The 55,492-nt window shown below is 69.4% G+C and carries 53 protein-coding genes and 6 pseudogenes (2 of these 59 running past the window's edge); 32 read left to right on the top strand and 27 right to left on the bottom strand.

The window, feature by feature from the left end; genetic code table 11:
• On the top strand, positions 1-197 hold the 3' end of the coding sequence (locus ABS735_RS23580) for a MerR family transcriptional regulator (RefSeq protein WP_373900586.1). 811 nt of this gene lie to the left of the window's left edge; the window shows 197 of its 1,008 coding nt (coding positions 812-1,008); its start codon lies beyond the left edge, outside the window; it ends in the stop codon at positions 195-197.
• Between the two features lie 155 nt (positions 198-352).
• Here the strand turns inward: ABS735_RS23580 and ABS735_RS23575 are convergent.
• From ABS735_RS23575 to ABS735_RS23550, 6 genes and pseudogenes are all read right to left on the bottom strand, one after another.
• Positions 353-541: pseudogene (locus ABS735_RS23575) on the bottom strand (FAD-dependent oxidoreductase); the annotation flags it as partial.
• A complete protein-coding gene (locus tag ABS735_RS23570; RefSeq protein ID WP_373900587.1) occupies positions 538-1,680 on the bottom strand; it encodes a polyprenyl synthetase family protein in 1,143 nt (380 codons plus the stop codon). The gene ABS735_RS23570 and the pseudogene ABS735_RS23575, both read right to left, overlap by 4 nt.
• A 135-nt stretch (positions 1,681-1,815) precedes the next feature.
• On the bottom strand, positions 1,816-3,312 hold the full coding sequence (locus ABS735_RS23565) for a cryptochrome/photolyase family protein (RefSeq protein WP_373900588.1): 1,497 nt from the start codon (positions 3,310-3,312) through the stop codon (positions 1,816-1,818).
• A 13-nt stretch (positions 3,313-3,325) separates the two neighbouring features.
• On the bottom strand, positions 3,326-4,699 hold the full coding sequence (locus ABS735_RS23560; RefSeq protein ID WP_373900589.1) for a cryptochrome/photolyase family protein: 1,374 nt from the start codon (positions 4,697-4,699) through the stop codon (positions 3,326-3,328).
• A gap of 37 nt (positions 4,700-4,736) precedes the next feature.
• Positions 4,737-6,323 carry an SDR family oxidoreductase gene (locus tag ABS735_RS23555; protein WP_373900590.1) on the bottom strand — a complete coding sequence of 529 codons (1,587 nt, stop codon included), beginning with the start codon at positions 6,321-6,323 and terminating at the stop codon, positions 4,737-4,739.
• A 568-nt stretch (positions 6,324-6,891) separates the two neighbouring features.
• A complete protein-coding gene (locus tag ABS735_RS23550) occupies positions 6,892-7,788 on the bottom strand; it encodes an SDR family oxidoreductase (protein ID WP_373900591.1) in 897 nt (298 codons plus the stop codon).
• Positions 7,789-7,951: 163 nt separating this feature from the next.
• Here ABS735_RS23550 and ABS735_RS23545 point away from each other — a divergent pair, with 163 nt between their 5' ends.
• The 4 genes and pseudogenes from ABS735_RS23545 to ABS735_RS23530 form a co-directional block, all read left to right on the top strand.
• Entirely contained in the window at positions 7,952-8,554 is a 603-nt protein-coding gene (locus ABS735_RS23545) for a DUF4383 domain-containing protein (RefSeq protein WP_373900592.1), read from the top strand.
• Positions 8,555-8,559: 5 nt separating this feature from the next.
• Positions 8,560-8,739, top strand: coding sequence for a DUF6480 family protein (locus ABS735_RS23540; RefSeq protein ID WP_373900593.1), 180 nt, complete (start codon positions 8,560-8,562; stop codon positions 8,737-8,739).
• A gap of 106 nt (positions 8,740-8,845) precedes the next feature.
• Complete coding sequence (locus ABS735_RS23535) at positions 8,846-9,538, top strand: GAF and ANTAR domain-containing protein (RefSeq protein WP_373901265.1); 693 nt, start codon at positions 8,846-8,848, stop codon at positions 9,536-9,538.
• A gap of 493 nt (positions 9,539-10,031) precedes the next feature.
• Positions 10,032-10,253: pseudogene (locus ABS735_RS23530) on the top strand (transposase); the annotation flags it as partial.
• Positions 10,254-10,274: 21 nt separating this feature from the next.
• On the opposite strand, the pseudogene ABS735_RS23525 reads toward ABS735_RS23530, so the two are convergent.
• Positions 10,275-10,700 (bottom strand): annotated as a pseudogene (locus ABS735_RS23525) (Ppx/GppA phosphatase family protein); the annotation flags it as partial.
• 394 nt (positions 10,701-11,094) lie between these two features.
• Between ABS735_RS23525 and ABS735_RS23520 the strand changes: the two are divergent.
• The 9 genes and pseudogenes from ABS735_RS23520 (at position 11,095) to ABS735_RS23480 (ending at position 23,869) form a co-directional block, all read left to right on the top strand.
• Positions 11,095-12,468 carry a zinc-dependent alcohol dehydrogenase gene (locus ABS735_RS23520; protein WP_476755847.1) on the top strand — a complete coding sequence of 458 codons (1,374 nt, stop codon included), beginning with the start codon at positions 11,095-11,097 and terminating at the stop codon, positions 12,466-12,468.
• On the top strand, positions 12,465-12,626 hold the full coding sequence (locus ABS735_RS23515) for a zinc ribbon-containing protein (protein ID WP_373900595.1): 162 nt from the start codon (positions 12,465-12,467) through the stop codon (positions 12,624-12,626). Before ABS735_RS23520 ends, ABS735_RS23515 begins: the two co-directional genes overlap by 4 nt.
• A 190-nt stretch (positions 12,627-12,816) precedes the next feature.
• Positions 12,817-14,021: pseudogene (locus tag ABS735_RS23510) on the top strand (polysaccharide pyruvyl transferase family protein).
• Between the two features lie 275 nt (positions 14,022-14,296).
• On the top strand, positions 14,297-14,857 hold the full coding sequence (locus ABS735_RS23505) for a hemerythrin domain-containing protein (protein ID WP_373900596.1): 561 nt from the start codon (positions 14,297-14,299) through the stop codon (positions 14,855-14,857).
• Positions 14,858-15,004: 147 nt separating this feature from the next.
• On the top strand, positions 15,005-18,055 hold the full coding sequence (locus ABS735_RS23500) for an FAD-binding and (Fe-S)-binding domain-containing protein (RefSeq protein ID WP_373900597.1): 3,051 nt from the start codon (positions 15,005-15,007) through the stop codon (positions 18,053-18,055).
• A 75-nt stretch (positions 18,056-18,130) separates the two neighbouring features.
• Positions 18,131-19,597 (top strand): cation:proton antiporter domain-containing protein, encoded by a 1,467-nt coding sequence (locus ABS735_RS23495; RefSeq protein WP_373900598.1) that lies wholly within the window; start codon positions 18,131-18,133, stop codon positions 19,595-19,597.
• Positions 19,598-19,770: 173 nt separating this feature from the next.
• Positions 19,771-21,612, top strand: a complete 1,842-nt coding sequence (locus ABS735_RS23490; protein ID WP_373900599.1) for a thiamine pyrophosphate-requiring protein — start codon at positions 19,771-19,773, stop codon at positions 21,610-21,612.
• Between the two features lie 217 nt (positions 21,613-21,829).
• The gene (locus tag ABS735_RS23485; RefSeq protein WP_373900600.1) at positions 21,830-22,282 is read left to right on the top strand and encodes a YbhB/YbcL family Raf kinase inhibitor-like protein; all 453 of its coding nucleotides are present in this window, start codon (positions 21,830-21,832) and stop codon (positions 22,280-22,282) included.
• 108 nt (positions 22,283-22,390) lie between these two features.
• Entirely contained in the window at positions 22,391-23,869 is a 1,479-nt protein-coding gene (locus tag ABS735_RS23480) for an aldehyde dehydrogenase family protein (RefSeq protein ID WP_373900601.1), read from the top strand.
• A gap of 9 nt (positions 23,870-23,878) precedes the next feature.
• Here ABS735_RS23480 and ABS735_RS23475 read toward each other — a convergent pair whose 3' ends face one another.
• Positions 23,879-24,997, bottom strand: a complete 1,119-nt coding sequence (locus tag ABS735_RS23475; RefSeq protein ID WP_373900602.1) for an acetate/propionate family kinase — start codon at positions 24,995-24,997, stop codon at positions 23,879-23,881.
• Between the two features lie 104 nt (positions 24,998-25,101).
• Here ABS735_RS23475 and ABS735_RS23470 point away from each other — a divergent pair, with 104 nt between their 5' ends.
• Positions 25,102-27,450: a phosphoketolase gene (locus ABS735_RS23470; protein ID WP_373900603.1), complete on the top strand. Its 2,349-nt coding sequence runs from the start codon at positions 25,102-25,104 to the stop codon at positions 27,448-27,450.
• A 168-nt stretch (positions 27,451-27,618) separates the two neighbouring features.
• Here ABS735_RS23470 and ABS735_RS23465 read toward each other — a convergent pair whose 3' ends face one another.
• The 3 genes and pseudogenes from ABS735_RS23465 to ABS735_RS23455 form a co-directional block, all read right to left on the bottom strand.
• Positions 27,619-27,927, bottom strand: coding sequence for an STAS domain-containing protein (locus ABS735_RS23465; RefSeq protein ID WP_476755846.1), 309 nt, complete (start codon positions 27,925-27,927; stop codon positions 27,619-27,621).
• Positions 27,928-28,009: 82 nt separating this feature from the next.
• Positions 28,010-28,123 (bottom strand): annotated as a pseudogene (locus ABS735_RS23460) (dihydrofolate reductase family protein); the annotation flags it as partial.
• Positions 28,124-28,172: 49 nt separating this feature from the next.
• Positions 28,173-28,376 carry a cold-shock protein gene (locus ABS735_RS23455; RefSeq protein ID WP_373901266.1) on the bottom strand — a complete coding sequence of 68 codons (204 nt, stop codon included), beginning with the start codon at positions 28,374-28,376 and terminating at the stop codon, positions 28,173-28,175.
• 129 nt (positions 28,377-28,505) lie between these two features.
• On the opposite strand from ABS735_RS23455, the gene ABS735_RS23450 reads away from it, so the two are divergent.
• The 3 genes from ABS735_RS23450 (at position 28,506) to ABS735_RS23440 (ending at position 29,901) form a co-directional block, all read left to right on the top strand.
• Positions 28,506-28,763, top strand: a complete 258-nt coding sequence (locus tag ABS735_RS23450; RefSeq protein ID WP_373901267.1) for an ATP-binding protein — start codon at positions 28,506-28,508, stop codon at positions 28,761-28,763.
• A gap of 272 nt (positions 28,764-29,035) precedes the next feature.
• Complete coding sequence (locus tag ABS735_RS23445) at positions 29,036-29,347, top strand: CBS domain-containing protein (protein WP_373900605.1); 312 nt, start codon at positions 29,036-29,038, stop codon at positions 29,345-29,347.
• A gap of 368 nt (positions 29,348-29,715) precedes the next feature.
• On the top strand, positions 29,716-29,901 hold the full coding sequence (locus ABS735_RS23440; protein ID WP_373900606.1) for a hypothetical protein: 186 nt from the start codon (positions 29,716-29,718) through the stop codon (positions 29,899-29,901).
• Positions 29,902-30,042: 141 nt separating this feature from the next.
• Here ABS735_RS23440 and ABS735_RS23435 read toward each other — a convergent pair whose 3' ends face one another.
• On the bottom strand, positions 30,043-31,038 hold the full coding sequence (locus ABS735_RS23435) for a LacI family DNA-binding transcriptional regulator (RefSeq protein WP_373900607.1): 996 nt from the start codon (positions 31,036-31,038) through the stop codon (positions 30,043-30,045).
• Between the two features lie 40 nt (positions 31,039-31,078).
• On the opposite strand from ABS735_RS23435, the gene ABS735_RS23430 reads away from it, so the two are divergent.
• The 3 genes from ABS735_RS23430 (at position 31,079) to add (ending at position 34,036) form a co-directional block, all read left to right on the top strand.
• A complete protein-coding gene (locus tag ABS735_RS23430; RefSeq protein ID WP_373900608.1) occupies positions 31,079-31,993 on the top strand; it encodes a PfkB family carbohydrate kinase in 915 nt (304 codons plus the stop codon).
• Between the two features lie 61 nt (positions 31,994-32,054).
• On the top strand, positions 32,055-33,059 hold the full coding sequence (locus ABS735_RS23425) for a nucleoside hydrolase (RefSeq protein WP_373900609.1): 1,005 nt from the start codon (positions 32,055-32,057) through the stop codon (positions 33,057-33,059).
• A 14-nt stretch (positions 33,060-33,073) separates the two neighbouring features.
• On the top strand, positions 33,074-34,036 hold the full coding sequence (gene add / locus ABS735_RS23420) for an adenosine deaminase (protein WP_373900610.1): 963 nt from the start codon (positions 33,074-33,076) through the stop codon (positions 34,034-34,036).
• 302 nt (positions 34,037-34,338) lie between these two features.
• Here the strand turns inward: add and ABS735_RS23415 are convergent, their stop codons facing one another.
• Positions 34,339-34,605 (bottom strand): hypothetical protein, encoded by a 267-nt coding sequence (locus ABS735_RS23415; RefSeq protein WP_373900611.1) that lies wholly within the window; start codon positions 34,603-34,605, stop codon positions 34,339-34,341.
• 139 nt (positions 34,606-34,744) lie between these two features.
• Here ABS735_RS23415 and ABS735_RS23410 point away from each other — a divergent pair, with 139 nt between their 5' ends.
• Positions 34,745-35,158, top strand: a complete 414-nt coding sequence (locus tag ABS735_RS23410) for a hypothetical protein (RefSeq protein WP_373900612.1) — start codon at positions 34,745-34,747, stop codon at positions 35,156-35,158.
• A 145-nt stretch (positions 35,159-35,303) separates the two neighbouring features.
• On the opposite strand, the gene ABS735_RS23405 is transcribed toward ABS735_RS23410, so the two are convergent.
• The 3 genes from ABS735_RS23405 to ABS735_RS23395 all read right to left on the bottom strand — a co-directional run bounded on the left by ABS735_RS23405 (position 35,304) and on the right by ABS735_RS23395 (position 36,643).
• Positions 35,304-35,531, bottom strand: coding sequence for an ANTAR domain-containing protein (locus ABS735_RS23405; protein ID WP_373901268.1), 228 nt, complete (start codon positions 35,529-35,531; stop codon positions 35,304-35,306).
• A 309-nt stretch (positions 35,532-35,840) separates the two neighbouring features.
• Positions 35,841-36,149 carry a DUF3040 domain-containing protein gene (locus ABS735_RS23400; RefSeq protein WP_373900613.1) on the bottom strand — a complete coding sequence of 103 codons (309 nt, stop codon included), beginning with the start codon at positions 36,147-36,149 and terminating at the stop codon, positions 35,841-35,843.
• Positions 36,150-36,223: 74 nt separating this feature from the next.
• On the bottom strand, positions 36,224-36,643 hold the full coding sequence (locus tag ABS735_RS23395; RefSeq protein ID WP_373900614.1) for a PRC-barrel domain-containing protein: 420 nt from the start codon (positions 36,641-36,643) through the stop codon (positions 36,224-36,226).
• Positions 36,644-36,891: 248 nt separating this feature from the next.
• Between ABS735_RS23395 and ABS735_RS23390 the strand changes: the two genes are divergently transcribed.
• The 3 genes from ABS735_RS23390 (at position 36,892) to ABS735_RS23380 (ending at position 39,681) form a co-directional block, all read left to right on the top strand.
• Entirely contained in the window at positions 36,892-37,242 is a 351-nt protein-coding gene (locus tag ABS735_RS23390; RefSeq protein ID WP_373900615.1) for a hypothetical protein, read from the top strand.
• A 251-nt stretch (positions 37,243-37,493) separates the two neighbouring features.
• Positions 37,494-38,822, top strand: a complete 1,329-nt coding sequence (locus ABS735_RS23385; RefSeq protein WP_373900616.1) for a zinc-dependent alcohol dehydrogenase — start codon at positions 37,494-37,496, stop codon at positions 38,820-38,822.
• 196 nt (positions 38,823-39,018) lie between these two features.
• Positions 39,019-39,681, top strand: a complete 663-nt coding sequence (locus tag ABS735_RS23380; protein ID WP_373900617.1) for a phosphoribosyltransferase — start codon at positions 39,019-39,021, stop codon at positions 39,679-39,681.
• A gap of 53 nt (positions 39,682-39,734) precedes the next feature.
• Here the strand turns inward: ABS735_RS23380 and ABS735_RS23375 are convergent, their stop codons facing one another.
• From ABS735_RS23375 to ABS735_RS23350, 6 genes are all read right to left on the bottom strand, one after another.
• Positions 39,735-40,514 carry an alpha/beta fold hydrolase gene (locus ABS735_RS23375; protein ID WP_373900618.1) on the bottom strand — a complete coding sequence of 260 codons (780 nt, stop codon included), beginning with the start codon at positions 40,512-40,514 and terminating at the stop codon, positions 39,735-39,737.
• Complete coding sequence (locus ABS735_RS23370) at positions 40,511-41,887, bottom strand: hypothetical protein (protein WP_373900619.1); 1,377 nt, start codon at positions 41,885-41,887, stop codon at positions 40,511-40,513. Before ABS735_RS23370 ends, ABS735_RS23375 begins: the two co-directional genes overlap by 4 nt.
• 204 nt (positions 41,888-42,091) lie before the next feature.
• Positions 42,092-42,511: a CBS domain-containing protein gene (locus ABS735_RS23365; RefSeq protein ID WP_373900620.1), complete on the bottom strand. Its 420-nt coding sequence runs from the start codon at positions 42,509-42,511 to the stop codon at positions 42,092-42,094.
• Positions 42,512-42,784: 273 nt separating this feature from the next.
• The gene (locus ABS735_RS23360; RefSeq protein WP_373900621.1) at positions 42,785-43,081 is read right to left on the bottom strand and encodes a DUF2267 domain-containing protein; all 297 of its coding nucleotides are present in this window, start codon (positions 43,079-43,081) and stop codon (positions 42,785-42,787) included.
• A gap of 357 nt (positions 43,082-43,438) precedes the next feature.
• The gene (locus ABS735_RS23355; RefSeq protein WP_373900622.1) at positions 43,439-43,666 is read right to left on the bottom strand and encodes a CBS domain-containing protein; all 228 of its coding nucleotides are present in this window, start codon (positions 43,664-43,666) and stop codon (positions 43,439-43,441) included.
• Between the two features lie 73 nt (positions 43,667-43,739).
• Positions 43,740-44,399: a dienelactone hydrolase family protein gene (locus ABS735_RS23350; protein WP_373900623.1), complete on the bottom strand. Its 660-nt coding sequence runs from the start codon at positions 44,397-44,399 to the stop codon at positions 43,740-43,742.
• 262 nt (positions 44,400-44,661) lie between these two features.
• Here ABS735_RS23350 and ABS735_RS23345 point away from each other — a divergent pair, with 262 nt between their 5' ends.
• The 5 genes and pseudogenes from ABS735_RS23345 (at position 44,662) to ABS735_RS23325 (ending at position 49,462) form a co-directional block, all read left to right on the top strand.
• A complete protein-coding gene (locus tag ABS735_RS23345) occupies positions 44,662-45,984 on the top strand; it encodes an erythromycin esterase family protein (protein ID WP_373900624.1) in 1,323 nt (440 codons plus the stop codon).
• A gap of 48 nt (positions 45,985-46,032) precedes the next feature.
• Positions 46,033-46,900: pseudogene (locus ABS735_RS23340) on the top strand (SDR family oxidoreductase).
• Positions 46,901-47,033: 133 nt separating this feature from the next.
• A complete protein-coding gene (locus tag ABS735_RS23335; RefSeq protein ID WP_373900625.1) occupies positions 47,034-47,486 on the top strand; it encodes a YbhB/YbcL family Raf kinase inhibitor-like protein in 453 nt (150 codons plus the stop codon).
• A 314-nt stretch (positions 47,487-47,800) separates the two neighbouring features.
• Positions 47,801-48,475, top strand: coding sequence for a dienelactone hydrolase family protein (locus tag ABS735_RS23330; protein ID WP_373900626.1), 675 nt, complete (start codon positions 47,801-47,803; stop codon positions 48,473-48,475).
• 117 nt (positions 48,476-48,592) lie between these two features.
• Positions 48,593-49,462, top strand: a complete 870-nt coding sequence (locus ABS735_RS23325) for a universal stress protein (protein ID WP_373900627.1) — start codon at positions 48,593-48,595, stop codon at positions 49,460-49,462.
• 482 nt (positions 49,463-49,944) lie between these two features.
• Here ABS735_RS23325 and ABS735_RS23320 read toward each other — a convergent pair whose 3' ends face one another.
• A complete protein-coding gene (locus ABS735_RS23320; protein WP_373900628.1) occupies positions 49,945-51,240 on the bottom strand; it encodes a PP2C family protein-serine/threonine phosphatase in 1,296 nt (431 codons plus the stop codon).
• A 311-nt stretch (positions 51,241-51,551) separates the two neighbouring features.
• On the opposite strand from ABS735_RS23320, the gene ABS735_RS23315 reads away from it, so the two are divergent.
• Both ABS735_RS23315 and ABS735_RS23310 read left to right on the top strand, forming a co-directional pair.
• Positions 51,552-51,980 carry a phage holin family protein gene (locus ABS735_RS23315; protein WP_373900629.1) on the top strand — a complete coding sequence of 143 codons (429 nt, stop codon included), beginning with the start codon at positions 51,552-51,554 and terminating at the stop codon, positions 51,978-51,980.
• A gap of 298 nt (positions 51,981-52,278) precedes the next feature.
• Entirely contained in the window at positions 52,279-54,057 is a 1,779-nt protein-coding gene (locus tag ABS735_RS23310; protein WP_373900630.1) for a hydrogenase maturation protein, read from the top strand.
• A gap of 17 nt (positions 54,058-54,074) precedes the next feature.
• Here ABS735_RS23310 and ABS735_RS23305 read toward each other — a convergent pair whose 3' ends face one another.
• The 4 genes from ABS735_RS23305 to ABS735_RS23290 form a co-directional block, all read right to left on the bottom strand.
• Entirely contained in the window at positions 54,075-54,224 is a 150-nt protein-coding gene (locus ABS735_RS23305; RefSeq protein ID WP_373900631.1) for a hypothetical protein, read from the bottom strand.
• Between the two features lie 46 nt (positions 54,225-54,270).
• Complete coding sequence (locus ABS735_RS23300; protein WP_373900632.1) at positions 54,271-54,477, bottom strand: hypothetical protein; 207 nt, start codon at positions 54,475-54,477, stop codon at positions 54,271-54,273.
• A gap of 68 nt (positions 54,478-54,545) precedes the next feature.
• Positions 54,546-55,142 carry a DUF5947 family protein gene (locus tag ABS735_RS23295; protein WP_373900634.1) on the bottom strand — a complete coding sequence of 199 codons (597 nt, stop codon included), beginning with the start codon at positions 55,140-55,142 and terminating at the stop codon, positions 54,546-54,548.
• A protein-coding gene (locus ABS735_RS23290; protein WP_373900635.1) for a NifU family protein crosses the window boundary here: on the bottom strand, positions 55,139-55,492 show its 3' portion. Its footprint extends 216 nt past the window's final position; the window shows 354 of its 570 coding nt (coding positions 217-570); the start codon falls outside the window, past its right edge; the stop codon is at positions 55,139-55,141. Before ABS735_RS23290 ends, ABS735_RS23295 begins: the two co-directional genes overlap by 4 nt.

The raw sequence follows: 55,492 nt of genomic DNA, 5'->3' as shown, positions 1-55,492 counted from the left end.
CGCAGTCCCGTACCACCGCCAGCAGGCCGCTGGCCCAGCATGTGGCCGGCCTGGAGTGGGGCGTGCGCGGGGCTCGTCGCAGGCCGGTCGTCCTGACCCTCGGGCCGGGCTGGGCAGGTCAGACGGTGGCCGGCCTGGCGCGTCCGGCGGGACTCGGCGAGGCCGTCGCCACCGTGGAGTCGGTGGTCGCTCAGTGACGTCTCGTCGTCGAGCGCACTCGGGCCCTGGGGCCTGGCCAGGTGCCCTGCGCCGGCATGTTACTCGCGGTCGCCGACTGGCCTCCCAGCGTAGATCGGCACCGGCTTCGGCCGCCGCGTCGGCCATGGCGCGGGGGAGTGCGTGCATGCCGTCCTTCGGGAACCAGACGCGGCATGGTCAGCACCGTGGGACCGGTGTCCATCTCGTAGCCGCCCGGACCCGTTTCCCGTTCGGCCACGGTGACCCGTCGGCCCGCGCCCAGCAGATGGAGGGCACAGGCCAGTCCGGACAGTCCGGCACCCACCACGAGGACATGGCCGGCCGGCCCCGGCACCCGCTTCACGCGACCTCCTCCGCGCGGCGCGGAGACATGCCCGTCGCGCGCTGGACCAGCGCGGCGAACTCGTGCCGTACGGCCGGATGCGTGCCGACGCGATCGAAGTGCCCCAGGCTCAGGTCCGTCAGCTCCTCGATCTTCGCCTCCACCAGGTCTCGGGCGCCGGTGCGCTCCAAGGCGGTCCGCATCCGCTGCACTGCGTATTCGGACCCCGGGTCCGCGTCCGGAGCCAGCGCCTCGGCGGCCTGGTGATCATCGGCGGCGTCGGCGAGTTGGAGGGCGACGGCGAGGAGGTAGGTGAGCTTGCGGGAGCGCAGGTCGTCGTCGGCCGGTTTGCCGGTCAGCGCCGGGTCTCCGAAGGCGCCGAGGAGGTCGTCACGGAGCTGGAAGGCCAGCCCGGCGCAACGGCCGGCCGCCCGCAGTGCGTCCAGCACGTGCTCGTCGGCTCCGGCCAGCGCGGCACCCAGCGCGAGAGGCCGCGCGACGGTGTACAAGGCGCTCTTCAAGGTGGCGATGGCCAGCGCCTCGTCGACACCGGAAGCACGAGCCGCTTGGGCGTGCAGGTCGCGGTACTGTCCGGCGACCATCTCGGTGCGCATCTCCCGCCACTCCTCGTACAGGCGCCGGCCGTGGGGTGCGCCGAGTGCCGTCTCCGTCAGCAGGTCGTCCGCCCAGGCCAGGGCCAGGTCACCGGCGAGCACGGCGGCGGATGTTCCGAACGACTCCGCGGAGCCGTGCATGCCCGCGGCCCAGTGCCTGCGCGCGAGTTGCACGTGCATGGCCGGTGCGCCTCTGCGCTGCACGGATCCGTCCATCACGTCGTCGTGCACGAGGGCGCACGCTTGCAGCAGTTCCAGGGCGGCCCCCGTCCGCAGGACGGCGGTGGCGTCACCCGATCCGCCCGCAGCGCGCCAGCCGCAGTACGTGAACGCCGTGCGCAACCGTTTGCCACTCCGCTCGACAAGCGCGGCCAGGCGGTCGGCCAGCTCCTGGGCGAAGACAGGATCAACGGCGCGGGAATGGTGCAGGCGTTCGTCAAGGATCTGCTCGAGAACGGTGCCGACGGCATCCGTCGCGTGGGTCGCGGTGAGGGGATCGCCGGCAGGTTCGGCCGACGGGGCCACCAGCGATGGCAGTCCAGGCATGCACAACCCCTTCTCACTCTCGGTCGTCCGCACGTCAGTGCTTCCGCCGAGTGCCCTGATACGGATGCGCTGATTCCTGCCCGGTACGGCGCCGGTGCCCGGCGGACTCACCCCAGTGGCCCATCGGCACGGAGTTCATGGCGGTGTGTCACCTCGCGCGTGCTCCTGCTCGCGTACCTCCGTGAGGTCTGTGAGCCGGTCGAGTTGCCGCATCGGCTGTGCGACGCGCTGGTTGCGGGCCAGCTGCTTCCGGTGCCGGTCGAGGAAGGCCCAGTAACCGGCGGTGTACGGGCACGCGTGCTCGCCGGTCCGGTCGCCCGGCCGGTAGGCGCAGGGGCCGCACAGGTCGCTCATGCGGTTCACGTAGGCGCCGCCCGACGTGTAGGGCTTGGTCGTCATCCGGCCGCCGTCGGCGTACTGGGACATGCCGACGACGTTGGGGAGCATCACCCAGTCGTAGCCGTCCACGAAGCAGCGGTGGAACCAGTCCGTGACGGCGGCGGGGTCCCAGCCACGCTGGAGTGCGTGGCTTCCGAGGATCATCAGCCGGGGGATGTGGTGCGTCCATCCGGTGTCGCGCACCTGGGCCAGGACGGTGTGCAGGCAGTTGGCCCGGACGGCGTCCGCGTCCAGGTCGTTCCACCAGTCGGGCAGGGGCGCGGTGTGCCGAAGCTCGTTGGAGCGCCGGTAGTCCTCACCGAAGTACCAGTACAGCTGCCAGACGTACTCGCGCCAGCCGGCGATCTGCCGCACGAAGCCCTCCACGCTGTTCAGCGGCGCCCGGCCCGCACGCCACGCCTTCTCGGCCTCCTCGACGCACTCCGCGGGGTCGAGCAGGCCGAGGTTCAGGGAGGAGGAGAGCAGGCTGTGGCTCATGACGGGGTCGGCGGCGAGCATGGCGTCCTCGTACGGTCCGAACATGGCGAGCCGGTGCTCGACGAAGCGTCGCAGCGCCCGTCGCGCCTCCGCGCGGGTCGCGGGGAACAGGCGCGGCCCGTCCCGTCCGACGAAGGAGACGTCCCCGTCGCGCTCCCAGCGGTCGAGGTCGTGGCGGACCTCCTCGTCGATGTCGTCCTCGCGGGGCCGGTAAGGACTGCCGACCTGGAGGACGGAGGTGTCGCGGGGCGGGGGTTCCCGGTTGTCGTGGTCGAGGTTCCACCGGCCTGTCGCGGGCTGATCGCCGTCCATGAGCAGGCCGTGTCCGCGACGGACCCAGTGGTAGAAGTCCTCCTGTCGCAGGCGCTTGTCGCCGTGGCCGTCCGCCCAGGTGGCGAAGTCCGCCATCGGCACGAGAAAGCCTCGCGCGGGACCCACCGTCACCTGGGGCAGGGCACGCACGAAACGGAGGGCCGCGTGCGAGGTGGGGTGGTGGACGCCGACGGGGCGCCCACGTGTCGCGCGGTCCAGTCCCTGCCGGTAGGTGTCGGCACGCATGTATGTGACGCGGTCGCCGAGTTCGGCCGCGCGGTGGCGCATCGCGGACAGCACGAGGTGGGCCTTGGCCCGGTGCAATCGTCGCCGCCGGAAGACGGAGCGCGCCTCGACCATGAGCAACGGCGTGTCGCGCCCGGGTCCCTCTTCGCCCGGGGTGAGGAAGTGGGGGCCGAGTTGGTCGCCGAAGAGCCAGTGCACGACGGGTGTCTCCTCAGTCGCGGCCGCGGGCGTGCTTGAAGCGCGCGAGCCCGTCGGCGAGGTCGATGAGCGGGGCCGGGTAGCCGAGCCCGTCGCGCTGTCCGGCCGGCAGCCGCCACGGCTCGTGCACCCTGTTGTCCTCCACGTCCGTGAGCTCGGGGACCCAGCGGCGCACGTAGGCTCCGTCCGGGTCGAACCGCTTGGCCTGAACGAGCGGATTGAGGACGCGGTGGGGGCGGGTGTCGGTGCCGGTGCCGGCGACCCACTGCCAGTTGAGCTGGTTGTTGACGATGTCACCGTCCACAAGGAGGTCCAGGAAGTGCCGGGCGCCGATCCGCCAGTCGACGTACAGCGTCTTGGTCAGGAAGCTTGCCACCAGCAGACGCGCGCGGTTGTGCATCCAGCCCTCGTGGCGGAGCTGGCGCATGGCCGCGTCGACGATCGGATATCCCGTACACCCGTCCCGCCACGCGGCGATGTCCTCGGCGGCGTCGTCCTCGCCGCGCCACTGGTCGCGGCGGGTGCGGTAGTCCGCCGAGGAGGCCTCGGGCCGTGCCGCCAGCACCTGGTGGTGGAAGTCCCGCCAGCACACCTGACGTACGAACGCGTCCGCGCCCGGTCCGCCGCGCTCGCGGGCCCGGTGGACGAGCTCCACCGGGGAGAGCGCACCGAAGTGGAGATACGGCGACAACCTGGAAGTGGCGTCTCCCGCGAGGTCGTCGTGCCGGTCCTCGTACCGGGCCAGTCCGGACCGCGACCACCGCGAGAACCGGTCACGCCCGACCGACTCCCCTCCGTCCGGAAGACCGGGCGAAATGCCTTTCACGTCCGCCCGGTCGGGCAGCGGCTCACCGCGAACCCGGTCGGGAACGCGCACCGTGCGCGGCGCGGGGAGGGGCTTCCTCAGCGACTCTTCCGACCAGCGGCGGAAGTAGGGCGTGAACACGGCGAAGTGGTCGGAGCCGGACGGCGTCACCGCCCCCGGAGCGAGAGCGGTGACCACCGCCTCGTGCACGCGCAGTGCCACACCGCCGGCGTCGAGTCCGTCGCGCAGCCGCTCCTCACGGCGATGGGCGTACGCGGTGACGCCCGCGGCCATGTGCACCTCGGTGGCCCCGCACTCGGCGGCGACCGCGCAGACCTCCCGGACGACTGGTCCCGCGCGGACCACGAGCCGGCCACCGCGGCGGCGCAGGGAGGCGTCGAGGTCGCTCAGGCAGTCGGCGAGGAAGGCCCGCCGGTTGGGCGCGTCGAAACCCGCCGCGTGGATCCCGGGGTCGAGAACGAACAACGGCACCACCTCGTCCGCCGCCTTCAACGCCGCGTGCAGCGGTGGGTGGTCGTGCAGACGCAGGTCCGAGGTGAACAGGACGACCGCGGCGGTCATGGCTTCACTCCTGGCGCAGTGGTGCGTGAACGGCTGCCTAGTGCTCCACACTTCGTCGGGGACGGCGGCGCGGGATGCGCGGGAAGCGCTGATCACTCCTGCGGGCGGTCAGGCCCTTGGCGGCGGCCTGGGTGATGTTGCGGGCCATGCCGCCGAAGACGATGGCGTGGAAGGGGGAGACGGACCACCAGTAGGCGTGGCCGAGCAGCCCTCGCGGATGAAACAGAGCGCGCTGCCGATAGCGGGTACGGCCTCCCTCGTCCGTCTCGACGTACATCTCCAGCCACGCCAGTCCCGGCAGCCGCATCTCCGCCCGCAGCCGCAGCAGTCGCACCGGCTCGATCTCCTCCACGCGCCAAAAATCGAGCGAGTCGCCGACCCGCAGGCGTTGCGCGTCGCGTCGCCCGCGGCGCAGGCCGACACCACCGACGAACCGGTCCAGCCAGCCGCGGACGGCCCAGGCCAATGGGAAGGAGTACCAGCCGTTGTCACCGCCGATTCCCTCCACCACCTTCCACAGCTCCTGCGCAGACGCGTCGACGGGCAGTTGCCGCTCGTCCTGGTACAGACTGCCGCCGGCCCAGTCGGGGTCGGTGGGGAGGGGATCGCTGGGAGCCCCCGGGACGGAGGCGGACGACCAGCGCGTGGCGACCTGTGCCTCTCGGACCCGCCGCAAGGCCAGGGCCAGAGCTTCGTCGAACGGCAGTGGCCGGCCCGGAGGATCGGAGACGTACTGCGCGATGTCGTGCTCCTGGCAGACAACCTCGTGACGCAACGATTCCGTCAGCGGCCGGGCGATGGAGGCGGGGACGGGCGTCACGAGACCGACCCAGTGGCTGGACAACCGTGGGGTGAGCACCGGTACCGGGACGATGAGCCGCCGTCGGAGTCCGCTGACGGCCGCGTAGCGACGCATCATCTCGCGATAGGTGAGCACGTCGGGCCCGCCGATGTCGAAGGCCCGGTCCACGTCGTCCGGCATGGTGGCGGAGCCGACCAGGTAGCGCAGCACGTCGCGGACCCCGATGGGCTGTGTGCGGGTGTGCACCCAACTGGGCGTCACCATGACGGGCAGCCGCTCGGTCAGATAGCGCAACATCTCGAACGACGCCGAGCCCGAGCCGATGACGACCGCGGCCCGCAGCACGGTGGCGGGCACCGGGGAGTCGAGGAAGACGCGGCCCACCTCCGCGCGTGAACGTAGGTGTGGGGAGAGTGTCCGCTCCGGGATGCCCGGCGGAGTGAGACCACCGAGGTAGACGATCCGTCGGATGCCTGCCGCGTGCGCCTGCTGGGCGAAGACGCGTGCCGCGCGGCGGTCGGTGTCCTCGAAGTCCGCGCCCGATCCGAGGGCGTGCACCAGGTAGTAGGCGACGTCGACACCGCGCATGGCCTCGGCGACGGAATCCGGGTCGGTGACGTCTCCCTGGACGCTCTCGACGTCGGCCGCCCACGGCTGGTCACGGAGTTTCGCCGGTGTGCGGACCAGACAGCGCACCCGATGACCGGCCTCCAGCAGCTCCGGCACCAGGCGACCGCCGATGTACCCGGACGCGCCGGTCACCAGACAGTGCAGCCGCTCCACGTCCCGCCGTCCGTCGTCCCGCCGTCCGTCCGTCGTCACGGTCCATTCCTCCCGACTCGTTCCACGGCACCGTGCCTTCTCCACCGATCATGGACCCCGCAGTGTGACCGCGCCTGTCGCGGCGAGACGGTCCGCGGACGCGACGAGGGACCGGGGACCGCCCGGGTCCGTCCCGGACCCGACAAGGGCACCGCGTGTCGGCACCGGAACATGCACCTCCGTGGAGGGGCGTACACGCCGGTCGGCCTGTCCCTCGGCAGCCCGCCCGTGCAGGTGCTGCGCCGTGACGAGGTGCCGCAGCCGACCGGACGCGGTCACCAGGTCGCTCACGCTCGCCCGTACGGACACGTCGGTGTCGCTGCCGCGTTCCACGGGCCGCGCCCGCTGACGCGAGGCGCGCCGTGTCCCCGGGCTCCTGCGCTCGCCGAACGTCCATGCCGTAGTCGTGTCCCCGGCCGCACGCGTCGGACGCCTGATCGGTCGCCATGTCGCGCATGGGCGTCTCCTGTCGGAAGACGGTGCGGTGCAGGCCGTCGTACCTGGTCGTTTCCCGATCACTTCCCGCTTGCCACGTGCGGCGGATGCACAACCAACGGGTACCGGTCCCTCAGTCGGCCGCACCGTCGGTGTCAGCTCCCTGGTCGGCCCGACCCCCGGCGCCGAGCAGCCCCGTCGCCGAGAATGGCTCCGCAGCGGCGAGCCGTGGCAGTTCACGCCGCGACAGCCAGGTGACGACGGGCGGCATCGCCGCGCGCACCGGCTGGGTCGAGCGCAGCCAGCGGGGCACATACACGGACGCGCGGCGACGCTCGACGGCCGAGACCAGCCGATCCGCCACGTAGGCGGCCGGAAACACCTTGCGCGCCGGGGACGGCATGTGGCCGCGCAGCTCCCGGAGCACCGCGTGCTCGTCCGCGTCGCGCACCATGTCGGTGTCCGTCCAGTTGATGTAGGCGATCCCCACGCCCACCCGCCGGTGGGCGACCTCGGCCCGCAGCGCGTGAGCGAACGACTCCGCTCCCGCCTTCGACGCGCAGTAGGCGCTCATCATCGGTGCCGCACCGATGGACGCGAGTGAGGCCACCTGCAGGAAGTAGCCGCGTGTGTCGAACAGGTCGGGCAGGAACGTGCGCGCGGTGACCGCGCTGCCGATGAGGTTCACCTCGACCACGCGGCGCCAGACGGCGGGATCCGACTCGGCGAACGGACCGCCCTCCGCCACCCCGGCGTTGGCGATCACGACCGAGGGAGACCCGAGCCGGGCGCGGATGTCGGCGCCGACCCTGCTCATGGCGCGGTCGTCGGTGACATCGGCCTCCCAGCACGCGGCGCTCCCCGCCGGCAGCGAGTCCCTCACCTGGGCCAGCGTGGTCTCTTCGCGACCGAGCAGCGCCACCGTCGCGCCTCGCTCGACCAGGACCCGTGTCATCGCGGCCCCGAGACCGCGAGCAGCTCCCGTCACGACCGCGACGCGACCACACAGAGGCTTCCGGGCGACCGGCATGGAAGATTCCTTTCCGCGGCGGCGCATGTCCTGACCACGCTAGACGTCTCCCGATCGGCGGGCACGTCGGCCGCTGCCCGGCCGCCTGCCCTGTTCCCGCACAGACCGGAACTCGCGAGATGCCGCGCGCATCCATTTCGGGCGTACAGGCAGAAAGGTGGGCATGAAGCTAAGAGATGAACTTCCCGTCGATCATCATCTGGCCACTGTCTACCGCTACGGTGCCGGCTTCTGCGGTCTCGTCCTGCTGGTCTTCGCGGGACTCGGCTTCGCCGACGCGCTGAGCCCGTTCGACACGGCGGGCGACACGATCGCCGGCATGACCACCAACGTCGCGCTCAGCGCCATCTCCACCGTCGTCGGTCTCGCGCTGCTCGCCGGAGCGGTGATCGGCGGCAACTTCGCCTCCGTTCTCAACATGACGGTCGGCGCCCTCTTCGTCCTGAGCGGCTTCGCCCACATCTTCGTCCTCGACCGTCCCGCCAACGTTCTCGACTTCGGCATGACCAACGTGATCTTCAGTTTCGTCATGGGGCTGGTTATCGCCACGTTCGGCATGTACGGCCGCGTCTCCAGCAAGCTGTCCCACGACAACCCCTACTGGCAGCGCAGGCATCCCGAGCAGGCGGCGCGGGAGCGCGAGTCGGCCATCGCCCTGCCGGGTGCGGGGCCTCGGACAGGGGCGCCGGCCGCCTTGCAGAGTGCCGGACGTACCGACGGGCGGCGAGCGCCGAAGCGGCGCCGGCACACAACGGGAAGGCGGTGAGCAGCATGACGGAACCACTCCGTCGGCCTACGGAGACCCCTCCGGTGGAAGGCTCGACGGCGGAGGCCCATCAGGAGCGTCCGGACGGTGGTGTCTGGGAACACCCGTACATCTGGCTCAGCCTGATCGCCGTCGGATCCGTGATCGTCGCCGCGTTCTTCCTGCTTCGCTTCGTCAGTCTGTAGACGCCGACGTCGTGAGCGTTCGGGTCGCACTCGCCGGCTGGGACAAGACCCTGCGTCGGAGCCGGGTCGGTAGGCTGGGCGCAGGACGGTCAAGGCGGTGGTGACGATGGAGTGGCGCGAGTACGCCGCGCAGATGGCCGAGCTCGCGCGGCATCTTCTGGCGCAGGGCTCGACGCAGGGGACGCTGGACGCGATTGCCGCGTCGGCGGTGGATGTGATCGAGGGCTGCGACGCGGCGGGAATTCTCGCGGTGCGCAAAGGCCGGGCGGTGACCCTGGCGGCGTGCGGGGACATGGTCGAGGAATCCGACCGGCTGCAGGGTGAATTGGGCGAGGGGCCGTGCTTCGACCTCGCCCGCCAGGGCAACGACGCCCGCACCTACCGGATCGCCGACATGACCGAGCCGCAGCCCGGCTGGCCTCGGTACGCGAAGGCGGCGCGAGCGCTCGGGGTGGGAAGTATGACCGGCGTACTCCTCTACACCGACAGGGAGGACTTCGGCGCCCTCAACCTGTACTCCACCCGCCCGAACACCTTCACCGCGGACATGGAGACCGCCGGCTGGTTTCTGGCCTCGCACGCCGCCGTCGCCCTGTCCAGCGCCCGCACCATCGACCAGCTCGAGCACGCGATGGAGACCCGCCACGCCATCGGTGAGGCCATGGGCATCCTCCGGGAACGCCACCACCTCACCGAGGACGACGCCTTCAACGTCCTGCGCAGACTCTCGCAGCACCACAATGTGAAACTGCGCGACGTCGCGCGGCAGATCCGCCCCACCCGTCCCGGCGCGAGCTGAACTGCTCCCTCACTGGGGTCGCAAAGCGCCTCTGCCTTTCGTTAGTTGGGAGTGACAGACACTCCCGATGCCCAGATGCGGCGGATGTTCCGTGTTGCCCGAATGTTCGCGAGGGGGTCGCCGTCGACCAGGATCGCGTCGGCACGCAGAACCTCCGACACCTCGCCGGCGGTGCCCGTGCCCGAACAGATCAGCCGCCTGTGGTTCGACATCGCCGGCACGCCTTCTCCCCACCAGGTCCCGCCCTGGCCGCGTCTTGCGGCACGGAACGCCTTCTCTACGGCAGTGACTACTGCTTCACACCCGCGTCCGGGGTGACCGAGCAAGTCGACTCGATCGATGCGGCACCTCAGCCCGACGCGGACACCTGGCGTGCGCTGAGCTTGTTCTTTAACCTCTGGCCTCGAACAGGGCGTCGTACGATGTCACTCACCTGGGGATTCGCCGGACAGGCGGACGGCCCTCGCATGATCCTGCGTTCCGCTACGGAATCAGTATCGGCGCCGAGTGGGGCGAACACACCGACACCCGCACCACTTGGCGCAACGGTCACCGCGAGAAGACGGTGACCACACAGGCCGGCGACCTCGAGCTCGCGATCCCGAAGCTGCGGGCGGGCAGTTTCTTCCCCAGCTTGCTCGAACGCCGGCGGCGCATCGACCAGGCCCGCTACGCGGTCATCATGGAGGCATACGACCAGGGTCTTCAGGGCCGCTTTCAGGTCGCTGCGGGACAACTGGCGAGGGGCGAGCGGGCCTTCACGGCGGGGTGCGGCACCGCATAGGCGGCCGAGCTGGTGAAAGGTGCGGGAGGTGGCCACCGCAGTGCGCGGGCGCCCCCACTGGATGCGGGCAGCGGCGTCACGCAGGTCGTGGCGTACTCGTCGTCGTACCTGCTTGACCACCTCGGGCGCGGGAGCGCTGTCCTGATCCAGGTACTCCCGTGTCAGGCGCCCGGCGCCGAGCGGCAGCGAGATGGCGAAGTCCGGCGTCCTGCCGCGACCGAAAGCGACCTCGAGGGAGCGTCCGCCGATGTCGAGAAGGGCCATCGGTCCGGCTCGCCAGCCCATCCACTGCCGGGCGGCCAGAAATGTCAGCTCGGCTTCGGTCACGCCGGACATCACGTGCAGGGACAAACCGGTGCGGGCACGTACGGCGGCCACGATCTCTTGGCAGTTGACGGCGTCCCGGACGGCGGCGGTGGCGAGCACGAGTGGCTCGGCCACCTTCCACCAGAGGCCTCCTCCTTGACCCCGGCAAGTGCTTCGACCAGGCACTCGACGGCGTCCGCGGCGAGCCGGCCGTCTGTCGAGACCTGTTCGGCGAGGTGCAGCCGCCGCTTGCTGGTGTGCACGGGCAGAGGAAGGCCACCGTCTCCCTCGGCGATGACCAGCCTCACCGTGTTCGAACCCACGTCCGCTACCCCGAGTCGCATGGGCAGTGAGTACCCACGAGTCGGCTCGTATGCCCGCACGTCAGCGAGTCTCGCGGTCACTGGCGAGACGCCTCGGTTTCGAGGGTGCCCGGCAGGACACCCAAAAAGGGCATAAGGCGCGCTTGTCGCGGCACCTGGCATCAGAAGAACGAAAAAGGACGGAAAAACACATGAAGGCTGTCGTGTGGCATGCCCTGGGGGACATACGTCTGGACGACGTGCCGGAACCGGAGATCAAGGACCCGTACGACGCGATCGTGCGGATCACGACATCCGCCATCTGCGGCACCGACCTCCATTTCATCCGTGGCACCATGCCCGGCATGCAGGAGGGGCGCATCCTCGGCCACGAGGCCGTCGGCGTCGTGGAGGAAGTCGGATCCGGGGTGCGCAACCTCCGTCCCGGTGACCGTGTGGTGGTGCCGTCCACCGTGGCGTGCGGAACGTGCAGCTACTGCCGTGCGGGCTACTATGCGCAGTGCGACAACGCCAACCCGGGTGGCTCGCGGGCGGGCACGGTGTTCTTCGGCGGCCCGGAAGCCGCCGGGGGACTGGACGGCCTGCAGGCCGAGTACGCCCGTATCCCCTTTGCGCACGTCGGCCTGGTTCCGCTGCCGGACACCGTCGATGACGCGCAGGCCGTCCTGCTCTCCGACATCTACCCCACGGCGTGGTTCGGGGCACGGCTGGCGGAGGTCGGGGACGGCGACACCGTGGCGATCGTGGGTGCCGGACCGGTCGGGCAGGCGGCCGTCGCCTGCGCCCGTCTCCAGGGAGCCGGGCGCATCATCGTTGTCGACGGCCTGGCGGACCGGCTGGACCTGGCGCGCGACCAGCACGCGGAGACGGTCGACTTCAACACTGAGGACCCGGTCGAGGCCGTCCTGGAGCTGACCGGCGGCATCGGCGTGGACCGCGTGATCGAGGCGGTGGGTGTGGACGCTCAGCGGCCCGCCCACGGCCCGGCGGCCGAAGCGCTGCGTGAGCAGGGCGAGCAGTTCGCGCACGAAAGCCAGGAGGCGGCTCCCGAACAGAACCCGGACGGCAATACGTGGGTGCCCGGCGACGCCCCGACGCTGGCCGCCCGCTGGGCGGTGCAGATGGCGGCGAAGGCAGGCACGATCGGCACAGTCGGCGTCTATCCGCCGCAGGTGCAGCACTACCCGTTCGGCGAGGCGTTCATGAAGAACCTCACCCTCAAGATGGGCAACTGCAACCACCGCCGCTACGTGCCCGAGCTGGTGTCCATGGTCGCCGAAGGACGGCTTGACCCCACTCCGCTGATCACCCGCTGGGTCGGAACCGAGGACGCGATCGGCGCCTACCGCACTTTCGACCGGCGGGAGGCGGGCTGGACGAAGGTGTCTCTCGGCGTGGCGGGCGACGGCTCGGTCGCGCCGGGCATGGGCGAAACGGCCGGCACCGGAGCCGCCACCACGGCCGGCACACAGGGGCCGCGGACGACGAACCAGGAGAGCGGAAGTGGGCGTTCGTGACCGCCAAGGCGGGTGAGAAGGCGCAGAAGACAGGGGACTTCTACTGCGCGCATTGCAGCGAGAAGGTCCATGTGACGCAGGGTGACAGGATCCCTTCCTGCCCCAACGGCCACAAGGAGTTCGAGACCCGCAGGAACGAGCCGGGCAACAAGTCCTGACGGGGTGTTCGGTGGCAAGAAACCCTGCGGGTATGACTGCCCCAAGCGGAGCGCGCCTGGCCACGCCGTTGTCGAGAGGCAGGCCCAACGCCCGGGAACCCTTGACAAACGGCCGCCCAGGGCAGCGCCCCAGGTGGCTTCCTGCCCGCTGTGCTCCCCTCCGCCCCTTGGGCTTCCGACAGGAGAGCTGATGCTCACCGAGCGATCGCTCTTCCCGCCGAAGCCGCGCATCGGAGTGCTCGGCTCTTACGGCGGGCTGAACACGGGTGACGAAGCGATCCTCACCTGTGTCCTCACTTGCCTGCGCGCGCACAGCCCGCATGCGCGCCTGATCGTCTTCAGCCGGGACGCCGAGCACACCCGTACGCACCAACCGCTCGCGGACGAGGTGCTGAACTGGGAGCGAGTCCCGCACCGGCCGCTGCATGACGCCCTCGCGGACCTGGACCTGCTCGTGCTGGGCGGGGGCGGCGTTCTCTACGACGGCGAGGCACGCCGCTACCTGCGTCTGGTCGCAGCGGCGCAGGCCGGCGGCATGCGGACGCTCGCCTACGCGGTCGGCGTCGGACCCCTGCGCGAGGCGGACGACCTGGAGGCAGTGCGGACAGTGCTGTCCGCCATGGACGACGTGGTGGTACGGGACGAGGAGTCACGGCTGGTTCTGGAGGAGATCGGTGTCGAGCGGGACATGACGGTCACTGCCGACCCGGCCCTGCTGCTGCCGGAGGAGCCGTTCACCGCGGAGATGATGGCCAGGGAGGTGTCCCGGCCGCTACCCGCCTGGTGGGAATGTCGGTACGAGAGCCGGGCCGGGCGGCCGAGCACCTGGACGAGGGCGACTACCACGCGCTTCTCGCCGGCGTTGCCGACTACCTGGTACGGCGCCTCGACGCCTACGTGGTTCTCGTACCGATGGAACGGCAGGACGTTCGCCACGCACATGCCGTCGTGTCCAGGATGGCGGCGCCGCCCGACCGGGGCCGGATCATGAACGGCGCCTACAGTCCTGGGCAGATTCTCGGGCTGATGCGGCACCTGGATCTGGTCGTCGGCATGCGCCTGCATTTCCTGATCTTCGCAGCGCTTGCCGGTCTGCCGGTGCTGCCCTTGCCCTACGCAGGGAAGGTGTTCGACTTCGCCCGTCGGCTGGGTGCACCGACGCTCGTCGGCGTAGCACGTGCACAGTCCGGGCTTCTGCTGGCGGAACTGGACCGGCTGTGGGACGAGTTTCCACAGCGACGCGGAGAACTCGCCGCGCGCGTGCGGAGTCTGCAGGACCTCGCACGTGAGACGGGCGTCCGTTGTAAGGCGCTGCTTGACGTCCTTCCCAACCCTGGCGGGGTGGCATCGGGACCGGGACATGCGAACTCTCCGCTGGCCGTGGACGAGACGTGAAGAGGGACGAGTCGAACCACCGGGCTGCTTTGTGAGCCGGGCAGGTGCCGATGGGATGATGCGTCGTGTACGCGCTGCCATGAGACCGACATTGAGGCAGGGGGCCTGTCTTCACATCTGCGCCGACGGGCCACGCGTCATTGTCGCCGCCCGGAGGCCGCGTGCCCGCGGCCGACCGTCGCCGGCCCGCCGAATGCGGTACCTCCGTTTGCGCGCTCCCGCCTGGGGATACACGGTCGTGGCATTCCGGTCACCACAGGAGAGAGGGGCGTCGCATGGGTCACGGCGGAGACGTTGTCGCGGAGCTGACCACCGATCACCGCGAGGTCGAGGAGCTGTTCGGGAAGATCGAACGCCTGAGCCCGGGTGATGGCCAGCGCAAGAAGTATGCGGATCAGGCCGTGATCGAGTTGGTCCGGCACTCGGTGGCTGAAGAGGCGTACCTTTACCCGGCCGTCCGTGAATTTTTACCCGACGGCGACAGGGTCGCCGACAAGGAGATCGAGGACCACGCCGAGGCCGAGCGGACGATGAAGGAACTCGAGGGTGCGGAAGCCGACGATCCCGAGTTCGACCGGCTCATCGGTGAGCTGATGACCGAGATCCGCTCGCACGTCCGTGACGAAGAGGACAACCTATTTCCTCGGCTGCGGGCGGCGACCTCCGAGGACGAGCTGATGAAGCTGGGTGACAAGGTCCAGCAGGCCAAGAAGACCGCCCCCACCCGGCCGCACCCCTCGGCCCCGGACACCCCGCCCGCCAACAAACTGCTGGCTCCTGGCGCGGGCATGGTGGACCGCATCAGGGACGCACTGACAGGGCGCGGCAAGGACTGACGGAGAACGGCGGCTCTCAGCGGTGCCCCGGGCTGTTCGCGGCAGGCACTGCCCGAGGCGGGTGAGCCACGGCGCCGGCGGCGTGCCCGCCCCCGGCGCGGGGCGGGCACGTCGGCACATCAGCGGTTTCGCATTGGAAGGCTGTTCATGGACCCTGTCGACCTGCCCTCGCCCGTCGTCCGCCATACGCCGGTACGGACCGACGTCCGTGCACTGGAACAGGAACTGCGTGCCCGCGTCGACGGCGAGGTCCGTTTCGACGCGGGTTCACGTGCGGCCTACTCGACGGACGGTTCCAACTATCGGCAGGTGCCGATCGGTGTCGTCGTCCCCCGGACCGTGGAAGCGGCCCAGGCGGCGGTGGCGGTGTGCCGGGAACACGGAGCGCCGCTGCTGTCACGCGGCGGCGGCACCAGTCTGGCCGGGGAGTGCTGCAACACCGCGGTGGTCCTCGACTGGAGCAAGCACTGCAACCGGTTGCTGTCAGTGGACACCGAGAACAGGCGGTGCGTGGTCGAGCCCGGCATCGTGCTGGACGACCTGAACCGGCAGCTGGCCGAGTACGGCCTGCAGTACGGGCCGAAGACGGCCACCCACCCGAACTGCACCATCGGCGGGATGATCGGCAACAACTCATGCGGGTCGACGGCGCAGGCGTACGGCAAGGTCGCCGACAACCTAAGCAGCCTGGAGGTCCTCACCTACGACGGTGCCCGGATGTGGGTGGGCCGGACCGACGACGCCGCCCTGGAGCGGCTGACCGCCTCCGAAGGCCGGGAAGCGGACCTGTACAGGGGCTTGGTCGCCCTGCGCGACCGCTACGCCGAGCTCGTACGCGAGCGCTATCCCGACATTCCCCGGCGTGTGTCGGGCTACAACCTCGACTCGCTGCTGCCCCAGCAGGGCTTCGACGTCGCCGGACTGCTGACCGGCTCGGAGTCCACCTTGGTGACCGTCCTGCGCGCGGAGCTCGAACTCGTGCCCGTGCCGAAGCACACCGCCCTGGTCGTCCTCGGCTACCCGGACATCTGTCAGGCAGCCGACCACGTCCCGGCTGTCCTGGAGCACCAGCCGGCGGCGCTGGAGGGCGTGGACCACCAGCTGATCCACTTCCAGCAGAAGAAGCACCTCAATCCTGCGGCGCTGAAGGAACTGCCCGACGGCCGGGCATACCTGATGGTGCAGCTCACCGGCGACACCCGCGAAGAAGCCGACGGCAGGGCCAGGGCCCTCATCGACGCCAAACCGGACGACGTCGACCACACCTGGTACGACGACGAGCAGCACGTGCGCGAACTGTGGCTGGTCCGCGAGTCCGGGCTCGGTGCCACCGCGCACGTACCAGGTCAGCCCGACACCTGGGAAGGCTGGGAGGACTCGGCGGTGCCGGTGGACCGCCTCGGCGACTACTTGCGCGACCTCAAGCATCTGTACGAGGAGTTCGACTACGGACACCCTTCCGTGTACGGCCACTTCGGCCACGGCTGTGTCCACACCCGCATTCCCTTCGACCTGGAGTCCGGGGAAGGCGTCGCCCGGATGCGGGCGTTCGTCGAGAAGGCCGCCGACCTGGTCGTGTCCTACGGGGGATCGCTCTCCGGCGAGCACGGGGACGGACAGTCACGGGGCGAGCTGCTGGTGAAGATGTTCGGGCCCGAGCTGATCGAGGCGTTCGAACGGCTGAAGGGACTGTTCGACCCGGACAACCGGATGAACCCGGGCAAGATCGTCCTGCCGTACCGCCTCGACGAGAACCTGCGCCTGGGCGCCGACTACCTGCCCTGGGAGCCGGAGACGGTCTTCGCCTTTCCGCACGACGACGGCAAGTTCAGCCGGGCCGCGGCCCGGTGCGTCGGCGTCGGCAAGTGCCGCTCGTCCGAGGGCGGCGTGATGTGCCCCAGCTACCGGGCGACCAGGGAGGAGGAGCACTCCACCCGTGGCCGCGCCCGCTTGCTGTTCGAGATGGTGCGAGGCGGCGACGACGCACCGATCGCCCCCGACTGGCGCTCGAAGGACGTACACGACGCACTCGACCTGTGCCTGGCCTGCAAGGGCTGCAAGACGGACTGCCCCGTCAACGTCGACATGGCCACCTACAAGGCGGAGTTCCTGCACCACCACTACAAGGGCCGGCTACGGCCCCTCGCGCACTACTCGATGGGCTGGCTGCCGGCGGTGGCCCGGGTGGTCGCGCTCGCGCCCCGGACCGTCAATGCGCTGGCTGCGGTGCCGTGGGTGGCCCGGGTGGCCAAGGCGCTGGGCGGTGTCGCTCCGGAACGGGAGGTGCCGGTCTTCGCCGAGCAGCGGTTCACCGACTGGTGGCGTGAGCGGGGCGGGCCTCGCGGTGACGGGCACCGGGGCGAGGTGGTGGTGTGGCCGGACACCTTCACCGACCACTTCCACCCCGCGATCGGCAGGGCGGCCGTCGAGGTGCTGGAGGCGGCGGGGTTCCGGGTCAAGGTTCCGGAGGCGTCGGTGTGCTGTGGACTGACTTGGATCTCCACCGGACAGCTGAACGTGGCGAAGCGAGTCCTCGGCCACACGATCGACGTTCTGCGCGAGGACCTGCGCCGCGGCACGCCCGTGGTGGGACTCGAACCCAGCTGCACCGCCGTCTTCCGGGCGGACGCGGCGGAGCTGCTCCATAAGGACCCTGACATCGAGCGGCTGCGGGAGCAGACCCGGACCCTGGCCGAGCTGCTCGTCGAACGCGCCGACGACTGGCAGCCACCGGCCGTCGACGCGCGGGCAGTGGTCCAGCGGCACTGCCACCAGTACGCCGTCATGGGCTTCGACGCGGACCGGAAGCTGCTCGAACGGGTCGGCGTGGACGCCGACGTGCTGGACGCGGGCTGCTGCGGGCTGGCCGGCAACTTCGGCTTCGAGAAGGGCCGCTACGAGGTGTCCATGGCGTGCGCGGAGGCCGGCCTGCTCCCGGCCGTGCGGGACGCCGACGACGCGACACTGGTCCTCGCGGACGGCTTCAGCTGCCGTACCCAGGTCGAGCAGGCCAGTACCGGACGCGCTCCCTTGCACTTGGCGGAAGTCCTGGCGGCGGGCCTCCGGGGGCAGGACACCGAACCGGAACGTCCATCACCCCCGGGGCCCCGCGCCCTGCTGCCTCTGGGGGCCGCCGGCGTGGCGGGCGCAGCGCTGGCGGCACTGGTAGCTGCACGACGCTCCGCTCGTAATCGCTGACATCGCACGCATCTCGCGGCCCGTCCCGCTGCCTCAGCGCTTGGACGGGCCGTCGAAGGGGAGGAATCCAGGTGTATGGAGGGAGCCTGGTCGTTCGGACTGGCCGTGCTGATCGTGGCACTGGCCGGCATGGCCGCGCTGGGGTCCAACTGGGTGAGCGAACGCGCCCGCATCCCGGCCCCGGCGTTCTTCCTCATCGGCACTGCCGTGGCAGTGGACGTCTTCCCGGAACTGAGGAAGCTGTCGATGGCGACGGTGCAGGACGTCGTCACCATCGCCCTCGTCGTGCTGCTCTTTCAGGGTGGTATGGACATCGGCTGGCGCCGCTTCAAGCCGGAAGCCCGCGCCATCCTCTCGATCGGTGTGCTGGGCACCTTCGCCACCGCCGGTCTGCTCGCCGTCGCGGCCCACCTCCTGCTCGGCCTGGACTGGCGTATCGCCCTGCTGCTGGGCACCGCGCTCGCGCCGACCGACCCGGCCGTCGTCTTCTCCGTCCTGGGCCGTCGGAAGATCACCGGCCGGACCGGTGTCCTGCTACCCGGCGAGTCCGGTGCCAACGACCCCGTGGGCATCGCCCTGATGGCCGGCCTGCTGGGCACCTCCGCCGGATCGGCGCTCGGCACAGCGGGCCACACCTCGCTGATCTTCGTCCAGGAGATGGCCATCGGCGCGGTGATGGGAGCGGCGGGCGGCTGGGGGCTGAAGGTCCTGATGCGCAAGGTGCCGCTGCCGGCGGAGGGGCTGTACCCGCTGCGCACGCTGGCCGGTGCGTTCGTGGTCTACGGGCTGACGACAGTGGCGCACGGTTCCGGATTCCTGGCCGTCTTCGTGGCCGGTGTTCTGCTCGGTGACGTCCGCGCCCCCTACAAGAAGGAGATCGAACGCTTTCACACAGCGCTCGGCAGCCTGGGGGAGATCGTCGCCTTCGCCGTGCTGGGACTGACCGTGCCGCTGTGGACGTTCACCAGGGAAGGGGCGTGGACGGACGGTCTGCTGTTGGCGGTGCTGCTGGCCTTCGTGGTGCGGCCGGTCGTGATGGCCGTACTGCTGTGGCGGATGCGCCTGAGCACCGGCGAGCGCGCGTTTCTCGCCTTCACCGGACTCAAGGGCGCCGTACCGGTACTGCTCGGCAGCTACCTCGTCAGCTCCGGGATCCCGGACGCCGACCGCCTGTACGACGTGGTGTTCGTCGTTGTGGTCTTCTCGGTCATCGTGCAGGGCTCGCTGGTTCCCACGGTGGCCCGGTGGTGCCGGGTGCCGATGCGCTCGGTGGAGCTGGAACCATGGACTCTGGGCGTGCGCCTGAAGGACCGCCCCGAAGGTGTCGCGCGGCATGTGGTCGAGGAAGGTTCCGCGGCCGATGGAAGCACGGTCGACGGGCTCGACATCGGCGAGGGGACGTGGATCAGCATGGTCGTCCGTGAGGGCGGCATCATTCCTGTGAGCGGGTCCACGCAGTTGCGGGTGGGCGACGAGGTCCTGCTGATCACCGGCGACAGCGAGGAGGGGTGCGCGGGTCCGTTCACCGCCGGGCGGCAGTGACGAGACGCCCGTTGGGGGTGCCGAACAAGAGCGTTCCGTGCGCGGCGATGCGTCGCAGCGGCCAGAAGAGCGATGGCCCGTCTACAGCGTTTCCCTGCGATTCCCAGGGTTACCCATGCACTGTCGTCCGCCGTCGTGCGGGACTCACAAAGAGCAGGAACGGAGCGCCGCCCATGGCGAGCATGAAGGTGTCGGACTACATTCTCCAACGGCTGCGCGACTGGGACGTCGACCACGTCTTCTCCTACGCCGGCGACGGCATCAACGGGCTGCTGGCGGCATGGGGCCGAGCCGACAACAACCCGAAGTTCGTGCAGGCCCGCCATGAGGAGATGGCCGCCTTCCAAGCCGTCGGATACGCCAAGTTCTCCGGCAAGGTCGGGGTGTGCGCGGCCACCTCCGGGCCGGGCGCCATTCACCTCCTGAACGGCCTGTACGACGCCAAGCTCGACCATGTGCCGGTCGTGGCGCTGGTCGGGCAGACCAACCGCAGTGCCATGGGCGGCTCTTACCAGCAGGAAGTCGATCTGGCCAGCCTGTACAAGGACGTCGCTTCCGACTTCTGCGAGACGGCGACCGTGCCGGAGCAACTGCCGAACCTGATCGACCGTGCCATGCGCACCGCCTACGCCAGGCGGGCCGTCACCGCGATCATCCTGCCGGCCGATGTGCAGGAGCTGGACTACTCGCCGCCGGGCCACGCGTTCAAGATGGTGCCGTCCAGCCTGGGACTGGGCCGCTCCGCACCGGTGCCGTCCGACGAGGACCTCCAGCGGGCCGCGGACGTGCTGAACGCCGGCGAGAAGGTCGCCGTCCTCGTCGGACAGGGAGCCCGCGGAGCCCGTGAAGAGGTGGAGCGGCTGGCGGAGGTGCTCGGCGCCGGCGTGGCCAAGGCCCTCCTCGGCAAGGACACGCTGCCGGACGACCTGCCGTACGTGACCGGCGCGATCGGCTTGCTGGGCACCCGCCCCTCCTACGAGCTGATGCAGGACTGCGACACCCTGCTGATGATCGGCTCCAGTTTCCCGTACACGCAGTTCATGCCGGAGCTCGACCAGGCCAGGGCGGTGCAGATCGACATCGACCCGCACATGATCGGCCTGCGCTACCCCTTCGAGGTGAACCTCGTCGGTGACGCACGCGAGACGCTGCGACGGCTGCTGCCGCGCTTGCACCGAAAGGAGGACCGAGCCTGGCGGGAGAAAGTCGAGAAGAACGTCTCCCGCTGGTGGGAGGTCATGCAGCGCCGCGCCGCCGTGGACGCCGACCCCCTCAACCCGGAGTACGTCGTCCACGCCCTGGACGGCAGGCTGCCCGATGACGCCATCGTCACCGCCGACTCCGGCTCCGCCGCCAACTGGTACGCCCGTCACCTGCGCTTCCGCGGCCACATGCGGGGCTCCCTGTCCGGCACGCTGGCGACGATGGGCCCGGGCGTGCCCTACGCGATCGGCGCCAAGTTCGCTCACCCCGACCGCCCGGCGATTGCCCTGGTCGGCGACGGCGCCATGCAGATGAACGGCATGATGGAGATGGTCACCGCGGCGAAATACCACCGTGAGTGGTCCGACCCGCGCCTCATCGTCGCGGTGCTGAACAACGGCGACCTCAACCAGGTCACCTGGGAGATGCGGGCCATGTCCGGCGCCCCGCAGTTCGAGGAGTCGCAGCACATCCCCGACCTGCCCTACGCCGACATCGCCCGCAGTATCGGCCTGGACGGCGTCCGGGTGGAGAAGCCCAAGCACGTCGAGGCGGCCTGGGAACAGGCCCTGGCCGCGGACCGCCCGTTCGTCATCGACTTCCGCACCGACCCGGCCGTGCCGCCGATCCCGCCGCACGCCGAGCTGGATCAGATCGAGGCCGCCGCCACCGCGATCCTGAAGGGAGACAGCGATCGCGGCTCCATGATCAAGCAGGGACTCAAGGCCAAGATGCAGGAGATGCTGCCCGGCAGCCGGCACCGCGGCGACCGACCCGGCGCCGCGGACGACAGCAGTCAGTCCGGCACCTGAAGGGCCGGGGCGTGCGGTCCTCACCGGCGTCAGCCGCCTGCGGGGCCGCAGCCGTCTGCCCGTCTCACACGCGCCTCGGGCGTCCGCTTGCGGGTGCGAACCAGTCCTTGAGCGCCTTGGCAGGCAGGGGATCTCTCGCCCCACCGGGGTCGGCAGTGCCCGTGTGCTGGTCACCCGAATGCGTGTGAGCCGACGCTTTTGTGGTACTTCGCCCGGTATGGCTGGTATCGAACTCATCAGTGCCGCGTTCAGTGATCACACCATGATTCCCCACCGTTATGCCAAGGACGGGGACAACGTCGCCCCGCCGTTGACGTGGTCCGGAGTGCCTGACGAGGCAGCGGAACTCGCACTGCTGTGTGAAGACCCGGACGCCCCGTCGGAAACCTTCGTGCACTGGCTGGTCACGGGCATCGACCCGCACCGCGGTGGCCTGGACACCGACGAAACGCAGCCGGGCAGCCAGCTGCACCGCAACGGCTACGGCGAACAGGGCTGGGGCGGCCCGCAGCCCCCGGTGGGAGACGAAGCGCACCGCTACTTCTTCCGCCTCTACGCCCTCCCGGCACCCGTGTCCGTACCGGACGACGCCACGGCCGACGACGTCCACGGCGTTCTGGACAAGCAGCAGATCGCCACCGGAACCTTGGTCGGCCTGTACCGACGCTGATGCCGCCTTCCCGTCACCGGTACGAACCGTCGGTCGTCCGGTGAACGGCGAACAGCGGGCCGGGCAGGCCGAAGACGGTACCGCAGCCCCGGACGACAAGGAGGCACCATGGCGCGCACGGCCACACAGGGCACTTACACCGGCTTCGACCGCATGCCGATAGCCGGCGAGTGGCGTACGGGCACGGCGGGCCGCTCACGGCAGGACACTGATCCGTACACCGGGGACGTCCTTGCGGAGATCGATCTCGCCGGTGCTCATGATCTGGACGAGGCGTACCGCGCTGCGGGGGAGGCGCAACCGGAGTGGTCCCGCAGGCCCGCGGAGGACCGCGCGGAGGTCTTGCGGAAGGCGGCCCGCATCCTGGCCGACCGTGAGGACGAACTGACCGGCTGGCTGCAGCGAGAGGCGGGCGCCACCCGGCCCCGCGCCGCCATGGAGCTGACGCTCACTCGCGCGGTCACCGAGAGGGCCGCCGAACAGGCAGGCCACATCAACACCTGGGTCGGCGCGGACTCCGACATGGAGGACAAGGAGAACCGCGTCTACCGCACAGCGGCGGGGGTCGTCGCCGTGATCAGCCCCTGGAACTTCCCCGTTCACCTGTCCAACCGGTCGGTCGCGCCGGCGCTGGCCCTCGGCAACGCCGTAGTGCTCAAGCCCGCCGGTGACACCCCTGTCACCGGCGGGCTGTTCCTGGCGAAGGTGTACGAGGAGGCCGGCCTGCCGCCGGGGCTGCTGAGCGTGGTGGTCGGCAGTGGAAGCGACATCGGCGACGCGATCGTGGAACACGAGACGCCCCGGGTGGTGTCCTTCACCGGATCCACCCCCGTCGGGCGGGGCATCGCCGAGAAGGCCGGGATCAAGAGGCTCGCGCTCGAACTCGGCGGCAACGGCCCGCTGGTGGTGCTCGACGACGCGGACCTCGACCAGGCCGTCGCGGGCGCCCTCTACGGCAACTACTTCCACCAGGGCCAGGTCTGCATGGCGACCAACCGCGTCATCGTCCACACCGCCGTGTACGACGCCTTCGTCGAACGCTTCGTCGCCGGTGCCCGATCCCTGCGCTACGGCGACCCGCGCGACGCCAGTACGCAGCTCGGCCCTGTCATCAACGGCAAGCAGCTGGACTCCATCCGCGAGAAGGTCGCCGACGCCGTCGCGGACGGTGCCGAGCTGGTCCTGAGCGGCGAGCCGACCGGCCCCACCGGTCAGGTCCTGCCGCCGCACGTCCTGCTCGGCGGCAACGACGCCACCACGGCCCGGGAGGAAGTGTTCGGGCCGGTCGCTACCGTCATCAGGGCGGACGACGAAGAGGACGCCCTGCGACTCGCCAATGACACCGAGTACGGCTTGTCCAGCGGTGTGTACACCCGGGACACCGACCGGGGCCTGCGGTTCGCGCTCAGGATGCAGGCGGGTATGACGCATGTGAACGACACGACCGTGCACGACGACGCGCACATCGCTTTCGGCGGTGAGAAGGCTTCCGGGCTGGGACGCTTCGGCGGAGACTGGGTCGTGGACGAGTTCACCACCCACCACTGGGTGAGTCTTCAGCACGCGCCGCGCGACTTCCTCTACTGAGAGGGTTTCTTACCGCAAAAGGGCTCGCGTCTCGCGGTCGACCTGCTGGGCCTCTCCGGTGGGCACGACGATGACCGGGACAGCGGCTCCGTCGGCACTGACGACGGCCGGGCTGTCCACGGTCGCGCCATCGGGGGTGAGTAGACCGCCCCTCACGCCGAGGGCGCTGAGCCGCGCGCACACCTCCTCGCGCACCTCCGGCTGGTCCTCGCCGATTTCCCCGGTGAAGACCAAGGCGTCGAGCCGGTCGAGGGACGCGGCCATGGCGGCGATTGCACGGCGGCAGTGGTGGGTGAAGACATCCAGCGCGAGTGCGGCGTGCTCGTCGCCCTCGGTCCGGCCGCGCACGAGATCGCGGGTGTCGTCCGAGGTGCCGGAAAGCGCAAGCAGACCGCCCTCGTGGTTCAGCGCGTCGTCGATGTCCTCCGCGGACAGATGGTGCCGGGTCTGCAGCCACATCAGCGCACCGGGATCCACGCTGCCGCTTCGGTGGCTCATCACCAGCCCCTCCAACGGTGTGAACCCCATAGTCGTGTCGACGCTGCGCCCGTCACGCACCGCACAGGCGGAGCAGCCACCGCCCAGGTGGACGATCACCACGTGCAACTGCTCCGGGCGCCGGCCGAGAAGTCCTGCCGTCCGGCCGAGCGCCCACGCGTAGGAAAGACCGTGGAAACCGTAGCGGCGCAGTCCGTACTCCTCGCGCCAGGCCGCCGGCACCGCGTACTCCCGGGCGGCGGCGGGCAGGCCGGCGTGGAAGACGGTGTCGAGACAGACCGCGTGCGGAATGTCCGGGAGCAGGTCCCGGGCGGCGTCCAGCACGGTGAGAGCGGGCGGGACGTGCAGGGGCGCCAGGTCGGCCGCCTGGCTCAGGGCTTCGCGTACGCGGTCGTCCAGCAGCGTATGGCCGCGTAGTGCCGGGCCGCCGTGGACAATACGGTGTCCCATGGCCACGGGCGACGGTGCTTCCCGCAGCAACTGCCGCAAAAGGCCGGGCACGTCGTCACCGGGCGCTGAGGGGCTGTCGTGCTCGGCGAGGACGCCCAGGTCGTCGTCGAAGACGGCCAGATGCAGGCTCGACGAGCCCGCGTCGGCCACCAGGACCGGGCCGAGACTCCTTTTGGACACGGCGTCCCTCTCTCGTCAGCCGGCTGCCGCAGTGCACGGACCGGGTGTGTGCCGAGGCGTCCCCGGGGTACCCGCCGCGGCCTCGTGGAAACGGAGGCTGCCGGATGGCGCTGGAGCACACGGACGGTTCGGCGTACAGGCGAGCGGCCGACTACGTGGCCGTGGCATTGATCTTCCTGCGGGACAACGTGCTGCTGAGGGAGCCGCTGCGGGCCGAGCACATCAAGCCAAGGCTGCTGGGCCACTGGGGGTCGTGCCCGGGCATCACCATGGTCTACGCGGCGCTCAACGCGCTCATCCGCGAGCGGCACACCGACGTGCTGCTGGTGACCGGCCCCGGGCACGGCGCGCCGGCCAACCACGCCAACCTGTGGCTGGAGGGCACCCACGAGGAGTACGACCCTGCACTGGCCCGCAACGAGGCCGGACTGACCGAACTGGCCCGCCGCTACTGCGCCCCCGAGGGCTTCCCGAGCCACCTGTCTCCGGCCGTGCCAGGCACGATCCACGAGGGCGGGGAACTCGGTTATGCGCTGGCCACCGCGTTCGGCGCCGCGCTGGACGCACCGGACCGGCTGGTGGCCTGCATCGTCGGCGACGGCGAGGCGGAAACCGGACCGACCGCGGCCGCATGGCACTCTCCGAAGTTCCTCGACCCCGTGACCAGCGGGGCCGTACTTCCTGTCCTGCACCTGAACGGCTACAAGATCTCCTCACCCACCCTGTTCGCCACCATGACCGACGAGGAACTGACCCATCTTTTCCGCGGCTACGGCTGGGATCCGCGGATCGTTGACGTGACCGGCAAGCCGGACGGAGACCCGGTGGCCGACGCCGTCCGCGACGCGCACACCGCCATCCGAGCGATCCAGACCACGGCAAGGAGCGGCGACCGCCCCGCCCGCCCGGCCTGGCCGATGATCGTGCTACGCAGCCTGAAGGGCCAGGGCGCGCCCGAAGAAGCCGACGGAAAGCCCCTGGAGGGCACCTTCCACACCCATCAGGTCCCGCTCGAAAGCGTCCACCAGGACCATCGGCAACTGGAGGTCCTCGAGGCGTGGCTGCGTTCCTACCGGCCGCAGGACCTGTTCGACGACGACGGCCGCCCCAGCGCGGACGTCCTCGCCACCGTGCCCGACGGCGAACGCCGGATCGGTATGCAGGCCGCAGGCGACGGTGGCCGACTGCGTGAACCACTGGACCTCCCGGACCTCGGCCCGTACGCGGTCGACACGCCTCAAGGCCCCGGCGCGCACGCGGCGAGCCCCAACCAGGTGCTCGCCGCGTGGCTGACCGACGTGATGCACAGGACGCAAGACCGCCGCGACTTCCGCATCGTCTCCCCGGACGAGCTGGCCTCCAACAAGCTGGACGCCGTACTCGCCGCGAGCAAGCGGGCCTGCGCGTGGCCGGTCGACGAGTACGCCGAGGACCTGGCACCGGACGGACGGATCATGGAGATCCTGTCCGAGCACAACTGCCAGGGCTGGCTCCAGGGTTACCTGCAGACCGGACGGCACGGACTGTTCCCGACGTACGAGGCGTTCGCCGCGATCGTCGAGAGCATGGTCAACCAGTACGGCAAGTGGCTGAAGATGTCGCGCGAGGTGCCGTGGCGCGCCCCCGTCAGCAGCCTGACGTACCTGCTGACCAGCGAGGGATGGCGCCAGGAGCACAACGGCTACAGCCACCAGGGCCCGGGCTTCATCAACAACCTGCTCACCAAGAAGGGCACCGTCATCGGCGTCTACCTCCCACCGGACGCCAACACACTTCTGGTCACGATGGAGCGCCTGCTGTCCGAGACCGGCAGGATCAACGCGGTCGTCGCCGGGAAGCAGCCCGCCGCCCAGTGGCTAGGACTGGACGACGCCCGCCGCCACTGTGCAGCCGGGGCTTCGATGTGGCGCTGGGCGTCCACCCACGATGGCGACGACCCGGAGGTCGTCCTTGCGTGCGCCGGCACGATCCCCACGGTCGAGACGCTGGCCGCGGCCGACATGCTGCGGCGCGACCTGCCCGACGCGCGCGTCCGTGTCGTGAACATCGTCGACCTGTGCGCGCTGGCCACGCCGGAGCGTCATCCGCACGGCCTGCACGAGGCCGACTTCGCCGACCTGTTCGGACACGACACGCCCGTTGTGCTGGACTTCCACGGCTATCCGTCGGCCGTGCAGCAACTCCTGCACGGCCGGCCCCGCCCCGAGCGGTTTCACGTCCGCGGCTACGTCGAAGAAGGCACCACCACCACGCCTTACGACCTGCTGATCAGTAACGGGACCTCGCGGCACGACCTGGCCGTCGCAGCGCTGAGCCGTCTGCGGGGCCGCCCGGCCGAGACCGGCGACCTGGCGGAGCACTACGCCAGACGCCGGGACGACCTCCGGCGGGAACTGCGCCGTACGGGGGTGGACCCGGCGGAGATCACCCAGTGGAGTTGGCCGACGGGATGAGGGGCCGCCGTCCGTGCGTTTCCCGAAACGGCCCTGTTTGTTCTGCCGAAGCTGCCGCGGCCTGGCTCACGAAGACAGGCCGTTCGCGCTGGTTGGTGGCCGACCTCAATGCCTGGGCGCCCCTACGCGGGCCTCCGCCTCGACCGGTGGCGACTTGGGACCCTTGAGCTACTCGGCCACCGCCGACACCATCGAGGATGCGGCGTGTTGAGCCCCGGGCGAGTCAAACGCCTTCGCCGTGCCGGTTTTCTTGCGCCCGGGCTTCCGCGAGGCTGTCGTACAGGGGGAAGACGGTGCCGGCGCCAGTGAGGGCCAGGAGGCGTCCCACCGCAGGAGGCGGGCGGCCAGCACCAGTCCGCTACGCGCTTCCAGGGCGCGGCGGCGCAGGCGCAGGAGGGCGTTGAAGCCGGAGGAGTCGCAGAAGGTGACGCCGGACAGGTCGAGGATCACGGTCGGGTAGTCGGCGATCGATGCCATGGCCTGCTGCAAACTGCTGGTTACGCCACCGGGCCCACGGCTTTCCAGGCGCCGAAACGAGCGAGGCGACTGCCGGACCGGCCATGAGCCGCCGCACCCCGCGCCGGTCATGCAGATGCTCCAGCACCGCACGCCAGTCGAGCACCGGCCCCAGGGACACGACATCGGCACCGATCCCGAGCGCGCGGGCCCGCCTGAGGCGACTGCCGGACCGGCAGTCGCCTCGCTCGTTTCGGCGCCTGGAATCAGCTCCGGACGATGTTCTGGGCCTGCGGGCCCTTCTGTCCCTGGCCGATGTCAAAGGTGACGTGCTCGCCTTCGGTCAGCTCGCGGTAGCCATTGCCCTTGATCTCAGAGTAGTGCGCGAAGACGTCCGGGCCGCCGCCGTCCTGGGCGATGAATCCGAAGCCTTTTTCAGAGTTGAACCACTTCACGGTGCCGCTGGCCATACCGGTCTTTCCTTCGTCCACGCCCGGGAACAGCTCTCTGCCGGGCATCGTTCCGGCTCCCGCAATGGCGAAAGCCATCAGCCGTTGTACCCCGGACCGTCCTGTTTACTCGACTGACGACACGGTGAGCTGCCCCGAGTTTCGGAGTCCGAGGCCGCGAACCTGTTCTTCCAGTTCATCTCGGGCCGCTACGAACGCGCGTCCGTCATCGTGACCAGCAACAAGCCTTTCGGGCGCTGGGGAGAGGTCTTCGGCGACGACACCGTCGCCGCCGCGATGATCGACCGACTCGTCCACCATGCCGAGGTCATCTCACTGAAGGGCGACAGCTACCGCATGCGCGGCCGCGACCTAGGACGGGTTCCCGCTGCCAACACCGGGGAATGACCAACATCAACTGATGCAATGGGGGTCACCCGCGGGAACCGCTCACTATTCGAGCGACGCCGACAGGCTGGGCACGCGTCTGCCGGTCGGTCGGCGGTTGATGACCTGTGGCCGGCCAGCACCTCAGCCAGGTCGCGAGCGTCCTCGGCGCGATGGCGGCACCCGTGCGGGCGAAAGTTCTGCCGGTACGGGAGGCGGGCGCATCACCGGTGGTATCAGATCCCGCACGGTCCGGACCCGGCCCGTGCAGATGCTGCCCAAAAGGAGAAGCAGTGGCTCAGCAGGTGCGCGACGTCATGACCGCCGACCCCGTCGCGGTGGGACCCGATACGCCAGTGGAGCAGGTCGCCGCCCGGATGCGGGACGAGAGTATCGGCGCCGTACTGGTCACCGACAGCGGCCAGCTACGGGGCCTGGTCACCGACCGGGACCTGACCGTGCGGATCCTCGTCGATGGCGGCGACGTGACAGGCCGGACAGTCCGCGAGGCCTGCAGCAGCGAGGTAGTGGCCGTCGCCCCGGACGACGACGTCGACCGGGCGGTGCAGCTGATGCGGTCAAAGGCACTGCGCCTGACCGCCTGACGAGCAGAGCCGTTCCAACCAGCCCCGCCGGTCGTTGTTCGTGTGTGCCGTTGACTGACGCGCAATGGGCGCGAATCGAACCGTTACTCCCACATCGGACACCCGGCGGGGTGGTCGGTGGCGGGATCACCGTGAGGTGATCGACGCGATCGCCTGGAAGTTCCAGACGGGATCGCAGTGGGTCCACCAGCGGTGCCCCGCAGCTGGGTGCACAGGTCCGCGAACCGGTCCCTTCCCGCTGCCGTGAGGGCGCCGCGACGGTCGTACCGCACCAGCCGGGGCAGCCGTCCGTGCAAGAATGCTCCCCACCGGATGCTGAATCGGAGAGGGTGGTACGCGCCGTCAGCCGTCCGGTGGACTCGCCGGGGGTGAACTTGACGACTCTCGGTTCGGCCTCGGCCAGCGCGACCACCGCCCCGGCCTCCTTCGACCAGACCGGCTCCCGCACCGGAGTGTCCAGGCGCAGGACGGCCACCTCCGGGGTCGAGTCCGGCACCGCGTCGGCCGCGGTGCAGTCCGCATCACCGCTGGCGACGCAGACTCCTCGCAACTGACGGTGGAGCTACACACCGAACGCACCGAAGGCGACCCCGTCAACGACGGCCTCGCAGAAGCCCGCCTGGCGGGACAGGCCAAGGAGTTGGCACTCTCCCGGACGGGGTCGGGCTTCTGACGGGGAAACAGTGCCCGGCTCCCTATGCGGGTGAGCAGCCGCAGCTTTGCCGCAGGACCAGCGAGGCGTGTGCCGGGGGCTGGGGGGAGGTGCCGTCGAGGAGGAGGGCGACGGCCTGTTGGGCCATGGTGTGCAGGGGTTGTTCGGTGGCGGTGAGGGCGGGGGCGGTGTAGGCGCTGTCAGGGGTGCCGTCGAGGCTGATGACGGCCAGGCCGTCGGGGACGGACAGACCGGAGGCTCGGGCTCCGGCGAGGACTCCGATGGCCTGTTCGTCGGTGGCGGTGATCAGCGCGGCGGGCATGGCGCCCTCACCGATCAGTCGCTGGGTCAGGGCGGCTGCGGCGGCACGGGAGTACTCGCAACGCAGCAGGGGGGCGTCGGCGTCGGCGAGGGCCGTTTCCCAGGTGGCGCGGCGGTGGCTGACGGGGCCGGCGTCGTGAGGTCCGGCGAGGAAGGCGATGCGGGTGTGGCCGTGGTCGCGCAGGTGGGCGACGGCCTGCTGGACGGCGGCTTCGTTGTCGGCGGTTACAGCCGGGAACCGCCCGTACTCGGGCTCGTTGTGGACGTATACGGCCGGGACGCCGGCCCGCCGGGCCTGGCCGGCGACGTCGACGCCGCCGTCGGCGGAGACGATGACGAGCCCGTCGACCTGGGCGGCGAGGAACTTGTCGGCGAGGTGCTTCTGCCGGTCGGGCGAGTAGCCGGCGTTGCCGGTCATGGTGAGCTTTCCGCGCTGGTCCAGCGCCTGCTCGAGGTGCCGGGCCAGCGCCCCGAAGTAGGGGTTGGAGGCGTCGGCAAGGATCAGGCCGACCACGCCGGTGGTGCGGGAGCGCAGGGCCCGGGCGATGCGGTTGGGGCGGTAGTCCAGTTCGGCCGCGGCGGCCAGGACCCGCTCGCGGGTCTCCGGCGCGACCGGTCGGGGTCCGTTGTTCATCACATAGCTGACCACCGCTGTGGAGGTCCCGGCCGCGCGGGCCACGTCGGTCAGTGTCGGTGCTTTGCCCGCTCGCTTCGTCATAGCCCTTGCATCCTCTCATCTAAACGATTAGACATGAAGCATGAACGGATTCCTGGCGGGCCGCGTGGTGGCCGTCGGCTCGGTGAACGTGGACCGGGTCCTGCGTTGCCCCGTCCTCCCCTCCCCGGGTGAGACGGTGCTGGTGACCTCCCTCGTCGAGGGATTCGGCGGCAAGGGCGCCAATCAGGCCGTGGCCGCCGCCACGATGGGGGCCGCCACGCACCTGGTGGCCAAGGTGGGCGGCGACGCCGATGGACTCAGGGCACTCGCCAACCTGCGCGGCGCCTCGGTCGGCGTCGACACGGTGATCACCGAGGCGTCCGCGCCGACCGGACAGGCTCTGGTCATGGTGGCCCCGGACGGCGAGAACAGCATCGCCGTGATCAGCAGCGCCAACGCGCTGCTGTCGGCCCAGGACGTCACCGACGCCCTGACGGTGCTCCAACCGCAGGCCGCGGACGTGATCCTCACCAGCGGTGAGGTCCCCGGGCCCTGCCTCCAGGCCGTAGCCGGCAGTCTGCCGCCGGGGACGCGGTGGGTGCACAACGCGGCCCCGGCCGGGATTCTGCCCGCATGGCCCGAAGAGCGCCGGCCGCTGCTGGTGGTCAACGAGGTCGAAGCCCGGCAGCTCACCGGAGCCGCTGACGCGCGGGCCGCCGCCCGTACCCTGGCCAGGACGGCCTCCGGTGCCGTGGTCACCCTGGGCGGTGACGGGGCGCTGGTCGCCGAGGAGGAGTGGTGCGAGCACATCCCCGCACCCGCCGTCACAGTCGTCGACACCACCGGTGCCGGGGACGTCTTCTGCGGCGTGCTCGCCACCGCGCTCGCCCACGGCCGCCCCCTTCTCCGCGCGGCGGCCACCGCCGTGGCCGCGGGCGCCTTCGCCGTCACGGCGCTCGGCGCCCGGGGCGCCCTGCCCCGCCCGCGCGACCTCGCCCGCATGCGGGCCGGCTGACCGGGCACGGCCCCGCACCCCCTCCCACATCCCTCATCCCTCGTACGAAAGGAGCACGGCCATGCCTGCCCTCCCTCTGATCGTTGACACCGACACCGGATCCGACGACGCGGTCGCCCTCCTGCTCGCTGCCGCCAGCGGGCTGGGCGACATCCGGGCGGTGACCACGGTGGCGGGCAACGTTCCCCTGGAGACCGGGACCCGCAACGCGCTCATCTCCCTTGAGACCGCAGGCCGCACGAACATTCCTGTTTACCCCGGCTGCGCCCGGCCGATGACGCGGACCCTGTCCAGCGCTCAGCACGTGCACGGCGAGGACGGCATGGGCGACATCGGACTGCCCGACCCGGTCACCGTCCGCGAGAGCACGCACGCGGTCGAGGCCCTGCTGTCCTTCCCCCGCGAGCACCCGGGGGAGCTGACGCTGGTCACTCTCGCCCCGCTCACCAACATCGCCGCCGCTCTGCTCCGTGACCCCGGCTTGTTCACCCGCTACCGGCACGTGTACTGCATGGCCGGCGCCGCCGACCTGCGCGGCAACATCTCGCCCAGCGCCGAGTTCAACGTCTGGGCGGATCCCGAGGCCGCCCGCATCGTCACGCAGGCCGCCACGCCCGGCAAGGTCACGTGGATCGGCTGGGACGTCTCCCGCAAGGACGCCGTCATGACCGAAGCCGACCAGCGGCGCCTGGAGCAACTCGGCACACCGATGGCGACGTTCGCGCACCGCATCAACCGCACCGTGGCCGAGTGGGCCCGCGACGTCACCGGGCTGGCCGGCTACGACCTGCCCGACCCCGTCGCCATGGCTGTGGCGCTCAAGCCCGACCTCGTCACCGAGCAGGAGCAGGCACACGTCGACATCTCCGTCTCCAGCGACACCCGCGGCCAGATGATCATCGACCGGCGGGTGTCCGCTCCCGCCCCCAACCTCACCCTGGTTCGCCGTGTCGACGAGACCGGCTTCAAGAAGCTCCTGTTCGACACCGTTACCACTTCCGTCACCACTCCTGTTCCCGTCCCCGTCGGCTCGCCGCTCGCCGGCGCAGTCCCTTCCGCCCTGTGACCTGGACCGACTTCATGAGCACCCCCACCACGCGGATCCCGCGCTACGAACTGCACTGTCACCTCGACGGTTCCGTCCGCCCGGCCACCGTCGGCGACCTCGCCCGCGAACAGGGCATCGCCCTCGATCGGCCGGTCGAGGATCTGGTCGTTGCCCCGGCCCACTGCGGGAGCCTGACCACCTTCCTTACCTACATCGACCTCCCCCTGCGGGTTCTGCAGACACCCGACGCCCTCACCCGGACCGCCCGGGAACTGGTCGAGGACTGGAAGGCCGACGGCGTCGTCCACGGGGAGGTGCGCTTCGCCCCGCAGCTGCACGGCCGCCACGGCATGACCCCGGACGAAGCCGTACGAGCGGTGGCCGAGGGGCTGGCCCAGGGCCGGGCCGCCACCGGCTTGAACACCGGGCTGCTGCTGTGCTGCCTTCGCCACCAGGACCCGGACGAGAGCCTCGCCGTCGCCGAGACCGCCCTGCGGCACCGGGACGTCGTCGCCGGCCTCGACCTCGCCGGCGACGAGACGCTGTACAGCGCCCGGCCGCACCGGGCCGCCTTCGACCTCGCCCACAGCGCCGGCCTGCCCTGCACCGTCCACGCCGGAGAAGCCGCAGGCCCCGAAAGCATGTGGGAGGCGATCGACGTCCTCGGCGTCCGCCGCATCGGCCACGGCGTCCGCTGCACATCCGACACCGCACTCCTCAACCGGCTCCTTACCGACAAGATCGCCCTGGAGATGTGCCCCACCAGCAACGTGCAGACCGGCGCCGTCCCCAGCCTCACCAACCACCCCGCCACCCCACTGCTCGCCGACGGACTGCCGGTCACCATCAGCACCGACACCCGCACCACCTCCGCCACCACCCTGCAGCGCGAGTTCGAAACACTGCGCCGGACAACCGGATGGACCGGCCGGCACGAGGTCCTCGCCCAGGAGAACGCCGCCCGGGCGTCCCTCAGCCCCCGACAGAATCAGTAGGGGCAGGACGACGGTGACGACGGTGACGTCAACTCGGCGTCGAGCCAAAGGCGTACGAACCCGAAGCTCGACGCCGGCATCACCCCGCCGGACAAGCCGGACCTGACCACCGTCGGCTCCGGCCGATCCGCCTGAGCATCGCCGGACGGGCACCCGCGATGGTCCCCCACCTTCCGCCCCCGCTCTGCTACGGCATGACGGAAGGACAGCACCCCGCAGAAAGGCGGCACGGGCACGACGAGCAGGTCGCCGCCGCGACGCGCCCGGTCACCTGGTCGTCGTCGGCGCGGACCACGGGCTGCTCACTCGCCCCGCAGTTCTGCGCGGGCCCGCTGCAGTTGCTCGACGGACACAGCGCCGGGAGTCCGGCAAGCCTCCCTCCGCCCACGCGGCTTGTGCACGGGGACGGCGCCGCCGGCGTCGTCGAGGAGGATCTTCTTGGCCAGCGTCTCGTCGCGGAGCCGGCGGGCCGACTTCGGCCGCTTCTTGCGGGCGAAGTACGTCGACGGCGACAACTCAAGAACCCGGCAGACCGTGATGGCGCTTCTTGATTTTAAGATCTCCATCATCCCTCGGTGCTGCGGGATCTCATGGAGCAATACCTAGCCCTCGTGGCCGCGCACGCTCCGGAGCCGGACAGCTCCCGAGCGCGTCAGCGTAAGGCCCTCTCTGACACCGTCGGGTGAGACGCCCCGAAATGATCAGATATTGTGGCGGGCGCGACACGAGGACCACCCGCATGACCGGCACCAAGCCCGCCGGGCAGGATCCGGCGCCGAAGCTGAAGCGCCGCCGTTTCGCTGCGAGTACAAGCTGCGGATCGTCGCCGAGTACGATGCCGCCCCCGCCGGGGACAAGGGCGCTCTCCTGCGTCGGGAGAGGCTGTATCACTCGCACATCATCGAGTGGCGGCAGGCCAGGGATGCAGGCGCGCTGGAGAAGCTGACCGACCACGGCACCAGCCCCGCCCGCCCCAAGAAGCACCCGGCCGAGGCTGAGAACGACAGGCTGCGCAGGCAGGTGGAACGGCTGGAGAAAGAGCTGGCGAAGAACCGTGCCGCGGTGGAGGTGCTGGGAAAAGCTGTCGCACTGTGGGAAGCGGCCTCCGACAGCGCGAACTGAACGACGTTCTGGAACATCACCTGCCCGCGTCGCGGCCTGGGGTATCAGCGGAGCGAGTAACTCCCACTCCTGGTCAGTGAGTTCATGACGACGTACCACGACACCGTGATCTACCACCCGGATGATCTTTGAAGACGGACCTAGTTCAGGCGTGATGACGCCGGGCCTGCATGGCTTGTCCCAGGGCGCGCCGGACTGGCTCGCGCAACCGGTAGCCGAGAGATGTGGCCACCAGTTGCTCGGCCACCGCGTGCAACTTGATGTTGGTGTGCTGGGAGACTTCCACCAGCACGTCCCATGCTTGGTCGGCAGTACACGGACCGACGGCCATCACCATGCCGCGTGCCTGATCTATCACCGGCCTCGACTTCATTGCCCAGCACAGTTGTGCGATTTTGTCCCGCAGTCTCTGCACTTCCGCAGCGGTCTCACCGTCTACCTCTGAACCGGGGCGGGGTGGCGCTGGCGGTGGTGGGAGCGCTCGGTCGTCACACTCACTCGCCTACCCACAACAGAGCGGGTATGCCTGCCTGCGGCACGCTGGTCGGCTGCCGGGCGCGGCGTCGGCGTATGCGCCCGTGTCAGTGTGTGCGGTTGGTGCTGCCGGACTGGCCCGCTGATCGTTTGATCACCGGGCCTCACCGTGCGCTCCCGTCGTCCGTTTCGGCGTGAAGGTGCGCCTTCAGAGCCCTCGCTTTCGCCGAGCGGCACACAGCCACGCCAGTGCGGCGGTGATCGCAACGCCCGACACGGCGCCGAAGGCCACGGTCAACCACGTACGGGTGGTGAGGACAGCAGTGATGGTCAAACTTAAAGACAGTACGGCCAGCACCGTGAGACTCAAGCCTGGAGTCCATCGCGGCGTACCGAGCCGCAAGTGTTTGCGCTCCAGCGCGTGCATGTGTCGACCGAAGTGGCCATCTTGTGCCAGTGCCGCTTCGATCTGCTGCAAGACCTGCTGCTCGTGCCTTGAGAGGCCAGGACCGTCCATGTGTTCCTGTCTCCGTACACTCCAAGGTTTGGTCGGGCTCCGGCGGCGTCTCGCTCCGCGTCACCTGCGCCGGGCTACCGAGGGAAGGGGAACGTGGGGTAGATGTACCCAGGCCCCCAGAATGGCGAGTAGCCGTAATAGCCGTAGACGTTGCTGTAGTACTCCGGTTCGTCGGTCAGGTCGGGATCGTAGACGGGTGCCTTGGAGACCCGTTCGCGGGACTGGTCGATGAAGACCTGATCGTCGGTGATGTGTGTGACCGCGTCGACGGGGATGAACGACTTGGTCTCACCGAAGCCCAGGAAGCCGCCGTGGGCCACGAGTAGAAAGCGGACTTTGCCCTCGGGTTCGTCGACGAGAAGATCTTCTACCTTGCCGATATCGTTGCCGTTGGTGTCCGCCACCTTGCGGCCTCGGACATCCTCTTCTGGGGTTGCCACCGTCTGCTGAGAGTCACTGAGCTTGTTCAGGATCGGCGCCTTGTCGGCTGTCATTTGCCGTCTCCTCGACTACGAGGTCACTGTCGTACCCAGTTCGGGGTGAGTCGCGCAGTATCCAGATGAAGCGCTGACGACTCGAAGTAAGGTCCGATTACCCGGCCGCGCGCGAAGCAGTCCCTGCGGTCGCAATCCGCACCACTGACCCCAACCTGTATGCAAGGGACGCCGCCCCACAGGAATTGCGCGACGTCTGTGGGGTAGTTCCGGAAGGTATGGAATCGCCGCATGGAGGGGCAGATACGGTGCTGTCACATGCGCTTGAGCAGGGTGTTCTCGTCATCACGGTGTACGGCGAAACCCGTATCGACGGACGGGCCAGGCTGCTCGCGAAGATCGGCGACCTGATCCATGCCTACAAGCCGACACCTGTTGTCATCGTTCTCGACGACTCGGAGGCTGGCGGGGTGATGACCAGTCTCGTCGTCCGCGCCCACTGTATGTGCAGCAGTCTCGGCGTTCTGATGTCCGTGGCCACTCACAGTGCCCCTATGCGACGCCTGCTTGAGGCGAGCGCGGACAGCGACACGCATTTGGTCATCCATGCCCGAGCCGACATCGCCGTCTCCGCCGCTGCATTGGCCGCATCCGTTTGACGGTAAGTAGGCCGTTCGGTTTGAGCGCCGCCCTGCAGGAGACTCCGGACAACAGGCAACACTGGCCTGGTTGGCGCGTCTGTACACAGGTTGTGCACAGAGCCCGAACCGGCCGACAGAGGAGCGTTCTCCCGTGCTATGAGGTGTAGCGCAGGATCGATTCACCCAGGAGAGGGGCTACTGGCGAATCGCCGAGCCGCTGACGACCGGGCACGGGCTCGTCTCTGAAAGCGTGAGGAGGGAGCATCCAGATGAAGGCGGTTGTGTGGCACGGACTGGGCGACGTACGCCTGGAGGATGTGCCAGAGCCCACGATCAAAGATCCGTACGACGCGATCGTCCGTATCACGACCTCCGCACTTTGCGGCACTGATCTGCATTTTGTCCGAGGCACCATGCCCGGCATGCAAGAGGGACGCATTCTCGGCCACGAGGCTGTCGGCGTCGTCGAGGAGGTGGGGGCCGGAGTACGCAACTTCCGCCCCGGCGACCGTGTGGTGGTGCCGTCGACGGTGGCGTGCGGAACGTGCAGTTACTGCCGCGCCGGCTACTACGCTCAGTGCGACAACGCCAACCCGCAGGGGCGGCTAGCGGGCACCGTGTTCTTCGGTGGGCCGGAGGCGGCCGGCGGGCTGGACGGTCTGCAGGCCGAGTTCGCCCGGGTTCCGTTCGCACACGCGGGACTGGTGCCGCTGCCGGACACGGTGGATGACGCACAGGCGATCCTTTTGTCAGACATCTACCCGACCTCGTGGTTCGGTGCTCGGCTGGCCGAGGTGGGTGACGGTGACACCGTGGCCATCGTCGGAGCCGGGCCGGTCGGGCAGGCCGCTGTTGCCTGCGCCCGTCTTCAGGGGGCGGGAAGGATTATCGTGGTCGACGGTGTGGCCGACCGGCTCGACGTCGCCCGCAGTCAACACGCCGAGACCGTGAACTTCAATACCGAAGATCCCGTCGAGGCGGTTCGTGACCTGACCGGCGGGATCGGTGTCGATCGTGTGATCGAGGCCGTGGGCGTGGACGCGCAGCGCCCGTCCGACGGGCCGGCCGCCGAGGCATTGCGAGGGCGGGAAGGGCAGTTCGACCACGAACGGGACGAGGCCGCACCCGAGCAGCATCGGGACGGGGACACCTGGGTTCCCGGCGATGCGCCGTCCCTGGCCGCTCGGTGGTCCGTTCAGATGGTCGCGAAAGCCGGAACGATCGGAACCGTCGGCGTCTACCCGCCGCAGGTTCAGCACTACCCGTTCGGTGAGGCGTTCATGAAGAACCTGACCCTGAAGACTGGTAACTGCAATCACCGACGCTATCTGCCCCATCTCGTGTCACTGGTCGCCTCGGGACGTCTGGACCCCACGCCGTTGGTGACCCGCTGGGGCGGCGCGCAGAACGCGGTCGAGGCCTACCGCCGCTTTGATCGGCGGGAAGCGGGCTGGACCAAGGTCGTTCTCGGAGTGACGGATGACGGAGCGGTCGCTCCCGGGATGGGCGAGGCAGCAGGCACCGGCGTCGCGACCACCGCCGGGACGCCGGGTCCGTCGGCAGGGGAGGCAACGAACGTGGAGGTGAGAAGGCGGTGACGGCGAGGGCGGGGGAGGAGGCACAGAAGACCTGAGAACTTGCTGCGCCAGACGGCCGGGAGGCTCCGCGTAGAGCAGGGCGACAAGGTTTCGCCCTGTGCCGACGAGCACAAGGAGCCCGCGATCCGCCTGAACGAGCCGGACACCGACTGTCCGTACACGCATGTTGCTTCGTGTGAGGAAGGCAGGACAGGTCATGCGATTCCACGATCGTCGAGAAGCCGGACAGGAACTCGCCGTCCGGCTCATGGAACGGGCCGCGGGCGGAGATCTCGTCAATCCAGTTGTTCTGGCGCTTCCCAGAGGTGGCGTACCGGTGGCAGTCCCGGTTGCGCAAGCGCTCTCGGCGCCGCTGGACGTGCTGGTCGCAAGGAAGATCGGCCTTCCTGGCCAACCAGAGACCGGAATCGGCGCGATCGTGGGCGACGATCCGCCGCTGTTCGACGGGCAGGCGCTCGAGATGCTCGGCCTGAGGGAGGACCGGTTGGGCCCGGAGGTGGCCCGAGAGCGGATCGAACTTCACCGTCGCGCCCTGCTCTACCGGGGTGAGCGAAACGCGCCCGACGTAGGGGGGCGAGCCGCGATCATCATTGATGACGGCCTGGCCACCGGCGTCACCGCACGCGCCGCCCTGCGTCACCTCCGCCACCAGGATCCCGCACGGCTGATACTGGCCGTTCCGGTCTGTGCCCCCCAGACCGCCGACACGATGCGCTCGGAAGCCGATGACATCGTCTGCCTTCATCAGCCGTCGGACTTTCGGGCAGTGGGACAGTGGTACGACAACTTCGATCAGGTCAGCGACGATGAGGTGGTCAACGCCCTGCAGGAACGCAGCGCGTCAACGCCCAGGAGCTGAGGGCCTGCCGGACCAATCCCATAGCCCCGAACCCCCTTGACAAGGTGCAGGGCTCACTGGTGTGGTCCGACCCGTGCCGCGAGTCGGCGTACCGGTTCGGACCAGGCCTGCGGGTCGAGCCAGGGAAAGGTGTGTGCGCCGGCCACTTCGATACATTGCCCTTCTTCCACCAGGCTGGCCAGCTGGCCGGCCCAGCGGACCGTGCCGATCCGGTCGTCACGGCCGCGGATGATCAGCAAAGGCACGCGCAGCTGGGCGAGGGAGTCCTCCAGCGCGTCATTCAGGTGCACGTGGACCGTGTGGACGAGTCGGCGCAGGCCTGCGCGGCGCCATTCCGGGTGGTGCGACTCGCCCAGCCCCGGCGGCTCGTGCCGTGAGTCGAGTCGCCAGCGAGTGAGCAGCCGTAACCAGCCGCGGGCCACCGGGTCGACGGTGGGACTCGCCAGTACCACGGCGGCGACCTCGGTATGTCCCACCGCAGCTCGCGCGGCGACTTGTGTGCCGCTGGAGTGGCCCGCCAGGATGACTGGCCCCAGGGCCCGGCCGGACAGCCAGTCGGCAACGCAGCGGCCGAACTCCTTCACGTCCAGCTCGTGCGGGGGATCACCGCTGCCGGCGAATCCGGGCAGTTCCACCAGGTGGGCCCTGGTCCACTGGCCGAACGCCCCGAGCCCGGGCAGCAGGTAGTCGGCGACAGCCATCCCTTGGACGAGTACCACCTCCGGTACGTCGGGGCGCGGTCGGCCGACCGCCCGGCTGCGCATACGTCCGAAGATGCCGTCGTGGTAGGTGGTCACGGTCTGCGGGAACGGGGGACCGCCGCCGTCGGTCATGCGGGGTCCTGCCGCTCCGAGTGGCCTGCGGCCGTCTGTAGCGTCGCGATGCGCACACCGTCGGCGGACGCGATGTTACGGGTATCGGCCAGGAACTCGTCCAGCTCGTCGACGGACGCCGGTGGTGGCAGCGGGTACCGCTGAGGCAGCGCGGCCAGTGCCGGTTGGTAGCGCAGCGTGCTTCCCACGTCTTCTGGGAATGCCGCCTCGTTCACTCCGATGGTTCCCCCACTGCCGGTGGCGTGACGGTGGGCGATGCCACGCCATTCCTCGGCTGTCACCTGGCCGACCGAGCGCAGCCCGTTGGAGAACAGGTTCACATCGATGCGCCGGTAGGGAGCGGTCTGCTGCAGGTAGCGCTCAAGCCAATGGTAGGAGGGTCGTGCAGTGAACTGCAGCCAGAACGGGACGACTCCCAGCCGCAGCGCCCAGTACGGCTCCCATTGGTTGTAGGTCTCCACCAAGAGCTGGTCGGTGGGCAGGCCGTGCCGCTGGTAGCGCCATCGGTAGAAGTCGGCGACCAAGGGACTGAGGTGCTCAGGCTCTTCGACGGTGATGCGGCGCACCGTGTAGCCGCAGCGGGCGGCGACCGCTTCGATGTCGGGACTGAGAGCGTCGTCATAGCCCCACTCGGCCTCGGGACAGGTGTCGTCCGTCGCCGGGGCCTCCCATCGGCGTACACGGGATCCTTGCTCGGCAAGGTGCTGGGCGAGCCGCGCGCTGCCGTCGATGTACTCCCGCGGGTTCATGCCGCCCAGTGCTCCGAACTGGAAGCGTTGCCGCTCGCCGAGCACAGAGACAGGCCAGGTGAGAGTTGTGTCGAGGATGAAGATCGTCGCTCCTGGGGCGAGGCGCTGCTCCAGGAACCGCTCCAGGGTTCGCCCCAGCCGTAGCCGTTTGACCCGGAAGTATGCGAAGCGGACGATCATTGCCCGGTCCTGGTTCGGGTCGTGCATGTGGCACAGTGACAGGTCCGGGTTCGCCTCTACCAGCCGTCGGCCGAGGTCTTGGCCGGCCTGCATCGCCACGCGGGGCCGGTCGGGATCCAGCCGCGCACGGACCGGCACAAGGTAGGTCTGGGGCAGCACCGGTGCCCCCAAGGCGGCGGCCAGGTGCACAGCGGCACCGCTGCCCGCCCCGATGATCACTGCCGGATATGGGCCGGGCCCGTACTGGTCCGCCGTCCAGGTCGCCAGATCCTCACTACTCAGCCTGTTCACCCGGGAGACGGGGGCGCCCTGTATCCGGGCACCGAGGACGAGAGCGCGCCTCCGTGCGCGTGAGGGGAGATGGGAAACAAGGTCGGCCACGCGCGCCGAGCCGGGCGCGACGCCGAGACCGGGGAAGTCCTGGCCACGCAGGAAGCGGCTCACGGCGCGCACTGCCGCCACTGAGGAATCGAAGTCGCACAGGCAGCGAGCTGCCCTCAACCGTTGACGCACCGTCTCTCTCCTGTCCACCGTCCACGACCGACGGCCCGCACGTTCACGCCGCCTGCCACCGCGTGTTCCCGTCCGTGCGGCCATGTATCGACAGTGCCAGTGCTAGCTCTTGCGCGACCGACGGGTAGACAGCGGCTACTGGTTGGGATCGGCTGCGCTGATGTTCCCCAGGGCGGAGTCGGGGTCACGTTCCACGGCCAGATCCCCCAGGGAGACGATGCCCACGGTTCGGCCGTTGTCCACGACGGGAAGACGGCGAACGGCCCTCTCACGCATCAGCCGCACCGCCTGGCCGACCTCGTCGTCCGGCGAGACAGTCACCATTTCGCTGCTGCACGCGTCCCTAACCGTCTTACCGGTGAGGTCCGCCGTGTCGGCGAGGAGTCGCACGACGATGTCGCGGTCGGTGACGAGCCCCGTGAGTTGGTCCCCTTCACCGACCAGCACAGCGCCGATGTCCTCCTCGCGCATCCGCCGCGCCAAAACCTCCACCGGGGTCTGCGAGTCGACCGTCACCGGCGCGCTGGTCATGATGTCGCGCACTTGCTGAGCCATGGAACTCCTCCGTGAGGTACGGCCAGTCCCCGAAAAGAGAGAACGGCCGGACGATGACCTTTTGTGTTGTTCGTCTTCCCGCTGCTTGGCGTGGAGCGCCTTCGAAGCCGGAGTTCCCCACGGATGGCGGCGTCACTCCCGTCGACCGCACGACTCGCGTGTCGGAGCGCCGGTACGAGGGGGCGGCGAATTGCCTTGTGCCGTCAGCAGCGCCGGCGAGAGGGGCATCAAGCGATATTGCGAATGCCTCCGATGAAGAGGGCTTCGGTGAGATCACCGTCCATACCTGCGTGGCCTTGCCGACGATTTCCTCGCGCGCTGAGAAACACGGTCGAGGAACTTCTGGTACTTCGTCCGTGTACCGGTCTCGGGCTGGCCTGGTGCGGTGGTGACGCGACGCAGATGCTCGCCGATCCCCTGCGGCAACTGGGCCGCCAGACTGTCGGACAACGAGACGGGGATGCGCTCGGCCACGGTCTCCAGGGTGGCTCGAGTAGCGGCCTCGGCCGCAGCACGGCTGTCCAGCCCCGCTCGGGCCTGCACCTGCCCGATAAAGGTGTCGTGGTCCATTGAGCTGCTCCTTCCGGACTCAGAACTGAGCAGTCGCCGCTGTAAGCGGTGACAGCGCCTTGCTCGCTCAATCGGCGGTCCGTGGTGGCACCCTGAGGCGCCAAGCGACCGCGTCTGAGAGCGCTGCTGGCTCGGCACGGCGGGGCCTGTTCGCGGGCGTGGCGGCGGGGCGAGATCAAAAGTTCGGTTGTGCGGCGCTGATGTCGCCCAGCGCGGAGTCGCGATCCCGTTCGACGGCAACGTCCCCGAGGGAGACGAGGCCAACCACGCAGTCTCGGTCGGGGCGGGGTCGACCACGAAGATACGGCGGATCGCTTTGGCCCGCACGAGGTGTACCGCTCGGTCGACCTGGTCGTCCTAGCCACACTGACGACTTTCGCCGCTGAACGCGTCGCGCACGCGTCTATGGCTGAGATCGCCGCCTTCCACGACGACGCGTACGGTCAGGTCCGGCCGGTAACCAGGCCGCGCAAGTGCCCGCCCGTCCTCTGTCACGAGCACCGCGCCGATGTCCTCGTCCCGCATGCGACAGGCAACGTCGGATACGAGAGCGCGCGGGCTGACCTCGATCGGCGCTGCAGTCATGACGTCCCGCACCCTCTGTGCCACCGGAAACGCGTGCGAGCCCCTGGCTGCATTCGCATGCCTTCTCTTTGGGTCAGGCCTCTGGCGTGGCCCGCAGCTGCTCGTCGCACCATTCCCTGGCCGTCGTGATGACCTGATCGAGGGCATTCGGTTGCTCAAACAGATGCGTGGCCTCGGGCACCACACGGATGGAGTGCGGACCCTCCATATGGCGGACTGCCTCCTCGGTCAGCCGCAGTAGAGCTGGCTCCTGACCGCCTGCGACAAACAGCACCGGTACGCGGACCCGCTTGAGCGCGTCCGCCGTGGGATCGGGTCGTGCCCCCCAGACGACCACCGTCAGTACGCGGTCCGGCAGGTCTGCCGCGGCTCCGAGCACGGCGTCGGCCTGAGTGCCGGCGCCGAACAGGATGACCGGCAGGCTCCGCGTGGCGGGCTGGATCGTTGCCCAGTCGACTGCGGCAACGATTCGGCGGGTCAACAGACCCACGTCGAAGCGCTGCTCGCCGGGGTGTGTATACCTGCGTTCCTCGTTCTCGCTGAGAAGATCCACCAGCAGCGTGGCGAAACCGGCCGTGTGCAGCTCGGTGGCAATGGACTGGCTCCCGCGGTTCTGCCGGGAGTTGTTGACGCCGTGGGGCAAAAGGATCACTGCCCGGGCCGATGCTGGTACGGCGAAGTCACCGTCGAGCGTCACACGGTCCGCGGGCACTGAGACCGTCTCGGGGGTCATGGGCGTCACCTGCTCCAATGGTCACTGTCTTCGTCGAAGGGAGATGTCCCATCCGGCAAGTACCCGCCGAGGGGGAACCGGATCGCTTCACCTCCGGACCGATCAAGTGCTACAGAAGGCAACCACTGCCGCGGCTTGCCACGTTCAGAGCCCGGGAGGCCGGGTTTCTGCCAGCACGTTTGCTGCCGACGTCGTCCGTTCCACCGTTTTCACCGTGAGCGCGGCGGGAACTCGGGGCGGATCCGGCAGAAGGGACACAACCGTGCCCGAGACCGACCAAGCTCGCATACGGGAAGAAGCCCTGCCGCTGTCTGGCCCGGCCTCCCTGGATCCCCTGATCGAACGCATCGGCGACGCTCGCTACGTCCTGCTCGGCGAAGCGTCACACGGTACTGCCGAGTACTACCAGGTCCGCGATGTACTGACCCGTCGGCTGATCGAGGAGAAGGGCTTCTCCTTCGTCGCCGTGGAGGGCGACTGGCCGGACTGCCAGGCCGTGCACTGCTCGGTGGTCGGCGCACCGGACGCGCCTGAGGACCCCGGCGCGGTGCTCGCGGGTTTCAGTCGCTGGCCGACCTGGATGTGGGCCAACACGGAAGTCGCCGCGTTCACGAGGTGGCTGCGCCGGCACAATGAGCGCCTACCGGGTGAGCGCTGTGTCGGTTTCTTCGGATTGGACATGTACAGCCTCTGGGAGTCGCTGCACGCTGTGCTCGACCATCTGCGCATACACGACCCCGACCGAGTGGAGCATGCGTGGGAGGCGTACCGCTGCTTCGAGCCGTACGCCGAGGACCCACAGTCCTACGCGTTGGCCACCCGATTCACGCCTGAGGGCTGTGAACCGCAGGTGGTGGAACTGCTCACCGAGCTGCGGCTGCGGGCCGCGGAGACCGCAGTGCTGGACGGGAATCTGGCGGAGTTCGCCGCCAGGCAGAACGCGGAGGTACTGGCCGGGGCCGACCGGTACTACCGGTCCATGATCAACGGCGGTCCCGAGTCGTGGAACATCCGCGACCACCACATGGTCGACACCCTCGACCGGCTCATGGAACACCACGGGCCAGGTGCCAAGGCAGTGGTCTGGGAGCACAACACCCACATCGGCGACGCCCGCGCCACCGACATGGCCGACGCCGGCATGGTCAACGTCGGCCAGCTCGTCCGCGAACGGCATGCGGCAGACGGCGTCGTGCTGGTCGGATTCGGTTCCTGCTCGGGCACAGTGATCGCCGCGGACAGCTGGGGTGACACCCCACGGGTGATGGATGTCCCGCCGGCGCGCCCGGGAAGCGTCGAGGACCTGCTGCACCAGGCACTGCCCGACGGACAGGCCCTTTTCGTCTTTCCCCGAGCGGAGCTGGCCGACGCCGACCGCGCACAGTGGAGGCACCAGGAGCGCGATCACCGCGCCATCGGCGTTGTCTATCGGCCAGGGCAGGAACGCTGGGGCAACTACGTGCCCACCGTCCTCGACGGTCGCTACGACGCCTTCTGCTACCTGGACCGCACCAGCGCGCTCATCCCCCTGCGTCCGATTCCCGCACGCGGTGAGGAGGAACAGACCTGGCCGGTGGGCGTGTGAGACGAGGCTTGTGAGACCGGCCAAGCAACACAGAAGCCCGTGCCACTGATGAGGAAGGGCAGAGCCGTGAACCAGCCGCAGAACCCCGTCCACCAGCATCCGCAGCCTGAGTTCCTTCCTAGGATCAGCCGCATCCCGGCTGGATGGACCGGGCCCATGGACCCGCCTCCGGACCATGGCGAGCAGTCCTACCGGGGCAGTGGCCGCCTGGGCGGCCGCAAGGCCGCGATCACCGGTGGGGACTCAGGGATCGGTCGCGCGGTGGCCATGGCCTTCGCCCGCGAGGGAGCTGACGTGCTCTTCACTTACCTGGACGAAGAAGACGACGAAGCACGGCAGACCCCCCGATGGGTGGAGGACGCCGAACGCCGCGCCATCCCCGTCTCCGGTGACATCCGTGAGGAGGCCAACTGCCGGGCCGCATCGAAGTCCTGGTGAACAACGCGGCGTACCAGATGTCTCAGCCCGAGGGCATCGAAGCCATCTCCACGGAGCAGTTCGACCGCGTAATGCGTACAAATCTCTACGGCATGTTCTGTCTGTCGAAGTTCGCCCTGCCACACATTTCCGAGGGCGGCAGCGTCATCAACTCGACGTCGGTGCAGGCCTACAAGCCAAGCCCGCATCTGTTGGACTACGCGGTGACGATGTCGGCATCGTCACCTTCACGCAGGGGCTTGCCCAGATGATGATCGACCGGGGCATCCGCGTCAACGCGGTCGCACCGGGGCCGGTATGGACGCCTTTGATCCCTTCGACGCTGTTGGACACGGCCGAGTTCGGAAGGCAGGCACCGCCGGGCCGGCCGGCCCAGCCGGCCGAGGTGGCACCCGCCTACGTCTTCCTGGCCTCCCAGGAGGCATTCTTCATCACCGCAGAGATCGTCAACGCGACCGGCGGCACGCCACTGCCCTGAATCAGTGGACCTTGGTCGGGAAGGCCCCTGCCGATCCTGGCTGATGCAGGCGCGTTCCTGGACAAGGGCCCATCTGACTTACCGCACCCGTTTCAGTAGGGTTTGCCATGATTTGAGGGGTACTCCGAGAGGCATGGCTGGTATCGAGCTCAGTAGCAGCGAATTCAACGACCACACTTTCGTCGCGCGCAGGTACGCGTATGAGGGGGACAACGTCTCACCTCCGCTGACCTGGAGCGGCGTGCCGGACGAGGCCGCAGAACTCGTGCTGTTGTGCGAGGACCCCGACGCTCCATCGGGCACCTTCGCGCACTGGATCGTGGTCGGCATCGATCCCCGCGGCGACGGCGTCGCCGCGGGACAGTGTCCGACCGGCGGCACCGAACTCGTCAACGGCTACGGTGAACGGGGCTGGGGCGGCCCGCAGCCCCCGCCCGGGGACGAGGCGCACCGCTACTTCTTCAGGCTGTACGCCCTGAGGGAGCCGTGTGTCCTGCCCGACGCGCCCACCGCTGACCAGGTGCACCAGGCCGTAGACGAGCAGCACCTGGCGAGCGGCACGCTGGTGGGGCTGTACCAGCGCTGAACGGTTGCCGTTGGTGTCGCGTGCCGAACGCCGGATGTCCCTACGCCGGAGATCACCACAGGAAACCCACTGATGTCGGTGCTGCAATCTGCGGCAGCAGCCTTCGCACCGCCTATTGTGCGGCTATGTTGCGGCCATCCCGGTAGCGCAACAAGTCGGCGACGGAGGGCCTCGAAGCGCCGCCCGCATGATGGGCCGAAACGCCCTGGCACCGGTCTTTCGGTCATGGTCTGCACGTGACATGGGTACGCGAGGCGGTGACACAGCGTACGAATTGATCCGCCACTCGGCGCGCTGGGAAGAAGTGGATGCCGATGATCTCCGAGATGGTTCTGGTGCCTGCGGGCGATGCCACGCTCCACGGCGACTTCGTCGCCCCGACGCCTGCTCGGGCCGTGGTGCTGTTCGCCCACGGCAGTGGCAGCTCCCGGCACAGTCCACGCAATCGGATGGTTGCCACCGAACTGCGCAGCGCTGGCCTCGGTACGCTGCTGATGGACCTGCTCAGCGAAGAGGAAGAGCGCCATGACAGGCTGACGGCAGAGCATCGCTTCGACATTCCTCTCTTGGGTAGGCGGCTCGTGGCCGCGATCGACTGGCTTGAGGTGCAGCCCGATTCCAGCGGGCTGCCGGTGATTCTCTTCGGCGCCAGCACGGGTGCGGCCGCCGCTCTGGTCGCCGCGGCTGATCGGTCGTCGCGCGTACTGACGGTGATCTCTCGGGGCGGACGCCCCGACCTGGCCGAAGACGCCCTCGAGCGAGTGACGGCCTCGGTGCTGTTGATGGTCGGCGGCCAGGATCCGGAGGTCATGCGGCTGAACGAGGAGGCGGCCCGGCGACTGCGTGCCCCGAACTCCCTGCGCGTGATACAGGGAGCCACACACCTGTTCGAGGAGCCCGGTGCTCTGGAAGAGGTCGCTGATACGGCCCGGCAGTGGTGCGATGACCGGCTGCGGTCGGAGGGGAAGCCGTCCAAGGAGGAGGGATGACCACTCGCGAAACGCGCAGACGGCATTGCCGACTCTCACGTTCGGATCCCGGACAAAGTACGTGGAGCAACTTGAAGACTGCCCGGGGCCTTCGTTACTGACGGGAGTGGGGAAACGATGACAGAACATCACGGCGAGGTCGTCCTCGCCGGGATCGATGACACGTCCGAGTCCTGGCTCGCGGTGGACTGGGCAGCCGCCGAAACCGAGCGACGTGGTGCCGGCTTGCGGCTCGTCCATGCCCTCGGCACAGCCGTGGAGATCGGGTACGACGAGACGGGGCCGGGGCTCACGGAGCAGGTCTTCGAGGCGGCCACCAGACTGCTGGGCGATGCCCAGACCCGGGTGGCAACCGCGTATCCCGAGCTGCGGACCGACACGGCCCTCGTCCATGATCATCCCGCAGGGGCCATTCTGGATTCGGCGAAGGACGCCGACGCCGACATGATCGTGCTCGGCACCCGTGGACGTGGTGGCTTCGCCGGTCTACTGCTGGGCTCAGTGAGCCTGAAGGTCGCCGCACACGCCGAACAAGCGACGGTCATTGTCCGTGGACAGCTGGAGCCCGCGGCAGACGCTGTGGTAGTCGGAATCCGCGACGACAGGGATGAGCCAGCCGTACGGTTCGCCCTCGCGGAGGCGGCCGCACGGCGCGCCACGGTGCGCCTGATCCATGCTTGGGCGCCTGTTTCCCGCGCAGGCCTCATGGTGCCCCAGCTTGATCGTGTGGACGACTATCAGCGCCACCACACCGATCTGCTCGATCGAGCCGCTCGGCCCGCGGGGGACTACCCGCAGGTGCGGGTAGAAACCGAGTTGGTCATGGACTCGCCTGCCGCCGCACTCGTAGAGGCCTCGAAACAGGCCGGCCTCGTAGTGCTGCCGCGTCACCCGATCGAGGGCCGGTTCGGCCTGCCTCTGGGGTCAGTGGCACACGCGGTGCTGCACCATGCCAGCTGCCCCGTCGCGATCGTGCCCGTACGGTAGCTGCTGCCAGGAGGCACATGACTATCGTTGTACGCGCCTTCGTCAGTCTCTTGTCAAAAGCTCGGTGAACTCAGTCGAGCCAGCAAGACCGTACCGACCCTCAGCAGTGCAATATGGGCCATCCGGGTGCTGACGGCGCTGGCACCGTTGTCGCAAGCCCTGTTCACCCGTTGTGCAGTGTGTGGAACCTCGTGACGGCGGCGAAGTCGTGTCGCCTGCGGCCCTCGCTCAAGACTTACTGGCTCAGGTCTTCCGGGTGGGGTGACGGGGAGGCTATACCCAGGTGGGGCCGGGCCGTGATGGTGGTCTTCGGGTCTGCGATGACGGTCGTTGTCGCAGTCGTACTGGTAGTTGCGGACCGGCCTGCCTGATGGAAGACGCCGTACGCCCGGTCGGGGACAAGCGTGAGCGGTGCGAAGCCGACTTGGCCGTGGGGAGTCGGGCTGCCCCGTAGTCCATTGTGGCTAGGGCGCCGTGCGGGTCTATGTGGGAAGGCGGGCGGCGAGGAGGGCGACGTCGTCGGCGTGGGCGGGCGCCAGTCCGATGAGGAGTTCGTCCAAGAACGTGTTGAGGGGTTCGCGGGCGAGGGCGGCGGCGTGCTGACGGAGCCGGGTGAGGCTGGTGTCGAGGGATTCGCCGCGGCGTTCGATCAGACCGTCGGTGTAGAGAAGGATGGTGGCGTGGTCGGGCAGTGTCTCGGTGGCGTGGGGCCGAGGCTGATCGGTGTCTACGCCGAGAAGGAGGCCTTGGCCGCCTTCGAGATAGCGGGTGTCTCCCTCAGGAGTGATGAGCAGCGGTGGCGGGTGTCCGGCGCTGGAGTGGCTCAGGGTCCAGGTGCTGTCGTCGTGTTGTTGGAGTAGCGCGTACAGGCAGGTCGCGGTGGTGTGCGGGTACAGACTGTGGACGACCTCGTCCAGGCGGTGCAGGATGCGACCGGGTGGTTCCTGGCGGTCGCAGGCGATGCCGCGCAGCATGTTGCGTAGTTGACTCATTTCGATCGCAGCGTGCAGATCGTGACCGGTGACATCACCGATGATCATGGTGGTGAGGTCGGTGGGGAGAGCAAAACTGTCGTACCAGTCGCCGCCGACCTCGGCCGTGGTAGCCGCCGGCGCGTAGCGGGCCGCCAACTGAACGGGGCCCACCGAAGACATGATGGGAAGCAACGACCGCTGGAGGCGCTCGGCGATGTGCTGCACCTCGCCGTGCAGCCGGGCGTTGTCCAGGGCGAGCGCGATGCGGTGGGCCAGGTCCGCCACCATGGCCACGTCGTCACTGCCCAAAATCGCTCCCTCGCTGGTGCGCGCGATGGTCAGTGCCCCGAGTACTTGGCGCCGCGCCCGCAGCGGCGCGACGATTGCCGTATGGGCGCCGAGATGGTCGAACAGTTCCAACTGCCGGGCATCCAAACTGCTGGCCGCCAGGACAGGGGGCGGGATGTCCGTGTCCCGCAGCAGCAGCGCACCGGTGCCGGTCAGAACCCGGGCCAGCGGCCCGGTCGCCACCTCGGGTGGGTAGGGAAGCAGTCCGGTCAGCCCGTCGGCGGGCAGCACGTCAGGGTCGCGGTGCAGAACGCAGACTCGGCGGGGGCGGCCGTCTTCTTCCAGCAGGTCCACCGCACACCAGTCGGCCAGGTTCGGCACCAGAATGCGGCACACCCGGTCCAGCGCAGCGTACGGATCCAGAGTGCTGGTCAGGGCTGTGGTTGCCTCCGCCAGGAGTGTCAGTCGCTGCAACGCTCGCTGGACCACATGATCAACGTCGAATTCGTTGCCCATTACCCGACCCCTTCCCCGCACTCTGTCGTATCGCCGCACGAGCGATGCCGGACACCTGCCGAAGGCACAGCGCCGATCAGGCAGGCTGACCGGAGGCTCGCCCGAAGAAGGGATCACGCCAAGGACACACACGGCCGTTCATTCGGAGTTTCCGCTGGGCGGGGAGCAAACGTCCGGCAGGTATGTCCGGCGCGCGGGCGCGGGCGCGTGTCAGTGTCAGGCGGCCGGGCCGGGGTACTGCGGAAGGTCCTAGGAAGCCGGCACCGCGGACGGCGCCGGCCGATTCGCAGACTGGCAGGCAGGAGAGGTCGATGCGAATGCAAGGCGACGACTCGACGTCGGCCGGGGGCCGCATGGGGGATGCCGCGGCCCGGCTGGCGCAGGACACCACTGAACTGGCCCGGCGGGAGATCGGGGCCGTGCAGGAGGAGGTCCTGGCCGCGTTGAAGCGATTCGGTGCGGGTGGCGTGCTGCTCGTGGGGGCGGGGACGTGCGGCCTGCTCGCCCTGTGGACGGCACACGAGACCGTGTTGCGAGCGGCCGAGTCGGTCCTGCCGAGGGACAGGGCCGCAGCGGTGCTGGCCTGCGTCTACGGTGCGGGCGGGGCGGTACTGGGAGTGGCGGCCCGCAACAGGGTTCGTGCCGCGGCCGACGCAACCGCCGGAGCGCTGGAGAAGGAGGCCGGGGCACTGGAAGGGGAACACACACAGATGCCGGGCGGGCCACCGACCGAAACCTGACACCCGTGGCCGACAGCGCCACGGTCGATTTTCACCAGCTCTCTGCTTCTTCTCCTTTTTCCTGATATTTGCTTGTTTTTCGTACCTTTTTCATCACCGCCCCCGGGTGGCGCACATGGAGTTCGAAAACTCCGAGACGTGTGCCGAGCGCGCCGTCCAGCGCAAGCTCGACGCGATCGGACGATGGCCTTCAGGAGCTGGCGGATGCGATCCGGATGGAGGAAGGGACCTGAGGGAGGCAGCGAAACGCCGTGACGGTTCTTCCGGAGCGGTACGAAACCGGCGACCATGCCGCGTCATGGACATCCTGCTCGTCGCCAGCGCATTCAACAGCCTCTCTCAGCGTGTCTACGCGGAACTGTCTGACCACGGACACCGGGTGGACGTCGTGCTCGCCTCGCGCGGCGACGACGCGGTCCGCACCGCCGTGCAACAGACACGCCCCGAACTGATCATCGCACCGATGCTGAAGACCGCGCTGCCCGAGGAAGTGTGGCGGAACCACACTTGCCTCATCGTGCATCCGGGCCCGGCTGGGGACCGTGGCCCCTCGTCCCTGGACTGGGCCATCGCCGAGCAGGAGCCGCGGTGGGGCGTGACGGTGCTCCAGGCGGAAGCGGCGATGGACTCGGGTGACATCTGGGCGGCGGTGCCCTTCACCGTGCCGCCGGTGGGCAAGAGCGACCTCTACCGCAACGATGTCGCCGACGCGGCCGTGTCCGCGGTCCTGTTGGCGGTGCGGCGGTACGCCGACGGCTCGTTCAAGCCGCAGCGACAGAGCGACCCCTCGGTCAGGGTGGTCTGGCGTGACGCCTTCCGTCAGGAGCGGCGGCGGATCGACTGGGAGAACGACAGCACGGAGACCGTACTGCGCAAGCTGCGCGGAGCCGACTCACAGCCGGGGGTGCTCGACGAACTCCTCGGCCGTGAGATGTTCCTGCACGGCGGCCACCTCGAGGACCGGCTGCGCGGGCGTCCCGGCGACCTGCTCGCCACACGGGCCGGAGCGGTGTGCCGGGCCACCCGGGACGGCGCCGTCTGGATTCCCGAACTCAGGCCGCGCAAAAGCTCCGGTGACCCTGCGCCCTTCCGTCGCCCGGCGGCGACCGTCCTCGCGCCCCTCCCCGCTCCGTCGGACGCCGCCACCTGCGAGGCCCGGGTTTGGGCCTCCAATGTCGCGGACCGTCCGCTGTGGCTTCCAGAGGCATCGGTTCCGCTGGAACTGCCCGGCGACCGGCAGACCTGGAGCCCCGTTCGCTATCGGCAAAGGGGCGACGTCGGCTTCGTGGCCTTCTCCTTCCCCGGCGGGGCGATGAGTACTGACCACTGCCGCAGGCTCCTCGCCGCCTACCGCTACGCGCTCACCCGGCCGACGCCGGTCCTGGTGCTCGGCGGTGCCCGGGACTTCTTCTCCAACGGCATCCATCTGAACGTCATCGAGGCGGCGGCCGACCCCGCCGACGAGTCATGGACCAACCTCAACGCCATGGACGACCTGGTCGAGGCCGTACTGCGCACCACCGACCGGCTGGTGGTCGCGGCCCTCGGCGGCAACGCGGCGGCCGGGGGAGCCATGCTCGCCCTGGCCGCCGACGAGGTGTGGTGCCGCCAGGGCAGCGTCATCAACCCGCACTACCGGCGGATGGGCCTGTACGGATCCGAGTTCTGGACGTACACGCTGCCACGCCGCGTAGGCCCCGCCACCGCCGAGCGCCTGACGAGCGAGGCCCTGCCGGTGAGCGCCGCGACGGCGGCCGGCCTGGGGATGGTGGACCGCCTGGTGCCGGCCGCTCCCCAGGAGTTCGCCGCCGAGGTCGACCGCATGGCGCTCGCGCTCGCCGACGAACGGCATCTCAGCCGACGGATCACGGAGAAGGCGGAGACGCGCCGACGGGACGAGGCGGCGCGGCCGCTCGCCGCGTACCGCCAAGCTGAACTCGCCCGGATGCATGGGATCTTCTTCGACCCCGAGGCCCCCTACCACGCGCTGCGGGCGGCGTTCGTGCGGAAGACGCCGGGCGGCTCCGCACTGCCGCTCTCCCGGGCGGCCGAGCCGGTCGCCCGGGACATCCGGTGACCCGCCGGTACGGCAGGCTAACGGGCGTTCCGGGCGGCGCGGCGGAAGCCGACCATGCGGAAGATGCGCAGCTCACGCCTCACTCCCGGCAACTCGGCGATCAGCAGGGCCAGGACGCCGCCGCCCAGCAGCACCGCCTCAGCCGTCAGAATCCGTTTGGCCGTCATCGCCTCTCCCTGCTCGCTCGTGTGTGTAGTGCCGTGACATGGCCGGTCATCCCGGGGAAAGGTTCGGCATGATCTTCATGATCGCGTTGTGCCGCTTCCAGTGGACCCCGGTGGACCTGCGCGCGTCCGAGGTGCCGTCCCCGTGATGTCCGGGCTGTTTCGAGTAGGGCCCCTCGTTGCCCTGGCGGATGCCGCCGACATGACTGGGTGTGTCGGGCTGCGCGTGGGACTTGCCGACCCTGATCCTGCCCATGACATGTTTCCTTCCTGACAGATTTCCCGGGCTTCAGTGCCCGCGGGACGCACGGGTCGCCACTCCGGTCACTGCCGTTCGGTCAGCTCGGTGAAGAACTGTTCGATGGCGGGCCAGACCCGGCCGCCGCCGGACAGGCCCCGCCACTCCCGGCGGACCAGAGCGACCAGCCGAAAGCAGTCGTCGACCGGCACGATCCAGTGGTGGCGCAGGTCGCGGGCGGTGTTCACCAGAAGCGCCTCTACCTCGGGTGCCACGCCGGCAAGATCGGTACACCGCGCCACCGCCTCCTGCCAGGCCGCAGGATCCACCTCCCAACGAGTGGCTCCAGCGGGGCTCGGGTAGTGCGCCGTCACGGTGCCGTCCGCCCGGGGCACGAAGAAGGCCAGCCCCACGGGTACCCCGAGCGGCCCGGTCTCGACCTCCGGCAGCCGCACGCGCCGCCGCCGGATCAGCCGGTAGTGGCCGTCGCCGGCCACGTCGTCCACAAAGAGCAGCGAGCATGCCTGGCAGGCGCACAGCGTCTCCTCACGGTTGGTGTCGTACAGATGCCGGTGCTCGGCGATGACGGGCGCGCTGCACAGGTCGCAACGCTCCTCGGGGCCGCCCGTCGGCCGGTCGGCGGACGAACGGATGAGCCGGGCCAGCGTGCCCGCGCCGGTCACGACGCGCCCTGGGGCTGGGCCGGCCGGCGCGTCAGCGCCTCGAGGGGGACGAAGGCGCCCGCGTCGGCCTCCGGCACCGGCTCGACCGCCGTCAGTTCGGGTGCAGCCGCGAGCACGGCCTCCCGGACGGCCTCCTCGACGTCGGTGGAGGAGGAGCCACAGCCGGATCCGCATCCGGGAGTCTCCAGCCGAATTCGGGCGGTCCGTTCGTCGACGTCGATCAGCTCCACGTCGCCGCCGCGCTCCTGTACCGCCGGCCGTAGCCGCTCCACGGCGCGGGCGGCACGGCGCGCGGGCGGCTCGGGGTGGATGTCGTGCAGCACCAGCAAATGGCCGAGCAGCTCGTCCTC

Source organism: Streptomyces sp. MMCC 100 (genome assembly GCF_041538145.2).
GTDB lineage: Bacteria > Actinomycetota > Actinomycetes > Streptomycetales > Streptomycetaceae > Streptomyces.
Note: the sequence above shows the minus strand (reverse complement) of the source record. Positions and strands in the feature narration are given on the sequence as shown.

Excerpts from the sequence above, each read along its gene's own strand:
- ABS735_RS23570 (WP_373900587.1), bottom strand. The coding sequence starts at position 1,680 with ATGCCTGGACTGCCATCGCTGGTGGCCCCGTCGGCCGAACCTGCCGGC.
- ABS735_RS23560 (WP_373900589.1), bottom strand. The coding sequence starts at position 4,699 with ATGACCGCCGCGGTCGTCCTGTTCACCTCGGACCTGCGTCTGCACGAC.
- ABS735_RS23550 (WP_373900591.1), bottom strand. The coding sequence starts at position 7,788 with ATGCCGGTCGCCCGGAAGCCTCTGTGTGGTCGCGTCGCGGTCGTGACG.
- ABS735_RS23545 (WP_373900592.1), top strand. The coding sequence starts at position 7,952 with ATGAAGCTAAGAGATGAACTTCCCGTCGATCATCATCTGGCCACTGTC.
- ABS735_RS23540 (WP_373900593.1), top strand. The coding sequence starts at position 8,560 with ATGACGGAACCACTCCGTCGGCCTACGGAGACCCCTCCGGTGGAAGGC.
- ABS735_RS23535 (WP_373901265.1), top strand. The coding sequence starts at position 8,846 with ATGGAGTGGCGCGAGTACGCCGCGCAGATGGCCGAGCTCGCGCGGCAT.
- ABS735_RS23505 (WP_373900596.1), top strand. The coding sequence starts at position 14,297 with ATGGGTCACGGCGGAGACGTTGTCGCGGAGCTGACCACCGATCACCGC.
- ABS735_RS23500 (WP_373900597.1), top strand. The coding sequence starts at position 15,005 with ATGGACCCTGTCGACCTGCCCTCGCCCGTCGTCCGCCATACGCCGGTA.
- ABS735_RS23495 (WP_373900598.1), top strand. The coding sequence starts at position 18,131 with ATGGAGGGAGCCTGGTCGTTCGGACTGGCCGTGCTGATCGTGGCACTG.
- ABS735_RS23490 (WP_373900599.1), top strand. The coding sequence starts at position 19,771 with ATGGCGAGCATGAAGGTGTCGGACTACATTCTCCAACGGCTGCGCGAC.
- ABS735_RS23485 (WP_373900600.1), top strand. The coding sequence starts at position 21,830 with ATGGCTGGTATCGAACTCATCAGTGCCGCGTTCAGTGATCACACCATG.
- ABS735_RS23480 (WP_373900601.1), top strand. The coding sequence starts at position 22,391 with ATGGCGCGCACGGCCACACAGGGCACTTACACCGGCTTCGACCGCATG.
- ABS735_RS23470 (WP_373900603.1), top strand. The coding sequence starts at position 25,102 with ATGGCGCTGGAGCACACGGACGGTTCGGCGTACAGGCGAGCGGCCGAC.
- ABS735_RS23465 (WP_476755846.1), bottom strand. The coding sequence starts at position 27,927 with ATGGCATCGATCGCCGACTACCCGACCGTGATCCTCGACCTGTCCGGC.
- ABS735_RS23455 (WP_373901266.1), bottom strand. The coding sequence starts at position 28,376 with ATGGCCAGCGGCACCGTGAAGTGGTTCAACTCTGAAAAAGGCTTCGGA.
- ABS735_RS23435 (WP_373900607.1), bottom strand. The coding sequence starts at position 31,038 with ATGACGAAGCGAGCGGGCAAAGCACCGACACTGACCGACGTGGCCCGC.
- ABS735_RS23430 (WP_373900608.1), top strand. The coding sequence starts at position 31,079 with ATGAACGGATTCCTGGCGGGCCGCGTGGTGGCCGTCGGCTCGGTGAAC.
- ABS735_RS23425 (WP_373900609.1), top strand. The coding sequence starts at position 32,055 with ATGCCTGCCCTCCCTCTGATCGTTGACACCGACACCGGATCCGACGAC.
- add (WP_373900610.1), top strand. The coding sequence starts at position 33,074 with ATGAGCACCCCCACCACGCGGATCCCGCGCTACGAACTGCACTGTCAC.
- ABS735_RS23415 (WP_373900611.1), bottom strand. The coding sequence starts at position 34,605 with ATGATGGAGATCTTAAAATCAAGAAGCGCCATCACGGTCTGCCGGGTT.
- ABS735_RS23405 (WP_373901268.1), bottom strand. The coding sequence starts at position 35,531 with ATGAAGTCGAGGCCGGTGATAGATCAGGCACGCGGCATGGTGATGGCC.
- ABS735_RS23400 (WP_373900613.1), bottom strand. The coding sequence starts at position 36,149 with ATGGACGGTCCTGGCCTCTCAAGGCACGAGCAGCAGGTCTTGCAGCAG.
- ABS735_RS23395 (WP_373900614.1), bottom strand. The coding sequence starts at position 36,643 with ATGACAGCCGACAAGGCGCCGATCCTGAACAAGCTCAGTGACTCTCAG.
- ABS735_RS23385 (WP_373900616.1), top strand. The coding sequence starts at position 37,494 with ATGAAGGCGGTTGTGTGGCACGGACTGGGCGACGTACGCCTGGAGGAT.
- ABS735_RS23380 (WP_373900617.1), top strand. The coding sequence starts at position 39,019 with ATGCGATTCCACGATCGTCGAGAAGCCGGACAGGAACTCGCCGTCCGG.
- ABS735_RS23375 (WP_373900618.1), bottom strand. The coding sequence starts at position 40,514 with ATGACCGACGGCGGCGGTCCCCCGTTCCCGCAGACCGTGACCACCTAC.
- ABS735_RS23365 (WP_373900620.1), bottom strand. The coding sequence starts at position 42,511 with ATGGCTCAGCAAGTGCGCGACATCATGACCAGCGCGCCGGTGACGGTC.
- ABS735_RS23360 (WP_373900621.1), bottom strand. The coding sequence starts at position 43,081 with ATGGACCACGACACCTTTATCGGGCAGGTGCAGGCCCGAGCGGGGCTG.
- ABS735_RS23355 (WP_373900622.1), bottom strand. The coding sequence starts at position 43,666 with ATGACTGCAGCGCCGATCGAGGTCAGCCCGCGCGCTCTCGTATCCGAC.
- ABS735_RS23350 (WP_373900623.1), bottom strand. The coding sequence starts at position 44,399 with ATGACCCCCGAGACGGTCTCAGTGCCCGCGGACCGTGTGACGCTCGAC.
- ABS735_RS23335 (WP_373900625.1), top strand. The coding sequence starts at position 47,034 with ATGGCTGGTATCGAGCTCAGTAGCAGCGAATTCAACGACCACACTTTC.
- ABS735_RS23330 (WP_373900626.1), top strand. The coding sequence starts at position 47,801 with ATGATCTCCGAGATGGTTCTGGTGCCTGCGGGCGATGCCACGCTCCAC.
- ABS735_RS23325 (WP_373900627.1), top strand. The coding sequence starts at position 48,593 with ATGACAGAACATCACGGCGAGGTCGTCCTCGCCGGGATCGATGACACG.
- ABS735_RS23320 (WP_373900628.1), bottom strand. The coding sequence starts at position 51,240 with ATGGGCAACGAATTCGACGTTGATCATGTGGTCCAGCGAGCGTTGCAG.
- ABS735_RS23315 (WP_373900629.1), top strand. The coding sequence starts at position 51,552 with ATGCGAATGCAAGGCGACGACTCGACGTCGGCCGGGGGCCGCATGGGG.
- ABS735_RS23310 (WP_373900630.1), top strand. The coding sequence starts at position 52,279 with ATGGACATCCTGCTCGTCGCCAGCGCATTCAACAGCCTCTCTCAGCGT.
- ABS735_RS23305 (WP_373900631.1), bottom strand. The coding sequence starts at position 54,224 with ATGACGGCCAAACGGATTCTGACGGCTGAGGCGGTGCTGCTGGGCGGC.
- ABS735_RS23300 (WP_373900632.1), bottom strand. The coding sequence starts at position 54,477 with ATGGGCAGGATCAGGGTCGGCAAGTCCCACGCGCAGCCCGACACACCC.